Raw genomic sequence first — 55,528 nt, forward strand, 5'->3', positions numbered from 1 at the left:
CCCGCACCCGGTGCCGACCCTGCACCCCGAGGGGGAGTACCTGCAGACCATCTGGAAGCGGGCCGTGTATCCGATGGCCGCGCGGATGAAGACGGACATCAGGCTGCCGGACGTGTCGCCGCAGCCGTACACCCGGCTGGCCTTCGAGGGCTACCAGTTCGCGAAGGAGCGCGGCAAGGGCACGGAGTACACGCCGCGGATGCTGCGGGCGTTCTTCCAGGAGAACCAGGACATCGGCGACATCGAGGTGCTCACCGCGATCGCCGCCGAACTCGGGCTTCCGGCCGAGGAGTTCCGCAGGGCGCTGGAGGAGGGCACGTACCGCGAGACGCACCGGCGGGCGCTGGCGCAGGCGGAGGCGAACCTCATCCAGAGCGTGCCGACGATCATCGTCGGTGGTACCCACCGGATCGAGGGCGTCCCGCATCCGGCCCAGCTGCGCAAGGCGATCGAGGCCGCGAAGGCCGAGGCGGCAGCCGCGGCGGAGGCCGAGGGGGCACCTGCCGACTGGGGTGCCACCTGCGGAATCGACGGATGCTGAGCGAGGCGGCGCACTGGCGTGACCTGATCGTGCTGACCGGCCGGGTCGGCCATGCGGTCGAGCGGGCGATGCTGCGCCGCCACGGGCTTTCGCTGTCGGAGTTCCTGGCGTTGTCGGCGTTGCAGGAGAGGCGCGGCGAGTGGCTCCAGGTGCCCCAGCTGTCGGAGGCGGTCGGGCTCGCCCAGTCGTCGGTGAGCCGGCTGCTCTCCCGGCTGGAGGGCGGCGGTCTGGTCCGGCGGCGCATCGGGGACCGGGACCGGCGGACGGTCTTCGCCGGGATCACGGACGAGGGGCTGGCGGCGGTGAACGACGCAACCGGCACCTTCGAGAAGGAACTCGCATCGGCGCTCGCGGCACTGCGGTGAGGCGGGCGTCCCTTCAGGGTCTGCGAAGGCTTCAAAAAAACCGGACGTCCGGTATAGTCTTGGTGGGTAGTCGCGATGGGGTCCCGGACCCCTGCATCGGGACTGCCCACCGAGCCTTTGGCGGCATGACCGCCTCGGCGACGGGCCCAGTGAGGGGGGTTACTTCTGTGGCGACAAGCGGGGTGGCGATGGCCATGTACAGCAGCGACCGTCAGAAGCGGAGGTCCACGACGCGCACGGCCCACGACGGCGGCCGCACGAGCGTGCCCGCACCGCGCGGCAGGGGTACGGCGACGCCGGCCGACGCCGTGACCACCGGCCGTTCCGGGCACGCCGTGATCGACCTCGAGAAGCTGACGCGGGAGGCGATGCGCCTGCCCGGCGGGTGCTCCGTCCGCTTCCTCCCCGAGCTGGAACGGCTCGTCGAGTCACTGAACAGCGAGGCCCGGCTCACCGTCCCGGGCGCGGAGGCGGCCGCCGAACGGCTTGCCGCCGCCCTCGGCCGCCCGGTACGGCTCCGTATGCTGCGCAACGCCGTGCCGGCCGTCGAACACGTCGAACCGGCCCCGGTGTTCGTCACCGGGCTCCCCGGAAGCGGCGCGACACTGCTCCACAACCTGCTCGCCGAGCACCCGGCCGTGGACGCCCCCACCCTGTGGGAACTCCAGGAACCGGCGGTACGGACGAGCTGCCCGCGCGACTTCCGGGCACTGATCGAACGCGGCCGGGCGGCGGTGGACGCCACCCGGGACGCCCTGGCCGGCCGTCCCGCCGGGCTGCTCCGCTCGGCGACCCGGCCCGGCGGCTGCTCCTGGCTGCTCGGGGCCGCGTTCCGGAGCGAGACCGCCGCACTGACCTGGCGGATACCCGGCCATGCCGACCGGATCACCGAAGGCTCGCTCCTGGCGGCCTACCGCTTCCACCGCGAGCAACTCCAGGCCGTCTGCCACCGCATCCCCGGCACCGCGCCGGTGCTGCGTGATCCGTTCCACGCCGCCCACCTGCCGGATCTCTTCGCCGTGTATCCGCAGGCCCGGGTCGTCGTGGTGCACCAGGACCCGCTGCGCACCGTCACCGCGTCCGCCGGGATCAGCCAGGCCCTGCGCGCCGTGTCCGCCGAACCGGCCGATCCGCTGGAGACCGGGCGCGAGTGGACCGACCGCATCGAACGGCACCTGACGGCCGCGGAGGACGTGCGGCGTTCGCTGCCCGGAGGGCGGATACTCGACGTGCGGTCCGCGGATCTGGTGGGCGGGCCCGCCGAAACGGTCCGCCGGGTGCTGGCCTTCCTGGGGGTGGAGCAGGTGCCGGTGGTCGAGCGGAACGTCGCGTCGCTGGCCGCCCTGACGATCCGGGCAGCAAATCGGAGCACACCCTTCCGGCCACGGGAATTCGGGATCTCCCGGGCCGGACTGGCCGGCCGATTCGCCTTCTACCGGGATCGGCACGCCTCCTGAACGTGCTCCCGGCGGTGTCCTGAAGTCCACATTCCACCCTCCATAAATGCTTGCGTAAGCATTACACTTGCCTTAACGGTGCACCAATGGGCGCCCGCGGCAGGAGGTGACCGGAATGACCGAGGCGACGGCCGGCGCTACGGCGGCCCGAACAGGGCTGGATCTTTACCGGCAGCTGACGATTCTCGCCGGGCAGGCGAGCGGGACGCTGGAGAAGCGCCTGTTGCGCCGGCATGGTGTCACCCCCATCGAATACATGGCGCTGTCCACGCTCGCGGAGGCGGGCGACGACAGTCTGCGCATGAACGATCTCGCCGAGGCCGTGGGGGTCAACCCCTCCACGGTGAGTCGGCTCATGGGGCGCCTGGAGAGCGGCGACCTGGCCCGCCGGGAGATCTGCGAGGCCGACCGCAGGGCAACCTACGCGCGGATCACCGAGCAGGGACAGAAGGTCGTCGAGGACGCCGCGGGCACCTTCGAGGAGGACTTCGCCGCGGTGCTCGACGCCGCCGCGCTCGACCGGCGCACCGCCGCGCTGGTGTCGCTGCTGCGCGGCGCGTAGCCGCCCCGTCTCTCGCCGGACACCGGCCCGCCGACCTGAGGTCGCGGGCCGGTTTTTCGTGTGCGCGAACCTTTTCGGGTGGGTGGGGCTTCCGCGCCGGCGCGGGTTTCCGTCGAGCGGGGTCATTCGTGCGCGGGCGCGGTGTTCATGCGCGGGCGCGGGTCTTTCGTACGTGGATCCGATGCTCGCGCGGGGAAATCGGCGTACGCCGCGGAGCGGACTTCTTGTTCCGCGCGCGGACTTCCTCGCACCCCGGCGGTCTTCGGGCGTCGGCGGTCTTCAGGCGGTAAGGGGCCGGGCATGGTCTTTCCTCCGCTCCGGTCCTTCCGTAGGCCGCGAACTCCCTTCTGCCGAGGGGGCTTTGTGCGCCCGCCCTTTCCGGCGGCGTTTGCCGGCCGAGGCTGATGATTGCTAGAAAAAAAACCGGTTGGCTGGTACGTTTCTCGTGTCCGGACATCCGAACCGTTCATCCAGGTCGAATCCGCACCCAGGGGAGTCACGAACATGGCTGTACTGCTCGAACCGCCGGTGGTCACCGCGCAACAGGACGCACCCGCGGGGGAACTCATCACCCACTGCCGGGCCGAGAACGAGCACACCTACGAACTCTCCGCCCGCTGGCCGGGCGAACACGGCCTGTTCGGGCCCGTCCTGGGCCGCTGGCACAACCCGCTGCTCGCCGCCGAGATCATCCGGCAGGCCGCCCTCGCCGTCGCCCACACCGGCTTCGCCGTCCCCCGCGACCACCGCTTCCTGATGTGGAACCTGAAGTACACGCTGTCCCCGGTGGGCCTGCGGGTCGGTTCCGCGCCCACCGAACTGACCGTCAGGACCGTGTGCCGGGACGCCAAGCGGACCGGGGAGCGGCTGTCCAGCATGCGCGCCACCGCCGACCTCTACCGCGGCACCGCCCTCGTCGGCCGCGGCGAGACCACCTTCACCTGCGTCTCGCCCGCCGAGTACGAGGGGCTGCGCGGCACCGGTTCCCCTGCCCGCTCCGGGGAACCGGCCGACCTGCCCGCCCCGGTCGACCCGCGCCTGGTCGGACGCGACGACCCCGCCGACGTCCTCATCGCCCCCTCCGGCACCGGCGGCACCTGGGGCCTGCGCATCGACCGCGCCCATCCCGTCCTGTGCGACCCGGCCGCCGACTACGTGCCCGGCATGGCCCTCATGGAGGCCATGCGCCAGGCCGCCCAGCTCGCCGCCGGCTGCGGCGCGGTCCTCTCCCTGGACTTCGCCAGCGAGTTCACCCGCTACGTGCGCTTCGACCGCCCGGCCCTCATCACCGCCGAGGTCATAGGCGCGCAGCCCGGCGGCGGCGTCCCGGTCCATGTGACGGTCGAGCAGGAAGACGAGCTCGCTGCGTTCGGCACGCTCCAGCTCCAGCCGGTGCGTGCCGCGTGAGGGACGGCAACGGCCTCGGAGGGGGCCCGAAGGCCCCCGCGCGCGAAGCACCCGGCGCCGACGACACGCAGCGCACCACTCGCGAGGGCGCCGCCGAGGCGAAGGACACGGCGCGAGGAACGGCGGCGGGATCGGCGCGGGGAACAGCGACAGGAACGGCGACAGGCGCGGTGGGAGCAACGGCTCGGGGCGAGGGGAACGGCGCCGAGGCGACCGCGGCCGGGGGCGCGCGGCCCCGTCACGGCGACGCCACCGCGACAGGGAGCGGAAGCCCCGCCGAGGACGGGACCGGGGACACGAGCCATGAGGGCCCGCCACGATGGGGCCCGGCCGGCGGCAGGGTCCGCATCGTCGACGCTACGAGGCAGGTCACAGGTATGAACCACGTCAACGGTCCCCGCATCCTGGTCACCGGCGCGACCGGATTCATCGGCTCCGCCGTGCTGCGCGATCTCGCCGCCCGGCACGGCGGCACCGGCGGTCAGGTCCGCGCGCTGATCCGGGACACCCCGCGTTCCGGGGGCACGGGCCTGGCCGTCATCGACCCCGGCATCGAGTACGTGACGGGCGACGTCACCGACCCTGCCTCGCTGCGCGGAGTGTGCGACGGCATCGACGTACTGATCCACCTCGCCTGCTTCATAGGCCCCGACGAACGGCTGTGCACCGCAGTCAACGAGGACGGCACCCGCGCCCTCCTCGCCGAGGCGTCCCGGGCCGGCGTCCGGCGCGTCCTCACCGTCTCGACCGCGGCCGTCTACGGCAACGGCCCGCACCGCGGCATCGGCGAGCACGACGTCGCCCCCGCCCCGGTCAGCGCCACCAGCCGCAGCAGGCTCGCCGCCGAACGCGCCGTCCTGGCCGCCGGAGGCGTCGTCCTGCGCCCCGGACTGGTCTACGGCACCGGCGACGCATGGGTCGTCCCCGCCGTCGCCGACCTCCTCGACCGGGTGCCCGCCTGGTGCGACGGCGGGCGCGCCCTGCTGTCCGTGATCGCCGTGGACGACCTCGCCCGGATCCTCACCACCGCGGCCATGGCGTACGAGCCGCTGCTCCCGCCCGGCACCGTGCACCACGCGAACCACCCGGAGCCCGTCGCCCTCCGCGATCTGCTCGTCGAACTGTGCCTCGGAGTCGGACTGCCCATGCCCCGGGAGGACCTGACCTTCGACGAGTACCGCCGGCGGCTGGCCGAGGTGCCGGGCCGGGTGAGCGAGCGCCAGCTGTCGTTGCTCGCCACCGACCACTGGTACCGCAGCTGTGCGGTCTGGCAGCTGACCGGCTGCCTGCCGGGACCGGGCTTCCAGGCCCGTATGCGTTCCTACGCCCCCTGGTACCGGGCGCACCTCGCCGAGCGGCGCCGTCCCGTCCCGGCCCCCGCCCCGCCCCTCGGCCGCACTGCGCCCGCGCACACCGCGTCCGCCGCCTCGCCCGTCCCCGCATCCACGTCCACATCCGTCCACGTCGCCGCGTCCGCGCCCACGAAGGCACCCGTCCATGCGGCCGCGTTCGCACCGGCCTTCGCCCCGACCCCGACCGGGAACCTCCAGTGACCGTCTCCACGCCCCACGACCCCGCCGTCGTACCGCCCAGCCATCCCGCGCTCGACCCCGTGGAGTTCGCCGGGCTGCGGCTGCGCAACCGGCTGGCCGTCGCCCCGATGACCCGGGTGTCTGCGACCGCCCAGGGGCTTGCCACCACCGACATGGCCGCGTACTACGCCGACTTCGCGCACGGCGGCTTCGGACTGGTCGTCACCGAGGGGACGTACACCGACACCGCGTACAGCCAGGGCTACGCCAACCAGCCGGGCATCGTGTCCCCGACGCACACCGCGGCCTGGCAGCAGGTGACGAAGCGCGTCCACGCGGCGGGGGCGCGGATCGTGCTGCAGCTGATGCACGCCGGGGCGCTGACCCAGGGCAACCGCTTCCGGGACGCCACCGCCGGCCCCTCGGCGGTACGGCCGCGTGGCGAGCAGCTGTCGAACTACGGCGGCTCAGGGCCGTGGCCGGTGCCGCTGCCGCTGACGCAGGAGGAGATCACCGAGGTGGTGCGCGGCTTCGCGGAGTCCGCGGCGCGCGCGAAGGAGGCAGGGTTCGACGGGGTCGAGGTGCACGCCGCCAACGGCTATCTGATCGACCAGTTCCTCACCGCCCACACCAACCTGCGCACCGACTGCTACGGCGGGCCGGCCGAGCGCCGGGTGCGGCTGATGCGCGAGGTGGTCGCCGCGGTCCGGTCAGCGACCGGGCAGGGTTTCACGGTCGGGGTGCGCCTGTCGCAGGCGAAGGTCAACGACGCCTCGCACCGCTGGCCGGGAGGGGTCTGCGAGGCGGAGACCGTCTTCACTGCGGCGTCCGCGGCGGGAGCCGACTATCTGCACATCGCCGGGGCGGGCCGGGACTGGTTCGCGGCCGAGCGGCTGGACGACGGCCGGACCGTGCCGGCGGCGGCACGGGAGGCCACCGGCCTGCCGGTGATCGCCAACGGCGGGCTGCACGACCAGGAGCTCGCCGGGCGCGTCCTCGCGGAGGGCCATGCCGAGCTGCTGTCGATCGGCACCGGGGCGCTCGCCGACCCCGACCTTCCCCGCCGTCTCGCCGCCGGCCGGGAGCTGCAGGCGTTCGACCCCGCGATGCTCCGGCCGCTGGCCACGCTCGCCAACGCGCGGCGCACGCTGGGGAATTTCAAAACCATCTGGTAGGTTTTTTCACTCCGTGAGGGTGAGCGTCGAGTGGGGTGAGGGGCGTGGCGGAGCAGGAGAGAGCCAGGCGGACCCGTGACCGGCTCGTCGCCGCGGCGGCCGGCGTGTTCGACGCCATCGGGTACGAACGGGCGTCCATGGCCCGGATCAGTGCGGCGGCCGGAGTCACCAAGGGGGCGTTGTACTTCCACTTCGCCACCAAGGACGAACTGGCCCGGGCCGTGCAGGCCCGGGCCTCCAGCCGTTCGGCGGACGTCCTCGCACGGGCCGACCGCCCCGGCACGCCGGCGCTCCAGGCGCTCATCGACATGACGCACGCGCTGGCCCGGCTGGTGCGGTACGACACCGCGGTGCGGGCCGGGCTGGCGCTGTCCCGCGAGCGCGGCAGCACGGACGCGTCCCTGGACTGCTACGCGGTGTGGCTCGGGTCCGTACAGGCGCTGCTGAAGCGCGCCGAGGCCGAGGGGGCGCTGCGGCCGGGCATCTGCCGGGACGCCGTCACGGCTCTGGTGGTGTCCATGATCAGCGGTACGGAGCTGCTGTCGCGCCGCGCCGGAACGGACGGACCGCCCGGCGGCTCGGCAGACGGCGTCGGGGGCGGTGTCGTGAGGGGCGGCGTCGCGAGGGGCGGCGCCACGGGCGCCGGCGTGGCGTACGGCGCCGGAGGGGCGGACGCGGAGGGCGTCGACAGATGTGGCGCGGAACGTGCCGGCGTTGCCGACGCGGAAGGCGTCGAAGGTGATGGCGCCCACGGCGCCGGTGAGGCTGGTGCCGGCGATACGGACAAGGCCGTCGAGGCCGGCCGAGCGGACGGTGCCCCGGCGGTGCCGGCCGGCCGGGAGTGGCCGGTGAGTCCGTTCGAGTGGCTGGCGCGTATCTGGAGCCTCGTCCTCCCCGCCCTGGTGGAGGCGGACGCGGGCGAGCGGCTCGATGCTTCGGGCAGCTCGGCGGGCCCGTCCGCCGGCTGACCCCGCTGGAGCGGCATCCCCGGCGAGCCGGGGCGGCCGGAGCTACGACCGGGCCGTGCTGCCCTCCGCCCTGAGGTGCGGCAGCATGCCCGAGACGGCGATACCGGGCAGGAGGCTGCGCCACAGGGCGGCGATACGGGCGGGCAGATCGGCGCGGTCCGTGTAGAGCTGGGAGAACAGCTGGATGCCGCTGTAGGAGGCGACCAGCAGTTCCGCCAGTTCCTCGGTGTTCGCGTGCGGCAGGAGTTCACCGCGGGCCTTGGCCGCGTCCAGGTGGGTGCGGAAGTTCTTCACCCACAGCTCGTACGGCGTGGTGTCGCGGACGCCGAACGAGGACTGTTCGATGGAGAGTCTGACGCCGGCCCGTAGCAGCACGTTGGTCTGCAGTTCGTGGGCGAGGTAGATCGTGGTGTCGATCAGCGTCTGCAGGCCGGGTTCCCCGTCCGGCAGGACGAGGGAGTCGCCCTGCGCCGACATCACGCCCTGGGCGAGCTCCTCCTTCGACGGGAAGTGGAAGTACAGCGCTCCACGGGTCACCCCGGCCTTGGCCAGGATCTCGTTGATGCTGGCCGTGGTGAACCCGTGCTCCTCGAAAACCGACGCGGCGGCATGAATCAGCGTCTCTCGTGTCCGGATTGCACGCTCTTGTTTGGGTTTTGACATGGAGGCCTCTCGAATAGGACTAGAAAAAAACCATCCAGCCAGTATCTTATCAGTGTGCATCGCGCCGAAGGGGGAGCGCTGCACAAGGGGATTACTGCCTGTTCCAAGGGGAGGGAACTCGCTATGTCCAGGACGTCTTCCGTCGTGATCCAAACCGGAATTGATGCTTCCGGTTGGTTCGGGGGGCCGGGTCTCACGGGATTCGGCGGCGGGAAGCTGACCACCATCGTTCCGAAGGAGTTCGTGCACCGTGCCGCGGCCGCCGAGGTCTTCCTGACCGGCTGGTCCGACCGGGGTGAGGACAGTTTCTCCGTCACCGCACAGTGGCCGCGCGCCCACGCCTTCTACGGACCGTCACACGGACTGCACGACCCGCTGCTGCTCGCGGAAACCATTCGCCAGACCATCCCGCTGCTGTCGCACGTCGCGTACGAGGTGCCGTTCGGGCACCGTCTCATCTGGCAGGACCTGGAGTTCTCGCTCCGTCCCGAGGCGCTGCGCACCGCAGCCGTACCCGCCGAACTCGAACTCCGCGTCGACTGCCACGAGGTGGTCCGCCGGGCGGGCCGACTGGTGGCCATGCGCATGGAGTTCCTGGTGCTGCGCGAAGAGGAGGCGCTGGCCACCGCGACGGCGCGGTTCAGCAGCCATTCTCCCGCCGTCTACCGCCGGCTGCGCGGCGGATACGCCGACATCGACACCGCACTCGCCGGGCAGCTCCCGTTGCCCCAGCCGGTCGCCCCGCACCTGGTCGGCCGGGACCGGGTGCACGACGTCGTGCTCTCGCCCGACGGGGCGGCGAACCGCTGGCTGCTCCGCGTCGACACCACCCACCCGGTCCTCTTCGACCATCCGGTCGACCACGCCCCGGGCATGCTGCTGCTGGAGGCCGCCCGCCAGGCCGTGCAGGCCGCGCGGGGCGGGGGCTCCGTCCCGGTCGTCCCGGTCGCGATGACGACGAACTTCATGCGGTACGCGGAGTTCGACGCACCGTGCTGGATAGAAGTCCACGAGGAGGACCCCGACATCCAGGGCCGGCCCCGCGTCCGGGTGACCGCCCGTCAGAACGACGAGGTCCTCTTCGCCACGACGATCACCGCCGCGCCGGCGTTCTGACCGCCGGGCCGGGCGGGCGCGACCCCTCGGGGTCCGTCCGTCCGGCCTGTGGTCCGGCCCGTGGTCCGGTCGTGACCCGGCTCAGTGCCGGTAGAAGATCCGGTCGCGGTACTCGCCCATGACGCGCGCGTTCCATTCATGACCGCCGTCGACGTTCCCGGAACGCAGCAGGGGCACATCCAGCCCGCGGGCGGCGAGCTCGCCCGCGGCGGTGGCCGTCATGGCCTGCATGATCGCGCTGGTGACCACGGTCGACGCGGGGGCGAACGGGGCGTCGACGCCCTCGGCGGTCAGCTCCGCGTCACCCACTGCGATCTTGCTGTCGACCACGATGTCGCATTGGTCCTTGAGGAAGGTGCCGGACGCGTGCCGGGACCGGGTCTCCTTGGCGTACGCCACGGAGGTCACCCCGACCACGGTCAGGCCCAGGGCGCGCGCGCCCAGCGCCATTTCGACCGGCAGCGCATTGCGCCCGGACAGCGAGACGATCACCAGGACGTCGCCCGCGGCGGCGGGGGAGCTGTCCAGGACCGCGCCCGCCAGGCCGTCCACCCGTTCCAGCGCCGAGCCGAGCGCCGCCGGCATCACGTCCACACCGACCGTGCCCGGCACGGCGAGCAGATTCATCAGCGCGAGGCCGCCCGCCCGGTACACCACGTCCTGGGCGGGCAGCGAGGAGTGCCCGGCCCCGAACACGAAGACCCGTCCGCCCGCGGCGACCGCGTCCGCGATCGCGGTGCCGGCCGCCGTGATGCCGGCTTCCTCCTCGTCGCGCACCCGCTGCAACAGTCCGATCGCGGCATCGAAGAACTGGCCGGCCAGTCGGCTCCCGCTCATGGTCCGAGCACCATCCCGTCTACTGGTCTTCTTCTGGTCTTCGCGTGCCCGCCGTGTCGCGGATCACGTTGCGGTCCGGACGGTTCGTGTGTCAATACGGCGTCCCACCCGACAGGCCCCGGTTGTCGGCGCGATGCGTCAGAATTGGGGCAGGGCCAGCGCACGAGCAATCGAGGGGCACGAATGTCCGGACTGATCGACACCACGGAGATGTATCTCCGCACCATCCTCGAGCTGGAGGAAGAGGGCGTCGTGCCCATGCGGGCCCGGATCGCCGAACGCCTCGACCAGAGCGGTCCGACGGTGAGCCAGACCGTGGCGCGCATGGAGCGCGACGGCCTGGTGCAGGTGGCGGGCGACCGGCATCTGGAACTCACCGACGAGGGGCGGAGGCTGGCCACCCGGGTCATGCGCAAGCACCGTCTCGCGGAGTGTCTCCTGGTCGACGTGATCGGCCTGGAGTGGGAGCAGGTCCACGCGGAGGCGTGCCGCTGGGAGCACGTGATGAGCGAGGCGGTGGAGCGCCGCGTGCTGGAGCTGCTGCGGCACCCGACCGAGTCGCCGTACGGCAACCCGATCCCGGGCCTGGAGGAGCTGGGCGAGAAGGCGGAGGCCGATCCGTTCCTCGACGACAGCATGGTCAGCCTGGCCGACCTCGAGACCGGCAGCGAGGGCAAGACCGTCGTGGTGCGCCGGATCGGCGAGCCCATCCAGACGGACGCCCAGCTGATGTACACGCTGCGGCGCGCGGGTGTGCAGCCCGGTTCGGTGGTGAGCGTGACCGAGGCCGCGGGCGGAGTGCTCGTCGGCAGCGGCGGCGAGGCGGCCGAACTGGACGCCGAGGTGGCGTCGCACGTCTTCGTCGCGAAGCGCTGAACCCCTTGTCCGGAATCCGCGGCGGAGCGGTCCGCCGCGGAAAACCGATGCGCGGAAAGTGATGCGGAACGGCAGCGGGCGGACGCCTCGCGTGCCACCCTGTGCGTGAGGCATATGACCTGAAGGGCGGTGGCCGGCCGGGTCCGCACCGCCGCCGGGGAGGGAGCAGGTAATGCGCCCACGACCGTCACGCCGTCCGGCGTGCCCCCGCTCTGCGTTACGCCTGGCTGCGTCGCCCACCTGCGCGGCACCGGCCTTTCCCGTCCCGCCGTTACCGCCTCCCGCCCTGTTACCGCCTCCCGCCGCGCCCACCCCCGCGTCCGTCCCCGAGCCCGCCCGCCCGTCCTCTGCGGGTGCGTGCCGGCCCACCCGCCGGGGCCGCGCACCGGCCCACGGGGCACCGTCACTCCTGCCTGTCACGGCCGCGCTTCCGCCGTTCACGTCCCCGCCTCTGCCGTTCACGGCCGGGGCCCTGCCGCACTCGACGCCGGAACCAGCATCCGTGCCCGCGTCCGTGCTCGAATCCGTGCCCGCGTCCCTGCCCGTGCCCGCGTCCCCGTCCATATCCCGCCCGGCTCCTGGCCGGCCGGCGGCCGTGGTCGCCTGCCCGTTCGGCCCTGCTCCGTCCCGGGAGGCAAAGAGCCCCGGCGCCGTGCGGCGCCGGGGCCTGTCCTCCCCTTTTGTGACCCGGAGCCCCGAGCTCTCAGGGTCACTGCCAGCGGGCCGATTTCCCCGAGCGACCCGCCCCCCGTGGGAAAGATCCCCTCGGCAACGGCGATCAATCCTTGAGGGTGGTCACTCGAAAGAGCGGTGTAGCGTGGCAGATCGCCGTTTTCGAATACGGGTTCGATATTCTGAGGCCGAGGAGATCCGATCACCCGTGGAGTGAAGGGGGTGCCAGGGCAATGGCGCGGCGTAGGGACGTAATCGCACCCGATGGCGTGCGCCTCGCGGCCTGGGAGTTCACCGACCCCCCGAAGACGGGTGGCGGGGACCTGCCCGCGCCGGGAGTCCTCCTGCTGCACGGGCTGATGGGCCGGGCCTCGCACTGGGCGGGGACGGCCCGCTGGCTCGCCGGGCGGTACCGTCCGGTGGCCCTCGATCAGCGGGGGCACGGCCACAGCGGCAAGCCGGTCGAGGGACCGTTCAGCCGTGACGCGTTCGTGGCCGACGCCGAGGCGGCCGTCGAGCAGCTGCGCCTCGGGCCGGTCACCCTGGTCGGCCACTCCATGGGCGCGCTCACCGCCTGGCAGCTCGCCGCCCGCCGGCCCGACCTGGTGCGCGCGCTGGTCGTCTGCGACATGCGTGCGTCCGCGCTCGGCGCCGCCTCCCAGCGGAGATGGGAGGACTGGTTCCGGTCCTGGCCGGTGCCGTTCGCGACGCTCGCCGACGTCCGCAGGTGGTTCGGCGAGGAGGATCCCTGGGTGGAGCGCCCGAACCCGTCCCGGGGCGAGTTCTTCGCGGAGGTGATGGCGGAGCGGGCGGACGGCTGGTGGCCGGTGTTCTCCCGCAGCCAGATGCTCCGGGCCCGCGCGACCTGGGTGTTCGACGCGCACTGGGACGAGCTCGCCCAGGTGCCCTGTCCCACCCTGGTGGTCCGCGGCCTCGACGGCGAGCTGGGCCGCGCGGAGGCCCACGAGATGGTCCGCGTCCTGCCCCGCGGCCGGTACGCAGAGGTGCCCGAGGCCGGCCACCTCGTCCACTACGACCGCCCGGAGGGCTGGCGCGCGGTCCTCGAGCCCTTCCTGGAGGAGACGGCCGACCACCCCGTCTCGTCCTGAACCGGGAAAGGCGGCCCGGGAAGGCCCCGGGCCGCCCAGTAGCGCTTTGTCGGCCGCTCGCGTCCCCGTGTGACGCGGCGGGCGGCACACGGAGCAGCGACGCTAGCCCCTGCCGACCGCTTCGAGGATCTCCGGCAGCCGCCTGGCCGTCATCGGCGCCGCGACCCGCAGCCCGACCAGGACGCACAGCGCTCCGTACACCACGCCCAGCGGGAGCACCGTCCACAGCCATGCGTGACCGCCGTCGAGGTGCAGCCACACCGTCAGGACCAGCAGCGGCGCCGTCACCAGGGCGGACGCCAGCATGCCGCCGAAGATGGACAGCACCGCGATACCGCCCTGTCCGGCGGCCACGTTGCGCTGTGCGCTCTCCGGGATCGTGAACGGGAAGCGGGCCGTGGCCACCGTGCCGGTGGCGAGCATTCCGCCGAGGAGCGCCAGCGACAGGCCCAGCGCCTCCGGAAGTGACTCCCAGTCGTGCGCCAGCGCGGCCGCGACGATCGTGACCAGCACGGTGTAGGGGAGCGTCAGGACCAGCATCGCCAGGGTGCGGGCCCGCAGTTCGGCGAATGCGTCGCGCGGCGACGAGATGGTCTGCATCACCATCCAGAACGCGCTGCCGTCCCCTCCGAACTGGTTGTACATCGCCGTGCCGAGCATCCCGGCGGCGAAACAGCCCCAGTACACCGAGCTCGCGCCCTGGAGGTTGTTGAAGACCGGAACGATCAGGCCGATGGCGAGTGCGCTCACCGTACCGGCCCGCGTCTTGGGATGCCGCCACAGATAGATGAGGCTGCGCCGCATCACCGCACCCGTGCGGTTGTCCGGCAGCAGTCCGCGGGACCCGCCGCGCCCGGACGCCTTGCGCTCCGGTTCGGCCGCGGCCGCGACGGTGGAGCCGTCCGGTGCCGTCATCACCTTCACCAGCGAGCCGTGCCAGCACCACAGCAGCGCGGCCAGTGCGGCTGCCGTCAGCAGCAGTCCGGCGGCGGCCCGCCCGTACTCTCCGTCGCCGACGGCGGCCACCGCGTCCAGGGCGGAGGCGGGCGGCAGCCAGCGTACGACCTCGGCGAACGGCTCCAGCCGGGCCAGACCGCCGGACTGGCCGAGCTTCTGCCAGCCGAAGTTGACGACCTGGATGCCGACGGCGATCAGCAGACCGCTCAGCACCGCCAGGTCCCGGCCCCGGCGCGACGTCAGCAGACGGGTGTTGGCCGCGGCCACGGTCCGTGCGAGCGCCACGCACACCAGGACCGTCAGCACCCCGGCGACGACACCGGTCGCAACCGCCGCCGGCCCGTGCGCCACCGCGATCACCGAGCCGGTCACCAGGCACGTGGTGAACGCCGGCCCGATGCCCACCAGCGACGAAGCGAGCAGCGCGGTCATCAGCGGCCGCGGCCGCAGCGGCAGCATCACCAGCCGGGTCGGGTCGAGCGTCTCGTCGCCCGACGGGAAGAACAGCGGCATGACGGCCCAGCCGAGCGCCAGCAGCGCCGTCAGCAGCACCACGACCGTCGTGGCGTGCTCGGTGCCGCGCAACAGGGCGAGTCCGAGCAGCTGCAGCGCCGCGACGACCAGCATCGTCACACAGGAGGTGATGAAGACGGCCCGCCGTCCGCCGGACTGTTTCAGTCCGTTCTTCATCAGGGAGAGCTTGAGCCTCAGGAAGACGGGGGTCAGCGCGGTGTTCACCGGGCTGCCGCCCCGCCGCCGAGCCAGTCGAGGGAGGCGCCCGCGTCCCTGCCGCCGGCGCCGACCAGTTCCAGGAACGCGCTCTGCAGACTCGGAGCGTCGCCCCGCACCTCGGCCAGCGGACCGTGCGCGCGGATACGGCCCGCGGCCATCACCGCCACCCAGTCGCACAGCGACTCGACCAGTTCCATCACATGGCTGGAGAACACCACGGTCGCGCCGGACGCGGTGTACCGCTCCAGCACCCCGCGGATCGTCTGCGCCGACACCGGGTCCACGCCCTCGAACGGCTCGTCGAGGAAGAGGACTTCGGGGTTGTGCAGCAGCGCCGCGGCCAGGCCGATCTTCTTGCGCATGCCCGTCGAGTAGTCGACGACCAGCTTGTGCTGCGCCCCGGCGAGATCCAGGACGTCGAGCAACTGGGTGGCGCGCTTGTCCACTTCCGCACCGGGCAGCCCCCGCAGCCGTCCGGTGTAGGCGAGCAGTTCCCGTCCGGAGAGCCGCTCGAACAGCCGCAGTCCCTCCGGGAGCACGCCGATCCTGGCCTTCACCTCGACCGGGTCGCGCCACACGTCGTGGCCCGCGACCTCGACCGTGCCCTGGTCGGGCCGGAGCAGGCCCGTCACCATCGACAGCGTGGTCGTCTTACCGGCGCCGTTCGGGCCGACCAGGCCTATGAACCTGCCGGCCGGCAGCTCCAGGTCTATGCCCCCGACGGCGATCTGCTCACCGAATCTCTTCCACAGTCCTTGAACGCGAACGGCGGGCACCGTGGTTGGTGACGCCGCGCCCGATTCCCCCACTGCCTGGTCCGGCATGACGGTCTGCCTTTCGGATGGGTCCCATTCTCGGGAGACACCCTATGGGCGCGTTCTGGCCGACGCTGCTTCCCTCCCGCACGCATAGGCGAGCGGGCTGATCAGTTCCTCGGCGTCCGGGAGCCAGCGGTTGGCGTGCGTGGGGCGGCGCGCCCACTGGACCGCGCCCCGGCCGCCGACACGGGTCGGGGGCGCGGCGACGAAGTCGCCCTCGCCGCGGGCGACGAGGTCGATGGCGGACGGCGACCAGCCCAGGCCGCGGACCAGTTCGGGCACCTTGTCGGCCGCGCCGGGCAGCACGAAGAACAGCGTGCGGCGGTTCGGGGTGCAGGTGACCGGGCCGAGCCGGAGGCCCATCCGTTCCATACGGGCAAGTGCCAGGAAGCCGGCGGCCTCGGGGACGTCGATCGCGTCGAAGGTCCGGCCGGTCGGCAGCAGGATCGACGCCCGTGGCTGCTCGGACCACATCCGGCGGGCGACGGTCGCGCTGCCGGTGGCCTGGACCGCCCAGTCCGGGCGGGCCGGGTGCGCACCGGGCAGGGGGCAGGCGGGTTCTCCGCAGGAGCACCGTTCGGTGCCGTTCTCCGCCTCCAGCCAGGTGCCGGGGAACAGGTCCCAGTGCCGCTCTTCCGCATACCGCACGGCGCAGTCGAGCAGCTGGTCGCCGCGCTGCTGGGGGATCCGTGCCGGCTCCGTCACTCCGATGGTCTCTTCCACATCCAGCTCAACTACCGCCCCGACACCGGGTTACGGGGCTACGACGCGCCGGAAACGGAGCAACGATCCTGCACGCGGGGCGCACGGGTGCACCAGGAGGGGCGCGTGGGCAGGTGCGCCTCGAAGGGGGGTAACCATGCGGGCGGTCATATGTGCAACCACACGCATGACCACAAAGGAAACGATCTTTCGCCTTCGCTCCGCATTTCACCGCATTTCACCGGGCAATGACCATCCGACCGATCATCGCCACAGGGGGTAAGCATGGCAGCAAGGCCGCTCGTCGCACGCCAGCCCAACGAGCGTCTGCAGGCGCTCATCCAGGAGGCCGCGTGCTCCAACGCCGGGCTCGCCCGGAGGGTCAACATGGTCGGGGCGGAGCGCGGGCTCGACCTGCGGTACGACAAGACGTCCGTGGCCCGCTGGCTGCGCGGTCAGCAGCCCCGCGGCCGGGCACCGGGCATCATCGCGGAGGCGCTCGGCCGGAAGCTCGGACGGACCGTCTCCATCGACGAGATCGGCATGGCCAACGGCAAGAACCTCGCCTCCGGGGTGGGCCTGCAGTTCTCCCCGACCGTCCCCGCCGCCATCGAGCAGGTCTGCGAGCTGTGGCGCAGCGACGTCGGCCGCCGTGAGTTCCTCTCCGGTTCCACCGTGGCCGCGTCGGCCCTCGTCGAGCCGAGCCGCGACTGGCTGATCACCGGCTCCGACGTCCAGGTCGCCCGGAACGCCGGGAGCCGGGTGGGCATGTCCGACGTCGACGCCGTACGGGCCACGACCGACGCCCTCGTCGACCTCGACCACCGCTTCGGCAGCGGCCACGTCCGCCCGGTCGTCGTCCACTATCTCAACAGCGTCGTCTCCGGCCTGCTCTCCGGTTCGTACCGCGAGTCCACCGGGCGCCGGCTCTTCGCCGCCGTCGCCCGGCTCACCGAACTCGCCGGCTACATGGCGATCGACACCGGCAGGCCCGGCCTCGCCCAGCGCTACTACATCCAGGCCCTGCGGCTCGCCCAGGCCGCCGACGACCGGGGCTACGGCGGCTACGTGCTGGCCGCGTCCATGAGCCACCTCGCCGCGCAGCTCGGCAACCCCCGTGAGATCGCCCAGCTGGCACGCGCCGCACAGGAAGGCGCCAGAGGCCGGGTCACCCCCCGTGCGGAGGCGATGTTCCACGCCGCCGAGGCCCGCGGGCACGCGCTCATGGGGGACGTCCGGGTCTGCCAGGAGGCCGCGGGCCGCGCCCTCGCGGCCATGGAACGCGCCGACGCGGCACCCGACTCGGGCGACGACCCCGCCTGGATCGCCCACTTCGACCGGGCCTACCTCGCCGACGAACTGGCCCACTGCCACCGCGACCTCGGACAGGCGGAAGCGGCCGCGCGGTACGCGACGGAGTCCCTCGCCGGCCACCCCCCGACCCGTGCCCGGCGTCGCGCGATCGGGCTGATCCTGCTGGCCACCGCGCAGGTCCAGCAGCGCGAGATCGAGGAGGCCTGCCACACCGGGGTGCGCGCCGCCGAGTTGCTGGCCACCCTGCGCTCGGACCGCGGCGCCGAGTATCTGGACGACCTGCGCGTCCGGCTGGAGCCGTACACGGACGAGCCCGCGGTACGGGAGTTCACCGCACGGATGGAACTCCAGGTGGCGGCGTGACGTGGCGCACAGCCAAAGGACGCCCATGATCAGCGACTTGTGAGGGGTTCTTGTTACTCGCCCCACGTGCGTGGCCGCGGCACTGAGTCACCCGGTAGCGTGAGCCGACGTTTCCGTAGGTTGACACGTAGGAGTCCCGGTGACGCAGAGCGGACAGGGCGAGGACCCGCAGCTTTCCGCGCGGCCCGCACGCGAGGGCGTCGTGCTGCCCGCGGACGGGAGCGGCCCCTGGGTCCCAGGCGCCGCGGGCGACGGGACCGCCCCCGCGGGAGGTGCGCCCTGGGGCACGCCGTGGGGCCCGCAGACCGGTGCCCGGACGCCCGAGCAGCCGTCCCCGTACGGCGCGGACCCCTACGCGTCCGCGCCGGCGGCCCCGCCTGGCCCCATACCGGCGGCGGGCGGCGTTCCCGGCGCCTGGGACGCGGCGCAGCCGTACGCCACGGGTGCGCAGCCGCTGCCGCCCGAGGTACCGAACGGCGGCCCCGCGGTGTCGCAGCCCACGCCGTACCCGACGGCCGGCGGCCCCGCGGCGGCCGCGCCGCAGGGCGGACCGTACGCCGGGGCCCCGGAACACGCCCCGTACCCCCGGTTTGCTCCCGCAGGCCCCGTGCCTCCCGTGCACGAGGACCCGGCGACGCAGTTCCTGCGGCCGATGCCCGCCGCCCCGCACGAGGACGCAGCCACGCAGTTCCTGCGGCCGACGCCTGCGGCCCCCGCACACGAGGACGCGGCAACGCAGTACCTGCGGGCCACCCCGGCGGGTCCCGCGCCGGGCGTGCAGGGCGACGCGGAGGCCACCCGGTTCCTCCGGCCGACTCCCCCGGCAGCGGCCCACGCCGACTCCGAGGCGACCCAGTTCCTGCCGCCGGTGGCCGGGGCCGCGCCGGGAGGCGCGGAGAGCACACAGCTGCTGCCGCCCGTCGACATGTCCGCCGCACCCCAGGGCAGCGCGCCGTACGGGGGCCCGCCCGAGGCGTCCGGTGACCGGCAGCCGCCGGTCGAGTTCGAAGGCCTCTTCCGTAACGACGGCCCGGCGGTGCCCCGCCCGCAGGTCCGCCGGGGCGCGCCCGCGCCCGCCGCGCCTCCGGCGTACGAGCCCGCGCCGCGCAGGAAGTCCCCTGCGGTGCTGGTGGCCGCGGTGGTCGGTGGCTGTGCCGTGGTGGGCCTCGCCACCGGCGCGCTGCTGAGCAGCGGGGACGACGATCCGGCCGCCAAGGACGTGAAGCAGCCGGTGGCCGCCACCAGCGCGCCGGACGGTTCGCCGTCCGCCGAGGCGACGGAGGCCGACGATCCGGCCAAGGGGCAGGCCGAAGAACTGGACAAGCTGCTCGCCGACAGCAACGACAGCCGGGCCTCGGTGATCAAGGCCGTGCAGGACATCAAGTCGTGCGACAACCTCGAGGGCGCGGCCTCGGACCTGCGGGATGCCGCGCGCCAGCGGCGCGAGCTGGTGACCCGCCTGGGCGGGCTGACGGTCGACGAGCTGCCGAACCACGCCAAGCTGTCCGCGGACCTCACCACGGCCTGGCGGGCCTCCGCGTCGGCGGACGACCACTACGCGGCGTGGGCCGGCCAGGTCGACGGCAAGAAGGGCTGCAAGGACGGCAAGGCCCGCAACACCACGCACACCGCCCAGGCCAACAGGGCCAGTGGCGAGGCCACCCGGGCCAAGCAGTCCGCCGCGGTGCTGTGGAACGCGATCGCGGACGAGTACGACCTGACGAAGCGGACCGCGGCCGACCTCTGACCGACACGGGCCGGGGCCGGGCCGCGGCACGGCTCACCTTGTCCGGTACGTCGTGATCTGCGGTCCCGCTGCTGCCGCCGACGTGATCACGGACGGGTGCCGCCGGAGAGCGGACCGCGGCCGGCTTTCCGGTCCGAGCCGCGCCGGGCAGCGGACGGGGACGCAGTCCGGCACGCCCTGGTCCGGGCCCCCGCCCCTGCCCGCACGGCCGGCCGCCGGCTCCGCAGCGACGCCGGGGTGACTGGCTCTCGGGCCACCCGGTCCGCAGCCCTGACCGCTCCCGGCAGCCGGGACGACACGAGCCTTTCCGGATCAGGCGGCCCGGATCGGCTACGCCGGATCAGCAGCCCCGGACCAGGCCCCGGATCGACCACCCCGGACCGGCGTCCGGTCCCTCGCCCCCGGCGGCCGGGGGCGGCCGTCACGTCAGGCCGGTCTTCTGCAGGGTCTGGCTGATGTCGACCGCTTCCTTCGTCTGGGAGACGAGGCGTCCGTTCCGTACCACGTGGAAGGTCACACCGGGGTTGACGATACGGGGGTAGGCACGGCTTCCGAGCATGTCGGCGAGGCGCCAGCGGAGCCGGGGGGTGAGCCCGCCGGTGTCGGCTGCGGCGCCCTGGTCGAGCGCGTGGCTGAGCACGTCGGAGGTGATCTCGTCCTCGTCGATCGATTCCACGACCCCCTTGAGGACCGTGTAGGCGATCCACGTGGTCTGCACACCGGCGTCGGCGGGGTCGATCCGGTTGTCGCCGAAGGCGTACTTCCGGATCAGGTCGTTCATCGGCTTCCACCGGGTGTCGGACGGGTCCGGGTACCAGCCGGTGATGTACGCGCCCTCGAACGGCCCGTCGGACCCGCCCGTGCGGTTGATCAGGGACTGGTCGACGCTGCCCAGCACGGAGGCGACGGCGATCCTGTCCTCCTTCGACGAGACCCGTCGGAAGGAGTCGAAGAACGTCTCGGTGCGCTCGCCGAGGACCGCGCTGACGCAGCCCCTCGCGTCCTCGCCGGGACCCGTGTCGGCCTCCGCCCGCTTCAGGGCCAGGCGGGCGTGCGAGGAGTAGTCGCTGGCGTCCTCGGGCGCCCTGATGTCCACGGTGGGCCGGCTCTCGCCGTCCTCCAGGCCGGAATTGAGGAGCTCGGGCAGGACGTCCCCGGAGAGCGTGTCGGGCCGGACCAGGGCCACTCGCTCGCAGTTGCGGGCGAGCTGCTTGCCGCTGCCGGCGAGCAGCGCGGGCATACCGCCGTTCACCGGGTAGGAGATGCTGCTGGAGAACTCCTCGTCGGCGATTCCGTAGCCGCCGATGAAGGGGATGCCCGCCGCCTCGAGAGGACCCATGAAGGACCGGCCGTGCTGGCTGTACGAGCCGACGACGGCCGCCGCGCCCTCCTTCACGGCTTGGCGCGCGCAGGCCGCGGCACCCATCTGGTTGTTGCGCTCGTTGCAGGTGAGAACTCTGAGCTCGTGCCCGTTGATGCCGCCCTCGGAGTTGACCCACTTCTCGAAGGCCTTGGCGAGGGCCGGCATGCCGGGCTTGTTGGTGGCGCCGGTGCCCTCCGGTGCCCAGGTCATCACGGTCAGGGGCTCCTTCGATCCCCCCGGGCCGCCGGGGAGCGCACCGCAGCCGGTGAGCACGGGCGCCCCGAGTGCAGCGCAGACGGCCAGCGCCGTCACAGTGGTCAGAGGCCGATTCGGGGAAGAATGCCTACCGGTCATGGCCCTGCACACTTCCGCCTCATGGGTAACGCAGCAGCGAGGTTCGCTCAACGCAAGGTGACATCGAGGTGAATTACGGGGGCCGTCTCGTCCGCGATGGGCGGGAACGTACGATCGGGAACCGTGCAAGGTTCGGTGAACTCTTCCCGTCGCGGCAGTCGCTCCTCCACCATGGGCGGCATGCCGCTGAACGACATGCCGTGGTGGCGCTGGCGTGCGAACGTGCGCTCGGCGCTGCACATGCTTTCCGATCCCGTGTTCCAGCAGGAGTGCTGGCTGACCCCGAGCGAGGGGTACGGGGACGTCACCGACGCCGTGTACCGGCTGGTCGAGGACACCTGGCTGGACAACTGGTCCGCCGAGAAGTACGTCGGGACGATCTTCCGGGATGTGAACGAGGCCGCGCTGGTCGACGTCGCCGTCCTGCGCGTGCTGAGGATCATGCACCAGGTCGGGGCGGACGCCCCGGTGACGGCGTACATGGAGCACCAGGGCTGGCCGGAGGCGGTCCGGGCGGCCCGTGACGCCCATGTGGTTCTCGCCACCAACGACGGCGAGGACCCGGACGCCCCTCCGCGCTCCCTGGACGTCCTCCGGATCATCACGCGGACGGCCTGAGCAGCCGACCCCGGGGGTGTGGCACGCTACGGGGATGACCTCGACGCAGCCCGCCATCACCGATGAGTACGTCCTGACCCTGTCCTGCCCGGACAGACAGGGCATCGTGCACGCCGTGTCGAGCTACCTCTTCATCACCGGCTGCAACATCGTGGACAGCCAGCAGTTCGGCGACCGTGAGACCGGTCTCTTCTTCATGCGGGTCCACTTCTCCGCCGAGGCGCCCGTTTCCGTGGAGAAACTGCGCGCCAGCTTCGCCGCGGTCGGCGACTCGTACGCCATGGACTGGCAGATCCACCGCGCCGAGGAGCGCATGCGGATCGTCCTGCTGGTGAGCAAGTTCGGTCACTGCCTCAACGACCTGCTCTTCCGCGCCCGGATCGGCGCCCTGCCGGTCGAGATCGCCGCCGTCGTCTCCAACCACACGGACTTCGCCGAGCTCGTCGGCTCGTACGGTATCCCGTTCCACCACATTCCGGTCACCCGCGACACCAAGGCGGACGCCGAGGCGCGGCTGCTGGAGCTGGTCCGCGAGGAGAACGTCGATCTGGTCGTCCTCGCCCGCTACATGCAGGTGCTCTCCGACGACCTGTGCAAGCAGCTCGCCGGCCGGGTCATCAACATCCACCACTCCTTCCTGCCGAGCTTCAAGGGCGCCAAGCCGTACCACCAGGCGCACCAGCGGGGTGTGAAGCTGATCGGCGCGACCGCGCACTACGTGACCGCGGACCTCGACGAGGGCCCGATCATCGAGCAGGAGGTCGAGCGCGTCGGCCACGAGGTCACCCCGGAGCAGCTCGTCGCGATCGGCCGTGACGTGGAGTGCCAGGCCCTGGCCCGCGCCGTCAAGTGGCACGCGGAACACCGCATCCTGCTCAACGGCCGCCGCACGGTCGTCTTCGCCTAGTCACGATCCGCCCGGGAGCCGTCCGCTCCCGGGCCCGGTCCGTCGAGGGCGGACCGGTGCGGAGCGGCGGCGGCCTTCACAGCCCGTGGTCTCACAGCCGGCTGCCTCACAGCCGGCTGAGGGAGGCCGCCGCGAAGAGCACGTCGCGGATGGCCTCGCGGTCCCCGTCGTGGCCGACGGCTGCCTCCTCCGGAGGGACGTGGCCCGCCACGATGCGGGAGAACTCGACCCCGTCGAGGGCGACCTGCGCCACCTGGTGGTCGGGCGACCCGACCGCACCCGGGGAGTCCAGGGCGATGTACCAGTCGCCGCCGCCCGCTCCCTCGATCTCCAGCCGCAGCGAACGGCCCGGGGACCCGGCCGCGACCAGCCCACGGGTCGGGCCGGCGAGCCCGGCGCGGCGGCGTGCCGCCAGGACTCCGGGCAGCAGCCGCGCGGCCAGGTCGATCATGCGGTTGAGGTGGGCTCCCACCGGCGGGTCGTACGGATAGTCCACCGCGTCCGCGATGTCGCCCGCATGGATCCAGCACTCGAAGGCGCGCTCCAGCAGGGCGTCGTCGAGGCTCAGCCCGGAGCCGCGCCCGGACCCGCCGTACGACACGGACAGCTCGGCCACGCCGCGGCCGGCGAACGACACCGTGCGGATGAGCGTGTGGCTCTGCTCACGCCAGGGCTCGCGCACCTCCCGGGTCAGCGGCTGCCCGGCGGTGGACCAGTACACGTCCGTGCGCTCGCTGGGCCCGGCGGTCCGGCCGGGAGCGTGCCGGCCGAGCGGATCGGCGAGCCCCAGGGACGTGGCGACGAGGCCGTCGACGGTCATCAGATGGCCGATCACCCCGGCCACCGTGGTCTCCCGGCTCACCGTGCGCTCGCCGTCGAACCACTTGAGGCTGACCGGGGCGTGCCACTCGGACTCGCCGAAGTCGTTGAGCAGCGCGTCCAGCCGGGCGGTCTCCGCGTCGTACGGTGCGGCCCACGCGGGCACCGGGATCCGGGCCGGACGGCGCCCGAGGCAGCCCTCCAGCACCCTGGAGCGCAGCAGCGGGTCGAGATCGAGGTTGCGTTCCATGTGCAGGAGTCCGACCGCGTCCCGCAGCCGCAGGGCCTCGTCGGCGCACGGTGCGCACCCGGTCAGGTGGTTCTCGACGGCCTCGGCCTCCTCGGCGGAGCACGCGGACAGGGCCCAGGCGCCGAGCAACGACTTCAGCACGCCGTGCGACGGCGCTTCGTGCGCCCGGTCCCGGCCGGGCTCCACCGGGGGCGCGATGCGGAGGCGGGGCCGGCCGTCGGGGCCGCACTTCCCCTCGGGGTCCGGCTCGGCCGCGGGTACGGGTTCGGTCGTGGGCACGGGCGTTCCGTCCGGGAGGTCGTCCGCGGCCGGCCGCGGGGCGGGTATGCGGGGCGACCGGTCCGCGGCGGGGCGGTCACGGCCCTCGTCGTCGGGGCCGTCCCGGCCGTGGTCCAGGGGGCCGTTCACAGCGAACGCCCGTATCCGGACGGTCCGTCGCCGACCCGTGTGGTGGCCGTGGACAGCAACTGGAGCCCCAGCCGCAGCCGCCGGCGCGCCTCGTCCTCGGTGACGCCCAGGTCGGCGGCGGTCTGCCGGTAGTCGCGGCGCTGGAAGTAGGCCAGCTCCAGGGCCTGCCGCAGGGGGGCGGGCATGGAGGTGACGATGTAGTCGGCGCGGGCGGCCACCGAGGCCCGCCGCACTTTCTGTTCCACGTCCTCCGCGCCCTCCCCGCCGTGCTCGGCGGAGGCGGCGGCCTCCGCCTGCCGCAGCCGGTGCACGGCCTGCAGCTGGGTGAGCCGGGCCACCCAGGCGCGCATGGAGCCCTTCTTCGGGTCGTAGGCGTCGGGGTTCTCCCAGACGTAGCCGAAGACTTCGCGGGTGACCTGGTCGGCCAGGTCGTCGTCGTCGAGGACGCGGTGGGCGAGACTGTGCACGAGCGAGGCGAAGCGGTCGTACATCTCGCCGAGCGCGGCGGCCTCGCCGCGTGCGAGCCGCTGCTGCATCCTGCGGTCCCAGCGGGGCGGTGCTTCCTTCACCATGCGGCCCCCAACCTGCCCACCCGTGCCACCTCGTACCGGTCCGTCCCCTCGAATGTAGTCCGCACCTCCGTCGCGGCACCTAAGTTTCCGGCAAGTAATGCCCGCGCGGCGGGCCGGGATGGTAGGGGGTTTCGTCCGGCCGGGACTGGGCAACCGCCCGTCCAGAGCTTCGAGGGAGGGCCGGTCCTGTGGCGCTGAACGTGGTGGAGGGTGCCGGGCACGCGGGATGGAGCGTGTTGCGGCTCGTCGGCGAACTGGACCTGGCCACCGCGCCTTCGGTGCGCCGCAGGGTGCACGACCTGGTCGCGACGGGCCGCCGCGACCTCGTCCTGGACCTGACCGGGGTGGTGTTCTGCGACTCCAGCGGTGTCGGGATGCTGGTCGCGGCCCGGCGGCTGCTGCGCTCGTGCGGGGGCAGGCTGCGGCTGGTGCTGCCGCCCGAGGGCGCGCCGGAAGGGGCGCACGTCGACCGGGTGCTGCGGGCGCTGGGCGTGCTGCGGCTCTTCGACATCCGCCGGGACGCCCCGGCGGCGCCGGGCGGGGAGGAGGCCGCGGCGCCGCTCGGCGCCTGAGCACGGCAGGGCTCGGCCCCGGGCCGGCCCTGACCGCGGCACTTGCGCCCCCGTGCTTCGGGTGCCGGAACGAAGTACTCCCCGAAGGGGTGCCGGACGTCGTACAGTCCGCACATGGACAGCGCAGAGTACGAACGGCGGATCTCCCGCCGCTTCGCCACCTTCGACCAGGACGGCAACGGCTGGATCGACCGCCAGGACTTCAACGCCGCGGCGGCCGCCGTACTGGGCGAGTTCGGGGTGACCGCCCGGTCGGACAAGGGACAGGCGCTCTACTCGGGGGCCGAGGCCTTCTGGCAGGGCATGGCGGGCATCGCCGACGTGGACGGCGACCAGCGGGTCACCCGCGACGAGTTCGTTTCCGGCGCGGTGAAGCGGCTGCGCGACCACCCCGGGCGTTTCGTGGAGATCGCCCGGCCGTTCCTGCACGCCGTGATCGCGGTTGCCGACGGTGGTGCGGAGGGGGTCGCCAGGGACAACGTGGAGCGGGTACTGGGGGCACTGGGCGTGGAGTCCGCCATGGCGACGCGGGTCGCGTACGCCCTCGACGCGGACGGGGACGGCCGGGTCACGGAGGACGAGGCACTGACCGCCTTCGCCGCGTACTACGTGACGTCCGAGCCCGACTCCTGAGCTCCGATACCCGAGGGTTCTTCCGCGGCTACGGGTTCTCCCGCGCCTACGGGTTCTCCCCAGCCACGGGATCTCCCGTACCTACGGGATCACTTGCCCCTACGGGTTCCCCCGTACCTACCGGCCGAACCGTTCGCGCAGCTTGTACTTGAGCACCTTGCGGAGGGTGTCGTTGCGGGGAAGGGCGTCCACGACCTCCAGCTGCTCCGGCAGCTTGTGCACGGACAGCCCTTTCCCGCGCAGATGGGCGACGACGTCCTCCAGTGTCAACGGTGAGGCTCCCTCGGGTTGTTCGACGACCACGCACACCCGCTCGCCGCGTACGTCGTCCGGGAGTCCGACGACCGCGGCGTCGCCGACGTCCGGGTGTCCGTGCAGCAGGTCCTCGATCTCCTTGGCGGAGATGTTCTCCCCCTTGCGGATGATGACGTCCTTGAGGCGACCTGTGAGGACGAGATGTCCCGATCCGGTGAGCCTGCCCAGGTCGCCGGTGCGGAAGAAGCCGTCCTCGTCGAACGCCTCGGCGGTCTGCGCCGGGTCCAGGTAGCCGCGGCAGACCGCCTCGCCGCGCAGACGTACCTCGCCGTCCGCGGCTATGCGTATCTCCATGTCCTCGGGCGGGCGGCCCTCGGTGGTGGCCAGCTGTTCGGCGGTGTCGTGCGGCGTTCCCATGGTGATCATCGGGACTTCCGTCATCCCGTAGCCGTGGGCCAGCACGCAGCCCATCTCGCGGACGACGGCGTGGTACAGCTCGGGTGGTTTGGGCGCACCCCCGCCCGCGAGCAGGCGGAGCGTCGGGATGAGCGGCCGCCCGGGCTGCTTGCGCTGTTCGGCCAGGAACATCGCGTAGAAGGCGGTCGAGCCGCCCGCGACGGTCACGCCGTGCCTGCGGTAGCCGTCGAGTGCGCCGGGCAGCGCGAACTGCTCGAAGAGGACCGCCGGGAAGCCGTGGAGCAGCAGCATGACCAGGTAGTCCGGGCCTCCGATGTGGGCGTAGGGGAACGCGATGGAGCCCACGTCGGCGGCGGTGGGTTCCAGGGCCCGGGCGAGGCACGAGCCGCCGGCGATCAGGCTGCGGTCGGTGTGCAGCACGCCCTTGGGGTCGGAGGTCGTGCCGGAGGTCCAGTAGATCCAGCGCACGTCGGTGCCGGAGCCGGGTGGCGGCGGCAGGACGTCCGGGCGGGCGTCGGGCAGTACGTCGTAGGCCTCCAGGATCCGGGGCGCGCCGAGCCGGCGGGCCATGGCCGTGTGGTCGAAGCCGCGCCAGGTGCCGGGCAGCACGAACAGCGAGGCCTTGGACTCGCGCAGGGCGAACCCGGTCTCGCGGTCGCGGTGGAACGGGATGACGGGGGACTGGACGGCGCCGAGCCGGGCCAGGGCGAGGGACAGCAGGACGGTCTCGATACGGGTGGGCAGCTGCCAGGCCACCACGCCGCCGGGCCGTACGCCCTGTTCGTACAGGCCGGCCGCGACCCGCTCGGCGCGGTCGCGCAGCTCGCCGAAGGTGACCACCCGGTCGTCCTGGAGGAGTGCGGGCACGTCCGGGGTGAGTGCGGCGCGGCGGTCGACGAGCTCCCACAGCGTGCGGGACGCTCCCAGGTCGGCGGCGGTGTCGGTCATGCCCGTACCCCCTTCTAGCTGACGGTTAGTCAGATGCATCGCCGAGGGTAGGCCCGACCTCCTTGTCGGTCCAGGGGGGTGCGGCTAGCCTGGAATCTGACGGGGCATCAGATCATTGGAAACGGACAGTCGGCCACGCCGGAGAACGGACGGGCCACGCCGGAGAACCAGGAGGGGTCATGCCGGAGCTGCCTCGGATCGTCAGCGTCGACGACCACGTGATCGAGCCCGCGCACCTCTTCGCGACCTGGCTGCCCGCGAAGTACCGGGACCGGGGGCCGCAGCCGCTCACCGCCGGCATCGGGGAGCTCGCCTACGTCGGCGGCAGGTACCGGATCACCATGGACCCCGACGGGCCACCCGCGGACTGGTGGATCTACGAGGACCTCCAGTTCCCGTACAAGCGGAACATCGCTGCCGTCGGCTTCGACCGCGACCAGATGACCCTGGAGGGCATCACCCGCGCCGAGATGCGCCGCGGCTGCTGGGACCCCGTGGAACGCCTCAAGGACATGGACCTCAACCACGTCGAGGCGTCCCTGTGCTTCCCCACTTTCCCGCGCTTCTGCGGCCAGACCTTCGCCGAGGCCAAGGACAAGGAGATCGCCCTCGCCTGCGTCCGCGCCTACAACGACTGGATGGTCGAGGAGTGGTGCGGCGACAGCGGCGGCCGCCTCATCCCGCTGTGCATCATCCCGCTCTGGGACATCGGCCTGGCCGTCGCCGAGATCCGGCGCAACGCCGCGCGCGGGGTGAAGGCCGTCACCTTCTCCGAGATCCCCACCCACCTCGGGCTGCCGTCGATCCACTCCGGCTACTGGGACCCCTTCTTCGCGGTCTGCGAGGAGACCGGGACGGTCGTCAACATGCACATCGGCTCGTCGTCGCAGATGCCGGCCGCGTCACCGGACGCCCCGCCCGCCGTCCAGGCCTCGCTCAGCTTCAACAACGCCATGGCCTCGATGATGGACTTCCTCTTCAGCGGCGTCCTGGTGCGGTTCCCCCTGCTGAAGCTCGCCTACAGCGAGGGCCAGATGGGCTGGATCCCCTACGCGCTGGAACGCGCCGACGACGTGTGGCGGGAGCACCGGGCCTGGGGCGGGGTCCGCGACCTGATCCCCGAACCCCCCTCCGCCTACTACTACCGGCAGATCTTCTGCTGCTTCTTCCGCGACAAGCACGGCATCGCCTCCCTGGACGTCGTGGGACGCGACAACGCCACCTTCGAGACCGACTACCCGCACGTCGACTCGACCTTCCCGCACACCAGGGAAGTCGCCCTCGACCACGTCCGGGGCCTCGACGACGAGACGATCCACAAGCTGATGCGCGGCAACGCCATCCGGATGCTGGACCTGGACCTCGACTGATGCGGCGGCCATCGGAGGGAGCGCCGTACGAGGAACCGGAGGGAACGCCGTACGAGGAAGGGGACGAGGAGTTCCGGGCCGGGCTGCGCCGGTGGCTGGCGCGCACCCTGCCCAGCCTCCCGCCGAGACCCGATCCGCTCGACTGGCCCGCCCGCCGCGCCTACGACACCGGCTGGCAGCGGACCCTGTACGAGGCCGGATACGGCACGCTGCACTGGGACGCCTCCCCGAGCCGGCACCTCGTCTTCCTGGAGGAGACCGAGCTGGCCGGGGCCCCCTACGTGGGAGCCAACTTCGTCGGACTGCTGCACGCGGGGCCGACCATCGCCGCCGAGGGCACCGAGGAGCAGCGCGCCCGCTGGCTGCCGCCGATCCTGCGCGGCGACGAGGTCTGGTGCCAGGGCTTCAGCGAACCCGGCGCGGGCTCCGACCTCGCCTCCCTGCGCACCCGCGCGGTACGCGACGGCGACCACTACGTCGTCACCGGTTCCAAGGTCTGGACCTCCCACGCGGAGGTCGCCGACTGGTGCGAACTGCTCGTGCGCACCGACCCCGACGCACCGAAGCACCAGGGCATCAGCTGGCTCGCCATGCCCATGGACGCCCCCGGCATCACCGTCCGGCCACAGCGCACCCTCGTGGGCACCGCCGAGTTCGCCGAGGTGTTCCTCGACGAGGTGCGCATACCGGTCGCCAACCGGGTCGGCGACGAGAACGACGGCTGGCGCGTCACCATGGTCACGCTCTCCTTCGAACGCGGCACCGCCTTCGCCGGCGAGATCGTCGCGTGCCGCCGCACCCTGCGCGAACTGGCCCGTACCGCCCGGGAGAGCGGCCGCTGGGACGACCCCGTGCTGCGCCGCCGCCTCGGAAGGCTCCACGCCGAGTTCACCGCCTTGTGGCGGCTCACCGAACGGAACGCGGCGGAGGCCACCCGCACCGGCGGAGTGCCGGGCACCGGCGGGTCCGTCCTCAAGCTGCGCTACTCGCACGCCCGCCAGGATCTGTACGACATGGCGGCCGAGGTGCTGGGTCCCGACTCCCTGGACCTGTCGGAGGACTGGACGCAGCACCGGCTGTCCTCCCTTTCGTACACGATCGCCGCCGGCACCTCGCAGATCCAGCGGAACATCGTCGCCGAGCGCATCCTCGGCCTGCCGAAGGGGCGGTGACCGGCGTGGACTTCCGGATGGACGACGACCGGCGGGCCCTGCGGGCAGGGGTACGGGACCTGTTGGAGGGGCGCTTCGGCAAGGCGGCGCTGCGGGAGGCGGCCGACAGGGAAGGCGCACTCGACCGCGCGCTGTGGCGGGAGCTGGGCGCCGCGGGGTTCTTCTCGCTGCGGCTGCCGGAGGAGGAGGGAGGCGCGGGCCTGGGCCTCCCGGAGGCCGTCATCGTCTTCGAGGAGGCCGGCCGTGTCCTGCTGCCGGGGCCGCTCGTCGCCACGCATCTGGCGGCCGGCGCGGTGAAGGGCGCGGCCGAAGGGGAGAGCGTGGTCACCGCGCGGATCGACGGTGTCCTGGTGCCCCACCTGGCGGACGCCGACGCCGTGCTCACCACGGGGTCTGTGGGCGGGAACCCTGTGGGCGCAGACCCTATGGGCGCGGGGCCCGGGGGCGCGGGGCCCATGGGCGTGGACCCTGTGGGCACGGGCGCTGTGGGTGGGGACCCCGTGGGCGCGGGACCCGTGGGCGCCGACCCCGTGGGCACGGGCGCTGTGGGCGCTGAGCCCGTGGGCGCGGGGCCCGTGGAAGGAGACCACGTGCGGGGGGACCCCGTGGGCGAGGGGGCCGTCGCCACCGGCGACACGATCCGCGCCGTGGAGGCCGGTCCGCTGCGGGCCGGAGCCGAGCCGGTGCGGTCCGTCGACCCCCTCACTCCGCTCCACCGGCTCCCCGCCGCAGGAACGGCTTTCCACGCCCCACGGGAGGCCGTGCTGCTCACCGCCGCCCAGCAGCTCGGCAGCGCCGAGGCGAGCCTCCAGGCCGCCGTCACGTACGCCCGGCAGCGCGAGCAGTTCAGGCGGCCCATCGGCTCGTTCCAGGCGGTCAAGCATCTCTGCGCGGGCATGCTGGTGCGCACCGGGACCGCGCGGGCCGCCGTGTACGCGGCGGCGGTGGACGGCGCGGCTGCCGCCGGGATCGCGGCTGCGAAGCTGCTGGCGGACGATGCGGCGGTGCGGAACGCCGGGGACTGCCTCCAGGTGCACGGCGGAACGGGTTTCACCTGGGAGTCCGATGTGCACCTGCACCTGAAACGGGCATGGCTCCAGGCGCGCTCCTGGCGGACGGCCGCCGACCTGGAGGAGGAACTGGCCCGGGACCTGTGGTGAAACGGTCACCGAACGTGGGCACGGAGTTGTGTCCTATGCGTGACCCGTCACGGGCTGGAGTCGGGGCCTCGCTCCGGTACTCTCCCTGGCGTGCGAGTCGTTCTGAGGCGCGAGCGTCCTGGAGCCGGCCCCGAGGTGGCCCCGGGGCGGCCCGTATGCGCGGCGCGGACCGCACGCAACCGCACCCGGTTTCCTTCTCAGCGCTCCAGTTCGACCGCTCGTGGCGCGCGTCGCACAGTATGCACCACGGGTACTCCTTCGCGCTGGAATATGCCTGAAGCGCTTGTTGCGGTGACTGTACGTCAACCATGCTGTCTCGCAGGGGAATCACGTTCCGTGACCCTGTCGGTGCGCGAGGCGAAGTGTCCGCCGGTTCGGATGGTGTGAGCGGTGCAGGTGCTTCAGGTTCAGTTGGAGGTAGGGCCGGACCCCGCGGAGGTGGGCCGGGCCCGGAGGTGGGCGAGATCGCGTCTCGTCGTGTCGGGCATAGGGCTCGACGAACCACTCGCTGAAACGCTCATCCTGCTGATCTCCGAACTGGTGACCAACGCGGTCGTGCACACCGGCTGCCCCGCGGTACTGCGGATGTGCGCCGGGAAGTCCGCGGGTTCGGTCCGGGTCGAGGTGAGCGACTCCAGCTCCTGCCCCCCGCGGCCGCGGCACGCACAGGGGGACGACACCAACGGGCGCGGTCTGGAGCTGGTCGACGGTCTCGCGGACCGCTGGGGCTGGCTGCCCGAAGGGGCGGGCAAGCGCATCTGGTGCGAGGTCGACCGGGGCGCACCCGCGGCCACGGCGTGTACGTATGCGCCGGGAGCGTATGAGCCCGGGGCTTACGGACCCTCCTGCGCCGTCACAAATCATCGATAAAGGGCAAAGCTCCGACCTGCTGTTGACGGGGTGTACGGGACTGATCACCCTTGAACGAGCGATTCGTTGCGAGGGGACGTCGGGGACCGGTGCCCCGGCGAGTACGGGTCGTGGTCCGGTGCCGGCGGGCCCGGGGAGCGGCCCCGCGCCGGAACCGGGTGGCGGTCGCCGTGCCGTGCTCGGGGCGCGCAGGGCGTTCCGCCACCCGGTGGGTTCGGTTCCCCGGGGCGAGGCCGGATCCGCAATTCCCGGGCGCGGCCCGTCCGGTGACGCGTTACGGGCTGGTGGCCCATGCGGGCGGGTGCCTACAGCACGGCCACCGGGGCGACCGGAGTGCCGGTGCCGCCCACGAACGGCTCGGGCATCGCCGAGAGCAGGAACGCGTACCGCCCCTCCTCGGCACAGGCCTCGGAGAGTTCCTCCAGATTCCAGTTCTGGCCTTGGAGCATCCCCATCTCCACGAGGTCCAGGGCGTGTACGGGAAGCCACAGGTTCTCCAGCTCCGGCGGGAAGATCTCGAAGGTCAGCGTGTCGTTGGCGACCGCGGCCACGTCCCTGGCGTGGAACCACTCCGGTGTACGGACCGAGAAGCCGGGTGACGGGTAGGCGTAGCCGTGCTTGTCGCCCGCCAGATAGACGCGCATCTGCCCGGTGCGTACGAGCACGACGTCCCCCGCGCGGACCCGGACCCCGGCAATCTCCTCGGCCGCTTCCAGATCCTCGGGGGTGACCGCGTGGTCACCCGGCAGGCGGTCCAGGCCCTTCGCGCGGGCGACGTCCAGGAGCACCCCGCGCGAGACGAGGTGGCGCACCTTGTCGATACCGCTGTAGCGGGCACGGGTGTGGGCGGTCACGGTGTCCGCGGGGCGTCCGTTGTAGATCCTCCCGGAGTGGGAGACATGGGGCAGCGCGTCCCAGTGCGTCCCGGCCTGGAGGCCCATGGTGACGATGTCGTCGCTGGTGGCGACGGTTCCCGGGCCGAACAGCTCCTGGTTGATCTGCACCATGGCGTGCAGCGGGTTCACCCGGCCCGGGATCACCCCCGTCTGCACGCCGTCCTGGTGCAGCGGCAGCGCCAGCGGAACGCGACGGCCGCTCCGTACCGTCGCGGCGGCCTCGCGCACCACCGCGCCGCTGATCAGGTTCAGGGTGCCGATCTCGTCGTCGGGGCCCCAGCGGCCCCAGTTGTTGACGCGCTTGGCGATCTCATGGAACTCGGCGGGCAGTGCCATGGGCCCTCCTGGTCCGGTGCTGTGGGTGCTGTCGTCGGTTGGTGCGGCCCGGCGCCGTGTGTCCCTTCCGCGGCGGGTCCCTGGGGGCGGGGCTTCGAGGCCGCGGATGCTGCGGGTCTTGTGCTCTTGCTCCCGACGGGCCATAAAATCTAACGGTCCGTCAGAAACTGCGGGAGGGGTCGGAACGTGGGGAACTTCTTGGCAGGCAAGGTCGTCGCCGTCACCGGCGCCGGACGCGGTATCGGCCGGGCCGTCGCCCTCGCGTGCGCCACCGAGGGCGCGAAAGTGGTCGTCAACGACTACGGCGTCTCGATCGCGGGCTCCGAACCGGCCTCCGAGGTCGCCGCCTCCGTCGTGGAGGAGATCGCCGCCGCGGGTGGCGAGGCCGTCGCGGTCGCCGACGACATCTCCACCATGGCCGGCGGGCAGCGCGTCGTGGACACCGCCCTGACCCGCTTCGGACGGGTCGACGGGGTGGTCTGCACGGCCGGCATCCTGCGCGAGCGCATGCTGTTCAACATGTCCGAGGAGGAGTGGGACCCCGTTGTCGCCACCCATCTGAAGGGCACGTTCACGGTCTTCCGCGCCGCCTCCGCCGTCATGCGGAAGCAGGGCTGCGGCACGCTGGTCGGATTCACCAGCGGCAACCACCAGGGCTCCGTCGCCCAGGCCAACTACTCCGCTGCGAAGGGCGGGATCATCTCGCTGGTCCGCAGCGCGGCCCTCGGCCTGCACAAATACGGCGTCACCGCCAACGCGGTCGCGCCGGTGGCCCGTACCCGTATGTCCGCGAACGTCCCCATGGAGCTCAAGGAGATCGGCGAGCCGGAGGACGTGGCCGCGCTCGTCGTCTATCTGCTCTCCGACCGGGCGAAGGCCCAGAACGTCACCGGCCAGGTCTATACGATCGCCGGCCCCAAGATCGCGGTCTGGGCCCAGCCCAGGGAGCTGCGCGCGGCCTACGCCGACGGCGCCTGGACCCCGGAGAAGATCGCCGACTTCCTGCCGGGCACGGTCGGCACCGATCCCATGCCGCTGCTGACGCAGCTCGACGAGATGGCCAGGGCGGCGGCCGCAGGCCGGCGCCCCAACGCCTAGGCGGCCGCCGTGGACTTCGCGTTCGGACCGGAGGACGAGGCCTTCCGCGCCGAGGCCCGTGCCTGGCTCACCGCGCACCTCGCCGGGGACGCCGCCCGGGACAGCCGCGCCTGGGAGCGCGAACTCGGCGCGGACGGCTGGATCGGGCTCGGCTGGGAGACGGCGGGCGGCCAGGGCGGGGCGGGCGGACGGCAGGCGGCGGGCGGTCAGGACGAAGCCGGCAGCCGGCGGGCGGCGCGCGTTCAGGACAAGGCTGGTCGGGGAGGGGCCGGTCACGACGCGGCCGGTGACCGGGACACGGCCGGTGGCCCGTACGGCACGGAGCGGGGCGTTTACGGCAACCGCCGGGCGAGCCTCACCCAACAGGTCGTCTGGGCGGAGGAGTACGCCCGGGCCGGCGCCCCCGCCCGGATCGGCCACATCGGCGAGAACCTCCTCGCCCCCACCCTCCTCGCCTACGGCACCGAGGCCCAGTGCCGCCGCCATCTGCCGCCCGTCGCACGGGGCGAGGAGCTGTGGTGCCAGGGCTACTCGGAGCCCGGGGCCGGCTCCGACCTGGCGTCCGTCCGTACCGCCGCCGTGCGGGACGGCACCCGGTACCGCGTCACCGGACAGAAGATCTGGACCTCCCTCGCCCGGGTCGCCGACTGGTGCTTCGTCCTCGCCCGGACCGAGCCCGGCTCGCGACGGCACACCGGCCTGTCGTTCCTGCTGGTCCCCATGGACCAGCCCGGCAGGATCGACGTACGGCCCATCCGCCAGATGACCGGCGACGCGGAGTTCAACGAGGTGTTCTTCGACGGCGCCGAGGCGGTCGACGTCGTCGGCGGCGAGGGCAACGGCTGGCAGGTCGCCATGGGCCTGCTCGCACTGGAACGCGGGGTGTCCACCCTGGTCCAGCAGATCGGATTCGCCGAGGAACTGCGCACGGTGGTGCGGGACGCCGTCACGACGGGCGCCGCCCGGGACCCGGTGATCCGCGACCGGCTGGTACGCCAGTGGGCCGAACTGAGCACCATGCGCTGGAACGCGCTGTGCACCCTGGGCCGTACGGACGACCCGGGTGCGCCCAGCGTCGCCAAACTCCTCTGGGGCGGCTGGCACCGGCGGCTCGGCGAACTCGCCGTCCTCGTCCGGGGCGCCGCGGCGGCCACCGGTCCGGAGGACTGGTCGCCCGACCGGCCGTACGAACTCGACGCGGCGCAGCGGCTGTTCCTGTTCAGCAGGGCCGACACGATCTACGGCGGCTCCGACGAGATCCAGCGGGACATCATCGCCGAGCGGGTGCTCGGCCTACCGAGGGAGCGCAGGTGAGCGCGCGATGAGAGGTGTCGTCTTCGACGGCAAGGAGCCCCGGGTGGTAGACGACCTGGAGGTCCGCGACCCCGGGCCGGGGGAGGTGCTGGTGGCGGTCGCCGCGGCAGGGCTGTGCCACAGCGATCTGTCGGTGGTGGACGGCACCATTCCCTTCCCGGTGCCGGTGGTCCTCGGCCATGAGGGAGCGGGCGTCGTCGAGGCGGTCGGCCCGGGGGTGACCCATGTCGGGCCCGGAGACCAGGTGGCCCTGTCCACCCTCGCCAACTGCGGCGCCTGCGCCGACTGCGACCGGGGCCGGCCCACCATGTGCCGCAGCGCCATGGGCCGTCCGGGCCGTCCGTTCTCCCGCGGCGGTGAACCGCTCTTCCAGTTCGCCTCCAACTCCGCGTTCGCCGAGCGGACCGTCGTCAGGGCGGTGCAGGCGGTGCGGATCCCCGCCGAGGTGCCGTTGACCTCCGCCGCCCTGATCGGCTGCGGTGTGCTGACCGGCGTCGGCGCCGTGCTCAACCGCGCCAGGGTGGACCGCGGGGACACCGTCGTGGTCATCGGGACCGGCGGCATCGGCCTCAACGTCCTCCAGGCGGCCCGCATCGCCGGCGCTCTCACGATCGTCGCCGTCGACATCAACCCGGCGAAGGGGCCGATGGCCCGGCAGTTCGGCGCGACCCACTTCGTGGCCTCGGCCGACGAGGTCCGCGGCATCCTCCCGAGGGGCGCCGACCACGTCTTCGAATGCGTCGGCAGGACCGCACTCGTCCGCCAGGCCGTCGACCTGCTCGACCGCCACGGGCAGGCCGTGCTCCTCGGTGTGCCCCCGGCGGACGCCGAGGCGTCGTTCCTCGTCTCGTCGATGTACCTCGACAAGTCCATCCTCGGCTGCCGCTACGGCTCGTCCCGTCCGCAGCGGGACATCGCGCTCTACGCGTCGCTGTACCGGCAGGGGCGGCTCCTGCTCGACGAACTGGTGACCCGCACCTATCCCGTCGAGGACTTCGCGCGCGCGGCCGCCGACGCGGAGGCGGGCCGGGTGGCCCGCGCGGTCCTCACCTTCTGAACGTCCGTTCCCGAGCACCGGCGCCCCGCGAGTCCGGAGGCCTTCCCGCGCTGCCTCCCCGCGAGCCCGGACCCTCCCCGTGCGCGGGTCCCCGTGCTCAGGCGTTCCCACGTCTCACGCACGCGGGGTGGCGAACGTGCGGCGGTGGACCGAGGGGGGAGGCGCCCGGCGCTGCCTGGAGGTGCTGCCGCAGCGACGTCGCCGTACCGCGGCCGGCGCCCGGCGTGACCTGGTCCACCGAGAGGTCCGTGGATTCGAGGAGGTGACGCGCGCGTTCGATCCGCCGCAGGGTGAGCCACTGCCCGGGGCTCATCCCGACCTCCTCGCGGAACCGGCGGGTGAACTCCCGGCCGGGCGTGGGTGAGCACACGGGCCGGCGCCGGTGTCAGGGGGCCCTCGTCATCCGCCGCGGCCGGACGCCGGGCCCGCTGCAGGCCTGACGGGCCGCCGCGGCCGCGTCAGCCGTCGAGCCGGCCGAACCTGCCCCGGTGGAAGAGCAGGGGTGCGCAGTCGTCGGCCTCCGCGCCGAGCGCCTCCACCCGGCCGACGACGATGAGGTGGTCGCCGCCGGTGTGCACGGCGTGGATCCGGCAGTCGATCCAGGCCGATACGCCGTCCAGCCGGGGGGACCCGGTCGCCGGCGCCGGGCCGTACGGCACGCCGGCGAACTTGTCGCCGCCGCTCACCGCGAAGCCCAGGCACAACTCGCTCTGGTCGGCGCCCAGGACGTTCACGCAGAAGGCGCCGGCCCGGGCGATGCGCGGCCAGGTCGCGGAGGTGCGCGCGACCATGAAGACGACCAGCGGCGGGGCGAGCGACAGGGACGCGAACGACTGGCAGGCGAAGCCGGCCGGCCCGTCCTCGTCGTGCGCGGTGACGACCGTGACTCCGCTCGCGAAGTGGCCGAGCACCGAGCGGAACTCCACCGGGTCGAGCGGAGCCCGCTCGTCGTCCCGGACGGCCCGCAGCCCGGGGCGCGGCCGGTGCGCCCGTTCCTCGGAGGGGTACGGCGGAGCCGTCGGGGCCGCAGTGCCGGCGCCGACGGACCTGAGGTACCGGACGGCGGTGGCGGCCATCCCTGCGTGTCCCATCACATCCCCCATTGAAACTGACGTTTCGTCAGATAGGAAGGGGCGGGACGTCGGCGACCGGCCACGCCGCTACCGGCCGGGACGCGTGCGTCATGCCCGGCGCGCGCGGCCGCCGGCCGCGGCTACCGCCCCAGGAACTCCGGTGGCCGCCGTTCCACGAACGCCGCCACGCCCTCGTTCGCGTCGTGCGTCGTCATGTTGATCTCCTGCGCGGCCGCCTCCGCCGCGAAGGCGGTCGCGCGGTCGCTGTCGAGGGAGGCGTTCACCAGTTGCTTGGTGAGGGCGAGGGCGCGGGTGGGTCCCTGGGCGAGGCGTTCGGCCCAGGCGCGGGCGGTCCTGGGGAGGTCGGCGTCGGGGACGACCCGGTTGACCAGACCCATGCGTTCCGCGTCGGCCGCCGGCAGCGCGTCGCCGAGGAACATCAGCTCCTTCGCGCGCTGCGGGCCGACCAGCCTCGGCAGCAGATACGCACCGCCCCCGTCCGCCACCAGCCCGCGCCGTACGAAGACCTCGATGAACCGCGCCGATTCGGCGGCGAGGACGAGGTCGCAGGCGAACGCCAGGTGGGCGCCGATCCCGGCGGCCGTGCCGTTCACCGCGGCGACCACCGGCTTCTCGCAGTCCATTACGGCGGCGACGAGCCGCTGCGCGCCCAGCCGGATCGTCCGGGCGACGTCACCGGGGACGCGCTCGCCCGCGGCCGGACCACCCCGCAGGTCGGCCCCGGCGCAGAAACCCCGGCCGGTGGCGGTGAGGACGACCGCATGGACGGCCGGATCCGCGGAGGCCGCGCCCAGCAGCGCGATGATCCGTTCCCGCTGGCCGGGGGTGATCGCGTTCATCGCCTCCGGGCGGTTCAGCGTGATCCACGAGACCCCGTTGTCAGTGGCCTGCTGTACCAATGACTCGACGGACTCGACCGGCTCGATGGCGGCTTCACGGGGGGAGCGTGTCATGGGAGGTGCACCTTTCCGGTCGAGGACTCCGGGCGTGCGGGGCCCGGGGACGGGGGGTTCGGCCCGGGACCCACGGGGGTGGCTCCGGGACCGGCCCCCAGGCCCCGGGTCCCGCACGCCCGGGACCACCACATCCGGCGCGCACCGCCGTATGGTCCGGCGGCACGCACATGTCACGCAGGTACGCGCGGGGCACGCAGGCGCATGCCTCACCGGGTACGCCTCAGCGGCACACGGCGAGTGCGTCCAGGGCCACCGCGCCCTGTCCGCGCGGCAGGACCATCAGCGGGTTGATGTCCAGCTCGGCCAGGTCGTCGCCCAGCTCCAGCGCCATGCGCTGGACCCGCAGCACGACCTCCACGAACGCGTCGACGTCCTTGGGCGGCGCGCCCCGCACCCCGTCCAGCAGGGCCCGGCCGCGCAGTTCGCCGAGCATCGACCGGGCCTGGTCCTCGCCGAACGGCGGCACCCGGACCGCGGAGTCCCGCAGCACCTCGACGAGCACGCCGCCGAGCCCCACGGTCACGGTCGGGCCGAAGAGCGAGTCGTGCGTGACGCCGACGACCATCTCGACACCCGGCTCCACCATCTGACAGACGAGGACACCGTCCAGATCGACGCCCTCATAACGGGCGATGTCGGTCAGCTCGCGGTACCCGTCCCGGACCTGGCTCGCGGACGTCAGGCCGAGCCTGACCAGCCCCAGTTCCGTCTTGTGCGCGAGCTGCGCGCCGGATGCCTTCATGACGACCGGATAGCCGACCTGGGCGGCCGCCCGGACCGCGCCTGCCGCACTCGTCACCAGCTGCTCGCGCGGTACGCGGATGCCGTACGCCCGCAGCAGCTGCTTCGCCGCGTGCTCGCTCAGGTGGCAGCCGGGACGCATCAGCGCCTGCGCCTTGCGGTACGAAGGGGAGGGCGTCCGCGGGGCCTCGTCGAACGGCGAGCGGTACGCCCGGGTGAACCGGTGGTGGTCCAGCCACGCCTTGACGGCCGTGATGCAGTTGCCGAACGTACGGAAGGTCGCCACGCGCGACGAGCCGAGGAGGGTCGTGCGGTACGCCTCCTCCGTGCCCACCGGCGAACCCCACACCACGCACACCAGCTTGTCCGTGGCCTCCGCCGCGTCCACCAGGTCCCGGGCGAGCCGGTCGCTCATCGGCGGGAACGGACCGGTGATCGGGCAGATCAGCACGCCCACCGCCGGGTCGGCGAGGATCGAGTCGATGATCTTCCGGCCGCGCCAGTCGCCCACCGGGTGGCCGCCGTTGTCGACGGGATTCGCGACGTTCAGGTAGCCGGGGATCCACTGGTGGAGTTCGTCCTGCCGGGCCGCCGGCAGCCGCGGCAGTGACAGGCCCGCGGCCGTCGCCAGATCGGCGAAGTGCGCGCCCGTACCGCCGGAGATCGAATAGACCACCACTCCGTCGGCCCGTGGTGCACGGGCGCGCGCCAGCAGCGCCGAGGTGTCCTGGAGTTCGTCGAGCCCGTCGACGCGTATCACGCCGAACTGCCGCATCGCCGCGTCCACGACCTGGTCCGCACCGGTCAGCTTGCCGGTGTGCGACGCGGCCGTCCGGGCTCCGGTCTCCGTGCGCCCCACCTTGACCGTCACCACCGGCACGCCCGCCCGGGCGGCCCGGTCGGCGGCGAGCAGGAAGGTGCGGCCGTCCTTGAGCCCTTCCACGTAGCAGGCGATGGCGCCCACCTCGGGCCGTCCGGCGAAGTAGGAGATGAAGTCGGCGGTCTCCAGATCGGCTTCGTTGCCGGTCGGCGCCCAGTGGGACAGTCGGATGCCCAGCTCCTGGAGGGCGAACAGCGGGCGGCCCTGGTGGCCGGACTGGGTGATCAGGGCGATCGCCGGCCCGTCCAGGTCCTCGCGGAACCTCTCGAAGGCGTTGAGGTTGGTGTTCGGGCCGAGCAGCCGCAGCCCCGACCGTTCCACCGCGGCGGCCAGACGGTGCTGTGCGACGGCGCCGTCGGTGCCCGTCTCGGCGAAGCCGGACGCGAAGGCGACGGCGAACTTCACCTTGGCCGCGGCCAGTTCCTCGATCACCGGCAGCGGATCGGCGACCAGCAGCACGGCGAGGTCGACCTGTTCGGGCAGCTCCGCCACGGAAGGGAAGCAGGGCCGTCCGAACACGGTGTGCCGCGTCGGGTGGACCGGGTGCAGCCGTGCGCCGACCCGCTCGGCCCAGGCGACCAGCTGGCGGGTGATCCCCGTGTTGGGTCTGCCCTCGGCGTCGGACGCGCCCACGACCGCCATGGACTCGGGCCGGAAGAACCGGTCCAGGTCGGGCACCGCCGCGTACAGGGGCCGTCCGCTGACGTCCCGGTCGCCGGAGTCGCGGTCGCCCCGCGCGCCGGCCGTCTCGTGCACGGCGACGCGGGGCTGTTCCCCGCAGGCCACCACGCGGGCCCGGAAGTCGGTGGTGAGGGTGCCGTGAGTGGATCCAAGCATCGCTCCGCCGTTCCTGTGGGTACGCGGACACGTAACTGACGCATAGTCAGATTACTGATCTGACGCCCTGTCAGGAACACCCCTGCGCGGACAAAGCCGCCTCGCGGCCACCGGGGAACGAGCCGCGGCTGCGGGCCACGGGGCTGCTGCGCCGCGGTCTTGTACCGCCGTAGCCGTAGCCGTAGCCGTAGCCGTAGCCGTCACTCGTACTGCCGTCGCCGCCGACTCGTATCGCCGTCGCCACCCTGACCCCCCGCGGTGCGTCAGGACAGGGCCGCGACCCTCTTCGCTATCCGCTCGGCGTCCAGCCGGAGCTCCCGCAGTATCCCGCTGACCGGATTCGCGAACCCCGTGAAGTACATACCGGGCGCGCCCGGCGCGCAATGCCTTCCTCGGACAAGCGGCCGGCCGTGGCCGTCGAGGACGCCGAGCGGGCCGAGCAGCGGCTCCAGCCCCGGGCGGTAGCCGGTCGCCGCGATGACCGAGTCCACCGCGATCCTGGTGCCGTCGGCCAGGACGACCTTGCCGTCGTCGCCTCCGTGGCCCTCGAAGGACTCGACCGCGGCCACCGGTTCGATCCGGCCCGCCCGCACGGCGTCGGCCAGGCCCACGGCCGCCACCGGGACGGCGCCCGCGCGGGCCCGGGTGTACCGGCCGGTCCGGGGGCGCGGCAGGCCGTGCGATGCCAGGTCGGGCGTGGTCACCCGGCTGAGGAGGGAGGATGTCGCGTCGGCGGTCCACAGCGGCATCCGCCGCGCGACGACCGCGTTGGCCTGGGCCGGCCAGCCGGCCGTCGAGCGGCGCACGATGTGCGGAACGCCGCGGACCGCGAGCCGCACCCGCGCGGCGCCCGCGGCGGCGAGCTCGACGGCTATCTCGGCGCCGGAGTTGCCCGCGCCGACGACGAGCACGTCGAGGCCCGCGAAGCGGGCGGCGTCGCGGTACTCGGCGGAGTGCAGCAGCTCCCGCCCGTAGCTCTCGACGCCCGGCCAGTCCGGCAGGTGGGGGACGCGGTGGTGTCCGGTCGCGACGACCACCGCTCGTGCAGCCAGCATCCGCCCGCCCGTCGCGTGCAGCAGCCACCGTGCGCCGGCCGTGAGGTCGCGGGGGTCGTCGGTTCCGGTCTCCGTCTCCGTCGCCCGCTCGATCCCGGTGACCTCCACCCCCGTGACGACGTCGAGGTCGTGGTGATCTGCGTAGGCCTCCAGATAGCGGACCAGATCGTCGCGGGCGACCCATCGTCCGTACCGCCGGGGTATGGCGAGCCCCGGCAGCGCCGACATCCGCCGGGTCGTGTGCAGTCGCAGCCCGTCGTGGTGCCCGCGCCAGGAGGAGCCGACCTGGTCCGACTTCTCCAGGACGACGGTCCGTACGCCCTGTTCGCGCAGTGCGGCGGCCACGGCGAGACCGCCGGGACCGGCGCCAATGACATAGACGGGGGCGACGGGGGCAGTGCGGGCGAATTCGGTCACGAGGGCTGAGCGTAACGGCGTGATGAATTGATGGGTCTCGGTCAAGAGGTGGTTCGGTTGCGAATCGGTTACGGGTGTGTGCGCCGTGTGGGTGCCGTGTGCGCCCTTGCGCCCCTCCGGCCGGCGCCGGTCCGGCCGCTCCGCCGGCACGCTCCGGCGCGGCCCGCTCCGACTGGCCTGTCCCCGTCTGTTCTGCGCGGTGCCGCCTGTTGGGCATGGGCTGTCCGCTCGGCTCGGTCCGCCGGTCCGCCGGTTCGGCTCGGCCCCGCCCGCCCGTTCGGTCCGGCCTGTCCGTTCGGCTCGGTCCGGCCCGGTGGCCGTGCACGCCTCTTGCGCCCCTCCGGCCCGGTCCGGTTTAACTGACGTATCGTCAGATTGGATGTTCGGGAGGGGATGGGGTCCGGATGGAGACGATCTGGCTCACCGGCGCCGAATGGCTCGCCGTCCTGCGCATCGGCCTCGGCCTGTGGTGGCTGGAGAGCTGGCGCCACAAGGACAGGAAGGGGTGGTTCGAACGCGGGACCGGCATCGCGTGGGCCGCCGACGTCGCCGCGCGGCACCGCTGGTCGGCCGTGGACCGCGGTTTCCGCGCCGTCGTCGCCCCGCGTCCGAGGCTCATGGCCTACGTCGTCGTCTACGCCGAACTCGCCCTGGGCCTCGGCCTGATCGCCGGACTCCTCACCCCGGTCGCCCTTGTCGGAGGGCTGGTCCTCAATCTGCTCTACCTCGTCCTGATGATCCACGACTGGGCCGAGCAGGGGCAGAACTCGATGATGGCGCTCATCTCGCTGGTGGCACTCTTCGCCATGTCCTGGCAGACCTGGTCCCTCGACAGCGCGATCGGACTCTTCACATGACTTCCGAAGCCCCCGCACCCCGCTTCGACCTGCCGGAACCCGACGCCTTCACCCGGCCCTACTGGGACGCCGCGGCCGAGGGCCGGCTGCTCCTCCGCCGGTGTGCCGCCTGCACCAGGCCGCACCACTACCCGCGCGAGTTCTGCCCCTTCTGCTGGAGCGACGACGTCCACTGGGAGCAGGCGAGCGGCCGCGCGGCCCTCCACACCTGGTCCGTGGTCCACCGCAACGACCTGCCGCCGTTCGGGTCCCGGGTCCCCTACGTCGCCGCGATCGCCGACCTCGCGGAGGGGCCGCGGATGATGACCGAGGTCGTCGACTGCCCGGAGTCGTCGCTGCGCATCGGCATGCCCCTGGAGGTGGTGTTCCGCACCGCACCCGGCGGCCCCGCGGTCCCGGCCTTCCGGCCCGCCCCGCCGTCCGTCTGAGCCGCCGGGCGAACCGGGCCGGGTGTCCGTCAGCCCAGGCCGCGGACGGGCACCATGACGTGCGCGGCCTCGCCCAGCACCTGCTCGTCGCCGACGAACGCGCGCAGGGTGTCCGCGTCGACCGGGTTGCCGGGCGCGGCCTCCGGCCACGGCCGGGTGGCGAACATGAAATACGCCCGGCCGTGCCGGCGGGAGGCGTCCACCCACTCCTCCGGGACCGGGCACCGGACGTGCAGACGGCCTACCGCCAGCACCGCCTGGCCGTCCTCGACCAGCAGCTCCACGGGTGGTCCGGGGCTCTCGGTGACATCGGTGACCGCGTCGCCGACCGGCAGACCGGTCTGCTCCAGGAACCGCCGGACGGCCGTGGCGCAGGCCTCGGGGCCGTCGGGGCCGTCGCCCAGCGAGTACGCGATCAGGAAGGGCAGGTGGTCGCCCTCGCCGTCGGGGGCGCCGGTCCAGGCGAGCACGGTGATGGTGCCGAGCTGTTCCCGGCCGGTTCCGGGTGTGGTGGCGGAAGTGGACGTTATGGCTCGGCACCCTAGCGGTCCGAATAGGACAGCAATGTGCCGGTATCACCTGGTTGGGTGAAGCCTGTCGGGTTGGACCGCAGCGCAGTGTCCAAAGGATCCGGGGCCAGTTATCCCTTGGGCCGCATTGCCGAGAAGGGAAACGACGCGATGACCGTGACATCCGGAACCACAGCGACCGTAGCGGAGAGCCGGACCGGTCCGCGGGGCGGTGCGCCGGACGGGGCGCCCCCGCCCGGACACCGGTCGGTTCCCCGGCCGGTCGGTGCGGGGCGCGCGACGGCATGGCTGCTGGTGATCACCGGAGCGGCCGGGCTGCTCGCCGCCTGGGTGATCACGATCGACAAGTTCAGGCTGCTGGAGGACCCCGGGTTCACCCCTGGATGCAGCCTCAACCCCGTCGTCTCCTGCGGCAGCATCATGAAGAGCGAACAGGCGTCCGTCTTCGGCTTCCCGAACCCGATGCTGGGACTTGTGGCCTACGGCGTCGTCGTCTGCGTCGGCATGGGCCTGCTGGCGGGGGCGGGCCACCGCCCCTGGTTCTGGCGGGGGCTGAACGTCGGCATGCTGTTCGGCGTCGGGTTCTGCACCTGGCTCCAGTACCAGTCGCTGTACGTCATCGGCGCCCTGTGCCTGTGGTGCTGCCTCGCCTGGGCGGCCACGATCGTGATGTTCTGCCACGTCACCGCGCACAACGTCAGGCACGGGATCGTCCCCGCGCCCGAGCGGGCCAGGGCGGTACTCGCGGAGTACGCGTGGGTGGCGCCGGTCGTGTGGATCGGAGGCATCGGGATGCTCGTCCTCACGCGATGGTGGGACTTCTGGACGGGCTGAGACGCCGTGCGGACGGGCCGCCGCCCCATGGACGTCGATCCGCGGGGCCGCGGCCCGTTCACCTTGCCCGCTGCCGGTTTCCCGAGAGGCTTCCCCGGGCTTCCCCCTACTCCCCCAGGGGCAGGCCGCCGAGGAGCGGGCCGGGGTTGCCGTCCTTGGCGGCGTTCACGTCGCTGACGGTCCGGTTCGCGCTGTGCAGCACCGAGCCGGGCTTCTGGGTGTCCAGCATGTCGCCCTGGAGGGGCCCTGCGGCCTGGAGGGTCTTGGAGGCCACGGTGTCGACCGCTCCGTTGAGGCCCGGCGTGGGAATGCCCGGCGCGGCGAGCGCCGGGGACGCGGCACCGGCCGCCATCACCGAACCAGCGACCACCGCGGCAACCTTCATGGGCTTCATGGTGAATCCTTCCTGGAACGAATATCCGTCGGGAGGGCGGTTGTCCAACCACCCGGCGCTGAAACGGGGATGAAAAGTCGTCTCCGGGCGGCGCGCTTCGTCATCGGTAACGATCCCCGTGCTTCGCGGAAACGGCTGCCCCGGGCGGCGTGCATGAAAAGACCGCCCTTCCTGTACGGAAGAGCGGTCGCGGCACAGCCGGGGCGGCCGGGGTCAGGCGTTCTCGCACGCGTTGCCGAGGGCCTGGTTCAGGGCGCCGATGACGTTGACGGTGTTGCCGCAGGGGGCGACCGGGACGTGGACCGGGACCTGCGCGGTGTTGCCGGCGGCCACACCCGGGGAGAGGGATGCGGCGCCGGTCGCGCCGCTGTCTGCGACGGCGGCACCGGCAGCTCCGGCGATGGAGGCGGCAGCCGCAGCGGACAGAACAACAGCCTTCGCGATACGCGACATGGAGATGTGCTCCTCGGTCGTTTGTTTCTATTCGGATGCCGGATGCGATGTCCGACGAGATATTCAACGCGTTTGCGTGGGCGACGGTTGTTGCGCTGAAAGGGTGAAGATTCGGAATAAGAATGAATTGGATACCGGTGATCGGGAGGGGCGGTGGTTTCGCGACCGGCGCCGGAGCCCGGGGATTTCCGGCCGAATCCTTTCTCCGGGGACGAGCCGCTGCCGGCCGGCCCCGATGGCATCCCGGTGCTGTCGGGCGACGGCCCCGGTGACGGGCCCGCCCGCGATCCTCCGAAGCGCGGTGTGGTCCGAACGAACGCTTTCGCGGCGCCCGGGCACGGTGCGGGGGCCGGTAGCAGGGGCCCGGTGTCACGGTGCTGGCATGGACCCCGAGATCCCCCAGAGCCTCCAGAACCCCGAGACACCCGCGAGTCCGGGACACCACAGAGACGGAGGCACCAGTGACGCCTGAGAGACCAGGGAAACCGGAGACACCGGAGACACCGGTGACGCCTGAGAGACCGGTGACGCCCGAGGCGAAGGCGGCACCGGTGACGCCCCACCGGCCGAGGCGTCGGAGACTCGCCGGGACCCTGCCGGCCTGTGCCGTCCTGCTCACGCTCCTCGGCGCGGGAGCGCCCTTCGCGCCGGCCACGGATCCGGCCACCGCTCAGGGCCGGGGCAAGGGCCTGAACATCCTCGTCATGGGCACGGACGGCCGGGACACCATCACGCCCCAGGAGAAACGCGACTTCCGGCTCGGCGGCAAGGCCTGCGACTGCACCGATGTGCTGATGGTGGTGCACGTCTCCGAGGACCGGGACCGGATCAGCGTGGTCGGCCTGCCGAGGGACTCGTACGCCGACCTGCCCGGCCCCCACAAGGACCGGCGCACCGGCAAGGAGCACGGCACGCACGGGGCGAAGATCAACGCGGCGCACGCCGAGGGTGGTGTCGCGCTGACCGTGCGGACCGTCGAACAGGCGACGGGGCTGAGCATCGACGAGTACCTCCAGGTGGACTTCCGCCGGTTCATGGACACGGTCGACGAACTCGGCGGGGCCGGCGTCTGCACCGACATGCACCTGAAGGACTCGGCGACCGGACTGGACCTGGAGCCCGGTGAGCACCGGCTGCTCGGCGGGCCCGCTCTCCAGTACGTACGCTCGCGGCACGTCGACAATCAGGCGGACTTCGGGCGCATCCGGCGTCAGCAGCGTTTCCTCGTGTCCGTGCTGCGCGAACTCGCGGCCGGACGGCCGGCGGCGGACCTGCCCCGGCTGGCACGGCTCGGCGCGGCACTCCTGGAGCCGGGGGCCGGGCCGGGGGCGGAAGGACAGAGCCTCGGCCTGCCCCGGCTCGTGTGGCTCGCACACACCCTCGGCGGGGTGTCGCCGGAGGACACCGAGTTCGCGCTCGTACCGATGAAGGGGTTCAACCCGCCCATCGAGGGCGTCGGTTCGACCGTCGCCTGGGACGCCGCCAAGGCGCGGGAGACGTTCGCGGCGCTCGCCGAGGACCGTGGGCTGCTGCACGGTCCGGACGCCGCCGCTACCGGGCGGGAGCCGCCGGGCCCCGCCGAGGTCGCGGGGCTCGGCGACTACGGACCGGTGCGGGGCGACGCCCTGGCCTGTCCCTGACCAGCGGACGACCCCGTGGCACGGACCCTCCGGGGGTCCGGCTCACGGGGTCGTACGGTGCCGGAGGGGAGTCTCCGGTCAGAAGGAACTCACCTTGAGCAGCGGCTCCTTGACGGTGTCGCCGTCCTGGGAGGGGTGGGTCCAGTCGCTGCCGCCGGCAGCCACCAGTGCCGCCTTGACGGCGCTGGGCGAGGCCCCGGGGTGGGTCGCCTTGTACAGGGCAGCGCCACCCGCGACGTGCGGCGAGGCCATCGACGTGCCGGACAGCGTGGCGTAGCCGCCGCCCCTGTAGGTGGAGCGGATGCACACGCCGGGGGCGATCAGGTCGACGTCGGAGCCGTAGTTGGAGAAGTCGGCGAAGGTGTCGTCCTGGTCGGTGCGGCACGTGGACTGGCCGGCGCCCCCGGGCTTGCCGTCGAAGTCGGCCAGCGCGCTGACGGTGATGACCTCGTCGTAGGCGGCGGGGGTCATCTTCGCGGCGTCGCCGTGGTCGTTGCCGGCCGCCACGACGTAGGTGACGCCCGCGGCGACGGAGTTGCAGATGGCCTCGTGCATGGCGTCGTTGTTCGTCCTGCCGCAGTTGCCGTCGTCGGTTCCCACACCGCCGAGGCTCATGTTGGCGACGTCGATCTCGTCCGCGTGCTCGGTGACGTAGTCGATGCCGCAGACGACGTCGGCCGTGCTGCCGTAGCCGAGGGGGCTGAGCACCTGCACCGGCCAGATCCGGGCGCCCGGCGCCACACCGACCACACCGGTGGTGTTGTCCAGCGCGCCGATGGTGCCGGCGACATGGGTGCCGTGCCCGTGCAGGTCCCTCGGGGGCAGCAGGGACAGCCAGCAGTTCTTGCCCCCTTCCTTGTGGACGTTCAGGTCCGGGTGGCTGAGGTCGACCCCCGTGTCGATCACGGCGACGTCCACGTCGACGCGGTCGTCGGTGCCGTCGATGTCGGCGGTGGGGCTGAGGTCGGCCTCCGCGCGGTCGACCCCGGTGGGGACGGACTGGGCGGTGGCCTGCACCCACCGGTCGGGCTGGACGGACCTGACCTGCGGGTCGTCGGCCAGGTCTGCGGCCGCGCTCTCGCTCATGGACGCCGAGTAGCCGTGGACGGCGTGGCGGTAGACGTGCTGGACCGTGGCGCCGTTGGAGGACGCCTGCTCGACGGCGGCGTCCACCGCCGCGTCCATGCTCGCGTACGCGCCGGTGTCCTTGAGGGTCACGATGTAGCGGCCGGGGATCGCGTCGGACGACGTGTGCGCCTCGGCCAGTGCGGGAGTCGGTGAAGCGGCCGCCAGGGCAAGTGCTAGGAGGGCTACACCAAAGATCTTGGGCATCCGGGACCTTTCTGGACGGACTTGAGAGGGCTTAACCGCATCGGGACATTCGGATTGCAGTGGAATGCCCCGATTCTGCGCGCTCAGAGCTAGCAGGTTTGGGGCAGCGCGCCCGTCCGACATTCGGCGGTCACCGGATTCCCTGAGCCTCCGTCAACCATGTGGCCCTGTCATGCTCCCGCTGTGACGTTTCGTCGTGGATCCCTGCTCCCGGGCCCGCTACGAGCGGGCCACGGGTGTCCAGGGGCAGCCCCAGGACGCCCATGGCCGCAGCCCGGTACGAACGTCCGCCGCGGCCTGCTGCGACCGTCCGGCGCGGTCCGCCGAGACGCCGCGGCCCGGTGCGATGACCGCTTTGCGCGGCCCGGAGCGACGACCGCTCTGCGCGGCCCGGTGGTACGACCGCTCCTCTCGGCCCGGTACGACCGTCACATGCGGCCGCGTGCAACCGGTACGACCGTCACTCGCGGCCCAGGACGACCGTCCCCGAGGAGCAGAACCAGCCGCCCGTGCCGGACGCGACGGCCAGCCGGGGCGGCTCGCCGTCCGCTCGGCGGACCTGTCCCTCGCCGGCCTCGCCGCGTACCTGCCGGACCGCCTCCACCAGCAGGAACAGTCCGCGCATGCCCGGGTGGCAGGCGGACAGTCCGCCGCCGTCGGTGTTCACGGGCAGGGCCCCGTCCCGCAGCAGCCGGCCCTTCTCGACGAACGCGCCGCCCTCGCCCTTGGCGCAGAAGCCCAGGTCCTCCAGCGTCACCAGGGTCATGTAGGTGAAGGCGTCGTAGATCTGGGCCACGTCGATCTCCTCGGGGCGCACGCCCGCCCGCCGGAATGCCGGGGGGCCGGACACGGCGGCTGGGGAGACGGTGAGGTCGTCCCATTCCGACATGGTGGTGTGGGACACGGCGGTTCCCGTGCCGAGGATCCACACCGGTTGCCGCGCCGTGTCCGGTACGTACTCCTCGGCGGCCAGCAGGACCGCGCATCCGCCGTCGGAGCGGATGCAGCAGTGCAGTTTGGTGAACGGGTCGGCGATCACCGGTCCCGACAGGACGTCGTCGACCGTGATGGGGGTGCGGAACATCGCGTCCGGGTTGGTGGCCGCGTTGGCACGGGCCTGCACGGCGACCTCGGCGAGCTGCTCCACGGTCGTCCCGTACCGGTGCATGTGCCGTCGCGCCGCCATCGCGTACTTGGCGACCAGGGTGTGGCCGTACGGAGCCTCGAACTGGAGCGGCCCGCGGGCGCCGAACGAGAGGTCGGAGGTGCGGCGCCCGGCCCTGATGTCGGCGCGGGCCGTGGATCCGTACACCAGGAGGACGGCGTTCGCGTGGCCGGCGGCGATCGCGTCCGCGGCGTGGGCGGCCATGACCTCCCAGGTGGAACCGCCGACGGACGTGGAGTCCACCCAGCGGGGCCGCAGCCCGAGATACTCGGCGACCTCGATCGGGGCGAGCGTGCCGAGTCCCGCGGAGGCGAGGCCGTCGACGGTGTCCCGGCTGAGCCCCGAGTCGGCGATGGCCCGGCGGGCGGCCTGGGCGTGCAGGGCGTAGGGGGTGGCCTCGTCGACGCGGCCGCAGTCGGAGAGGGATATGCCGACGACGGCGACGCGGCGGGGTGCTCCATGAAGGGCCATCTGCTGACGCTCCATCGGGTCGTGGGTCTGGGTTCTCGGCTCTGCGCGGTTCTCGGCTCTGTGCGCCTGTCCCTGGGAATTGCCCGGCCCTCGTCATAATATGACGAGCCGTCAGATTTTCGAGCGGTCGAGTCCGAGGAGCCGAGGCCGATGGACCCCACCTTCACCGCCGAACAGGCCGCGATACGCCGGACCCTGCGGGACCTGCTCGGCAAACGCACCCCGGAGCCCGGCCCCGAAGGCCATGACCCGGCCCTGTGGCGACGGCTCGCCGACGGGCTGGGACTGCCCGGGCTCGCGCTGCCCGAGGCGTACGGCGGAGTCGGCTGCGGCCACACCGAACTCGCACTCGCCTGTGAGGAGACCGGGCGGGTGCTGCTGTCCTCGCCGCTGGCCGCCACGGCGCTGCTCGCCGCGCCGCTGATCCAGCGTCTCGGTACGGACACCCAGCGCGCCGAGCTGCTGCCGCGCATTGCCTCCGGCGCGCTGACCTGCGCCTTCGCGGTGTCGGGCGAAGCGCTGGGGACCGCCCTCGACCTGACCGGGCCGAACGGCGACGGCGCCTGGGCCGGGGGCGGCCGGGCCGGCGGGGTGCAGGCCCGGCCCCGGGGCGACGGGCGGTGGCTGCTGTACGGGGAGGCCGCCGGGGTGCCCGACGGGCACAGCGCGGAGCTCCTGGTCGTCGCGGCCCACACCGGGGGTTTCGCGCGGAGCCGCCCACGGCTCTTCCTCGTACGGGCAGAGGCAGCGCCCGGTACCGGCGGCCGGGAGGCCGGAGCGGCCGGGCTGGTGCGGCACCGGCAGACGTCCATCGATGCGACCAGGCCCCTCGGACGGGTCCGACTCCGGGAAGTCGAAGCGGAGTTGCTGGGACACGACGACGGCGTGGACGTGCCGGCCGCGCTCGCCGGGACCGGCCTGACCGCGGCCTCCGCACTGGCCGCCGAGGCGGTCGGCGCCGCGGACCGGGCCCTGGAGCGCACGGTGTCCTACGTCCGCGAGCGCGAGCAGTTCGGGCGGCCCGTGGGTTCCTTCCAGGCGGTCAAGCACCGGCTCGCCGACGTCCATGTGCAGGTCCGGGCGGCCCGCTCAGCGGCGTACTACGCGGCCTGGGACGTGGAGGCGGGCCCGCTGGCCCTCGCCCAGGGGCTGGAGGCGCTGCACACCGCCGCGGCCGAGGCGGTCCAGCTGCACGGCGGGACCGGGTTCACCTGGGAGCACGACGCCCATCTGTACCTCAAGCGCGCCGCGGGCGACGCACTGCTGCTCGGACCGGCGCACCGGCTGCGAGCCCGTGCCGCGGAGCGCGCGGGCCTGTTCGCCATGGAGACCGGGTCCGCGGCGGTGACCCTCTGATGCCGTCGGGGGCGGGTGAGGGGGCGGGCGCCCGCATGGGCAAGGAAGCCGGGGCGGGTAAGGAGGCCGGGACGGACTCTCGCGCGGGCAACGGCGTCGCCGGGACGGACGCCCGTGCGGGCAACTCGGGCGCCTGGACGGACGCCCGCGCGGGCAAGGGTGCCGGGACGGGTGAGGAAACGGGCGCGGGCCCGGGTACGAGCGCGAGTGTGAGCAGGGGAGCGGGGATGGGGACAGGGATGGGCCGGGGGGTGCGGCTGGTGCAGCGGGTCTCGTCGACCCGCGCCTTCGCCAGGGTGGCGCCGTACGTCGTTCCCGTCGTGGACCGGGCCGTGCACCGGCTCACCGGGGGCAGGGTGCTGCTCAGCGCACGGATGCTGCCGGGGCTGGTGCTCACCGCGGTGGGTGCGCGGAGCGGGCTGCCTCGGCGTACCCCGCTGGCGTGCATGCCGGAGGAGGCCGCCGGTACGTGGATCCTGGTCGGCTCGAACTTCGGGCGGCCCGGCCATCCGGCGTGGACGGCGAACCTGCTGAAGCACCCGGACGCGGAGGTGAGTTGGCGGGGCCGTGACCTCGCGGTGCGGGCCGAGCTGCTGACCGGCGCGGAACGCGACCGGGTGTGGCGGGAGGTGCTGCGGTTCTGGCCGCCGTACGCGACGTACCAGCGGCGGGTGGCGCGGGAGATCCGGCTCTTCCGGCTCACCCCGCGGTGACAGGCGGACTCCGGCGCGGACCAGGGGCACGGGGCACTGGTCCGTTGCCGGCGTGACAGGACGTTGCGCGAGGACCTGCCGGGGCCCCTACTTCGTCGGCTTGCGGCCGGTGATGCCCAGATGCACCAGCAGGGCCAGGTTCGGCTTCAGCTCGGCCTGCTTGACGCCCCAGGTCTGGAAGCCCTTCTGGTGGGAGGCCACCGAGGCGAGCATCGCGACCAGTGAACCCGCTATGGCCGCGGGGCTGACGTCCTTGTCCACCTTGCCCTTGGCCTGGAGCTCCTGGACCGCCTCCGTGAGGGAGTTGGTGACGGAGTTCAGGATCTTCATGCGGATCTTGTAGAAGCGCTTGTCGCCCTCGGCCGCGCCGAGGTCCACGACGCGCAGGATCGCGTCGTGTTTGCGCCAGAAGTCGAGGAATCCCTCGACCAGTTGCTCGGAGGTCTGCCATCCCGCCTTGCCGACCCAGGAGCGGCCCGCGACCAGTCCGGTCAACGCGGCGCCCTCCTTGGCCATTTCCTCGGCGATCTCCAGCACCGCGCCCTCGACGTCGGGGAAGTACTGGTAGAAGGTCGCCGGTGACGTGCCCGCCTTCCGTGCCACGTCGATGACCTTGACGTCCCGGTACGGCGAGGAGCTGAGCATCTCGCTGAGGCAGTCGAGCAGCTTCTGCCGCGTCGCCTGACCACGCCGACCGGCCACGCGGCCGTCGACGGTACGTACTTGTCCTGTCATGCCGTCAGCTTACCGACGGGTGATCGGAGCGCGATTCGGCCGACTGCAAATGGGGAGCCGAGCGGATCCGGGGAGCGTGTTCCGGCACCCGGCCCGGGGAACGCGTCCCGGCTCCCGGCCCGGGGAGCGTGCCGCGGCTGCCGACCAGGGATGCACCCCGGTACCCGGCCTGGGGAGCCCGTCCCGACACTCGGCCCGCGGACCTGCGTCGGTACTCGGCGCTCGGGCCGCGGACCTGCGTCGGCACCCGGGCCTGTGGGCCTCCAGGCCGGCGAGCGCGGCACTCGGGCCCGCGGACCTGTGCCCGGGCCCGCCCCGCAGGCGCCTGCACGCGCCCTCGCGCCGCGGCCTGCACCCGTACGGACCCATGTCCCCCGGGGGGACCGCGCACCGCCTGGTCAGGGCCGGAGCGGGGCCGCATTAGTCCTATCAACAGCCTGTGGATAACTGCCTGTGGACAACTCGGTGGACAACGGGAGGCGCCCCGGCCGTCCCGCCCGCATATTGGACTGTGACGGGCGCCACGGCCCTGCGTGACATGGGAAGGATGCGGTCCATGGCCCTTTTCGGTGACGGCGAGCCGTGCTGGGCGGACGTGACCCTGCCCGACCTGGCAGGGGGCAAGCGCTTCTACGGCGAGCTGTTCGGCTGGACCTTCGACGAGGAGCCCGACGAGGCCTACGGCTCCTGCACGACCGCGTTCTGTGACGGGCGGCGGGTCGCCGCGCTCGTGCCCAAGCGGGACGGGCGGATGCCGACCGCCTGGGGTGTGTACCTCGCCGCGTCCGACGCCGCCGCCACGGCCGCACGGATCGAGTCCGAGGGCGGCAGTGTGATCATGGCGCCCATACAGGTGGGCCCCCACGGCGTGACGGCCGTGGTGGCGGATCCCGACGGGGCGGTCTTCGGTCTGTGGCAGGCGGGGTCCCACGCCGGATTCGAGCGGATCCGCCGGCCCGGCTCGTACTGCCGGGCGGAGGTGTACGCCCGCGACAAGTCCAGGACCGACCCCTTCTACGAGTCGGTGTTCGGCTTCCGCGGCCAGGACGCCCCCGAGGCCGGCGGCGACTACCGCATCTGGTCCCCGGCGGGGGCGACGGCCCCCGGTCCGGAGACCTGGGTGCTCGGGCGCACGGTCATGGGTGACGACTTCCCGCAGGAGATGCCCGCCCACTTCCTCGTCTACTTCGCCGTGGAGGACTGCGACCGGGCTGCCGAGACCGTGGCGCGGATCGGCGGCCGGATCCGGGAGCAGCCCGCGGACAGCCCCTACGGCCGCATCGCGGTCCTGGTCGACGACCAGGGAGCGTCGTTCGCCGTCCTCGCGGAACTCTGACC

Annotated in this window: 52 protein-coding genes and 1 pseudogene (1 of these 53 running past the window's edge); 31 read left to right on the forward strand and 22 right to left on the reverse strand. The window is 72.8% G+C overall.

The features are described 5' to 3' along the window. The 8 genes from ACZ4Z5_RS26995 to ACZ4Z5_RS27030 all read left to right on the forward strand — a co-directional run. Nucleotides 1-541 carry the 3' portion of a DsbA family oxidoreductase gene (locus tag ACZ4Z5_RS26995; RefSeq protein ID WP_468267148.1) on the forward strand. Its footprint begins 125 nt before the window's first position, so 541 of the gene's 666 nt are visible here — the last part of the coding sequence; its start codon lies off the left edge, out of view; the stop codon is at nt 539-541. Further along, nucleotides 535-906, forward strand: a complete 372-nt coding sequence (locus ACZ4Z5_RS27000) for a MarR family winged helix-turn-helix transcriptional regulator (protein ID WP_468267150.1) — start codon at nt 535-537, stop codon at nt 904-906. The genes ACZ4Z5_RS26995 and ACZ4Z5_RS27000 overlap by 7 nt, the downstream gene beginning before the upstream one ends. Before the next feature lie 167 nt (nt 907-1,073). Then, on the forward strand, nt 1,074-2,363 hold the full coding sequence (locus ACZ4Z5_RS27005) for a sulfotransferase family protein (RefSeq protein WP_468267152.1): 1,290 nt from the start codon (nt 1,074-1,076) through the stop codon (nt 2,361-2,363). Between the two features lie 115 nt (nt 2,364-2,478). Beyond that, nucleotides 2,479-2,925 carry a MarR family winged helix-turn-helix transcriptional regulator gene (locus ACZ4Z5_RS27010; protein ID WP_468267154.1) on the forward strand — a complete coding sequence of 149 codons (447 nt, stop codon included), beginning with the start codon at nt 2,479-2,481 and terminating at the stop codon, nt 2,923-2,925. Between the two features lie 504 nt (nt 2,926-3,429). Continuing rightward, nucleotides 3,430-4,332: a ScbA/BarX family gamma-butyrolactone biosynthesis protein gene (locus tag ACZ4Z5_RS27015; protein WP_468267156.1), complete on the forward strand. Its 903-nt coding sequence runs from the start codon at nt 3,430-3,432 to the stop codon at nt 4,330-4,332. Between the two features lie 377 nt (nt 4,333-4,709). Beyond that, nucleotides 4,710-5,885, forward strand: coding sequence for an NAD-dependent epimerase/dehydratase family protein (locus ACZ4Z5_RS27020; protein ID WP_468267158.1), 1,176 nt, complete (start codon nt 4,710-4,712; stop codon nt 5,883-5,885). After that, entirely contained in the window at nt 5,882-7,039 is a 1,158-nt protein-coding gene (locus ACZ4Z5_RS27025; RefSeq protein ID WP_468267160.1) for an oxidoreductase, read from the forward strand. Before ACZ4Z5_RS27020 ends, ACZ4Z5_RS27025 begins: the two co-directional genes overlap by 4 nt. A 44-nt stretch (nt 7,040-7,083) precedes the next feature. Beyond that, nucleotides 7,084-8,007: a ScbR family autoregulator-binding transcription factor gene (locus ACZ4Z5_RS27030; RefSeq protein WP_468267162.1), complete on the forward strand. Its 924-nt coding sequence runs from the start codon at nt 7,084-7,086 to the stop codon at nt 8,005-8,007. A gap of 42 nt (nt 8,008-8,049) precedes the next feature. Here the strand turns inward: ACZ4Z5_RS27030 and ACZ4Z5_RS27035 are convergent, their stop codons facing one another. Further along, nucleotides 8,050-8,670: a ScbR family autoregulator-binding transcription factor gene (locus ACZ4Z5_RS27035; protein ID WP_468267164.1), complete on the reverse strand. Its 621-nt coding sequence runs from the start codon at nt 8,668-8,670 to the stop codon at nt 8,050-8,052. A gap of 123 nt (nt 8,671-8,793) precedes the next feature. On the opposite strand from ACZ4Z5_RS27035, the gene ACZ4Z5_RS27040 reads away from it, so the two are divergent. Next, nucleotides 8,794-9,786 carry a ScbA/BarX family gamma-butyrolactone biosynthesis protein gene (locus ACZ4Z5_RS27040; RefSeq protein ID WP_468267166.1) on the forward strand — a complete coding sequence of 331 codons (993 nt, stop codon included), beginning with the start codon at nt 8,794-8,796 and terminating at the stop codon, nt 9,784-9,786. 81 nt (nt 9,787-9,867) lie between these two features. Here ACZ4Z5_RS27040 and ACZ4Z5_RS27045 read toward each other — a convergent pair whose 3' ends face one another. Then, nucleotides 9,868-10,623 (reverse strand): SIS domain-containing protein, encoded by a 756-nt coding sequence (locus tag ACZ4Z5_RS27045; RefSeq protein ID WP_468267168.1) that lies wholly within the window; start codon nt 10,621-10,623, stop codon nt 9,868-9,870. Nucleotides 10,624-10,806: 183 nt separating this feature from the next. Here ACZ4Z5_RS27045 and ACZ4Z5_RS27050 point away from each other — a divergent pair, with 183 nt between their 5' ends. Further along, complete coding sequence (locus ACZ4Z5_RS27050; RefSeq protein ID WP_468267170.1) at nt 10,807-11,499, forward strand: metal-dependent transcriptional regulator; 693 nt, start codon at nt 10,807-10,809, stop codon at nt 11,497-11,499. A 905-nt stretch (nt 11,500-12,404) separates the two neighbouring features. Further along, the gene (locus tag ACZ4Z5_RS27055; RefSeq protein ID WP_468267172.1) at nt 12,405-13,280 is read left to right on the forward strand and encodes an alpha/beta fold hydrolase; all 876 of its coding nucleotides are present in this window, start codon (nt 12,405-12,407) and stop codon (nt 13,278-13,280) included. Between the two features lie 102 nt (nt 13,281-13,382). Here the strand turns inward: ACZ4Z5_RS27055 and ACZ4Z5_RS27060 are convergent, their stop codons facing one another. The 3 genes from ACZ4Z5_RS27060 to ACZ4Z5_RS27070 are packed head-to-tail and all read right to left on the reverse strand — an operon-like array spanning nt 13,383 to nt 16,510. Beyond that, a complete protein-coding gene (locus ACZ4Z5_RS27060; protein ID WP_468267266.1) occupies nt 13,383-14,927 on the reverse strand; it encodes a transporter in 1,545 nt (514 codons plus the stop codon). 44 nt (nt 14,928-14,971) lie between these two features. Beyond that, nucleotides 14,972-15,793 carry an ABC transporter ATP-binding protein gene (locus tag ACZ4Z5_RS27065; RefSeq protein ID WP_468267174.1) on the reverse strand — a complete coding sequence of 274 codons (822 nt, stop codon included), beginning with the start codon at nt 15,791-15,793 and terminating at the stop codon, nt 14,972-14,974. A gap of 42 nt (nt 15,794-15,835) precedes the next feature. Further along, nucleotides 15,836-16,510 (reverse strand): bifunctional DNA primase/polymerase, encoded by a 675-nt coding sequence (locus tag ACZ4Z5_RS27070; protein WP_468267176.1) that lies wholly within the window; start codon nt 16,508-16,510, stop codon nt 15,836-15,838. A gap of 264 nt (nt 16,511-16,774) precedes the next feature. Between ACZ4Z5_RS27070 and ACZ4Z5_RS27075 the strand changes: the two genes are divergently transcribed. Beyond that, nucleotides 16,775-18,166, forward strand: coding sequence for a transcriptional regulator (locus ACZ4Z5_RS27075; RefSeq protein WP_468267178.1), 1,392 nt, complete (start codon nt 16,775-16,777; stop codon nt 18,164-18,166). A 139-nt stretch (nt 18,167-18,305) separates the two neighbouring features. After that, nucleotides 18,306-19,913, forward strand: coding sequence for a hypothetical protein (locus ACZ4Z5_RS27080; protein ID WP_468267180.1), 1,608 nt, complete (start codon nt 18,306-18,308; stop codon nt 19,911-19,913). A 421-nt stretch (nt 19,914-20,334) separates the two neighbouring features. Here the strand turns inward: ACZ4Z5_RS27080 and ACZ4Z5_RS27085 are convergent, their stop codons facing one another. Beyond that, nucleotides 20,335-21,630: an ABC transporter substrate-binding protein gene (locus tag ACZ4Z5_RS27085; RefSeq protein ID WP_468267182.1), complete on the reverse strand. Its 1,296-nt coding sequence runs from the start codon at nt 21,628-21,630 to the stop codon at nt 20,335-20,337. Nucleotides 21,631-21,801: 171 nt separating this feature from the next. On the opposite strand from ACZ4Z5_RS27085, the gene ACZ4Z5_RS27090 reads away from it, so the two are divergent. Together ACZ4Z5_RS27090 and purU are read left to right on the forward strand one after the other, a co-directional pair. Then, nucleotides 21,802-22,248, forward strand: coding sequence for an SCO4402 family protein (locus ACZ4Z5_RS27090; protein WP_468267268.1), 447 nt, complete (start codon nt 21,802-21,804; stop codon nt 22,246-22,248). Between the two features lie 34 nt (nt 22,249-22,282). Then, nucleotides 22,283-23,155 carry a formyltetrahydrofolate deformylase gene (gene purU / locus ACZ4Z5_RS27095; protein WP_468267184.1) on the forward strand — a complete coding sequence of 291 codons (873 nt, stop codon included), beginning with the start codon at nt 22,283-22,285 and terminating at the stop codon, nt 23,153-23,155. Between the two features lie 106 nt (nt 23,156-23,261). On the opposite strand, the gene ACZ4Z5_RS27100 is transcribed toward purU, so the two are convergent. Together ACZ4Z5_RS27100 and ACZ4Z5_RS27105 are read right to left on the reverse strand one after the other, a co-directional pair. Then, nucleotides 23,262-24,632 (reverse strand): zf-HC2 domain-containing protein, encoded by a 1,371-nt coding sequence (locus tag ACZ4Z5_RS27100; protein ID WP_468267186.1) that lies wholly within the window; start codon nt 24,630-24,632, stop codon nt 23,262-23,264. Next, entirely contained in the window at nt 24,629-25,204 is a 576-nt protein-coding gene (locus tag ACZ4Z5_RS27105) for a sigma-70 family RNA polymerase sigma factor (protein ID WP_468267188.1), read from the reverse strand. Before ACZ4Z5_RS27105 ends, ACZ4Z5_RS27100 begins: the two co-directional genes overlap by 4 nt. Nucleotides 25,205-25,392: 188 nt before the next feature. On the opposite strand from ACZ4Z5_RS27105, the gene ACZ4Z5_RS27110 reads away from it, so the two are divergent. Next, complete coding sequence (locus ACZ4Z5_RS27110; protein WP_468267190.1) at nt 25,393-25,776, forward strand: STAS domain-containing protein; 384 nt, start codon at nt 25,393-25,395, stop codon at nt 25,774-25,776. 114 nt (nt 25,777-25,890) lie between these two features. After that, nucleotides 25,891-26,409 (forward strand): EF-hand domain-containing protein, encoded by a 519-nt coding sequence (locus tag ACZ4Z5_RS27115; protein ID WP_468267192.1) that lies wholly within the window; start codon nt 25,891-25,893, stop codon nt 26,407-26,409. Between the two features lie 117 nt (nt 26,410-26,526). Here ACZ4Z5_RS27115 and ACZ4Z5_RS27120 read toward each other — a convergent pair whose 3' ends face one another. Beyond that, nucleotides 26,527-28,029, reverse strand: a complete 1,503-nt coding sequence (locus ACZ4Z5_RS27120) for a class I adenylate-forming enzyme family protein (RefSeq protein ID WP_468267194.1) — start codon at nt 28,027-28,029, stop codon at nt 26,527-26,529. Between the two features lie 179 nt (nt 28,030-28,208). On the opposite strand from ACZ4Z5_RS27120, the gene ACZ4Z5_RS27125 reads away from it, so the two are divergent. From ACZ4Z5_RS27125 to ACZ4Z5_RS27140, 4 genes are all read left to right on the forward strand, one after another. Beyond that, on the forward strand, nt 28,209-29,399 hold the full coding sequence (locus tag ACZ4Z5_RS27125; RefSeq protein WP_468267196.1) for an amidohydrolase family protein: 1,191 nt from the start codon (nt 28,209-28,211) through the stop codon (nt 29,397-29,399). Further along, on the forward strand, nt 29,399-30,571 hold the full coding sequence (locus tag ACZ4Z5_RS27130; RefSeq protein ID WP_468267198.1) for an acyl-CoA dehydrogenase family protein: 1,173 nt from the start codon (nt 29,399-29,401) through the stop codon (nt 30,569-30,571). The genes ACZ4Z5_RS27125 and ACZ4Z5_RS27130 overlap by 1 nt, the downstream gene beginning before the upstream one ends. 5 nt (nt 30,572-30,576) lie before the next feature. Next, nucleotides 30,577-31,731 (forward strand): acyl-CoA dehydrogenase family protein, encoded by a 1,155-nt coding sequence (locus ACZ4Z5_RS27135; protein WP_468267270.1) that lies wholly within the window; start codon nt 30,577-30,579, stop codon nt 31,729-31,731. A 390-nt stretch (nt 31,732-32,121) separates the two neighbouring features. Next, nucleotides 32,122-32,601 (forward strand): ATP-binding protein, encoded by a 480-nt coding sequence (locus tag ACZ4Z5_RS27140; protein WP_468267200.1) that lies wholly within the window; start codon nt 32,122-32,124, stop codon nt 32,599-32,601. A gap of 305 nt (nt 32,602-32,906) precedes the next feature. Here the strand turns inward: ACZ4Z5_RS27140 and ACZ4Z5_RS27145 are convergent, their stop codons facing one another. After that, nucleotides 32,907-33,833: a cyclase family protein gene (locus tag ACZ4Z5_RS27145; protein WP_468267202.1), complete on the reverse strand. Its 927-nt coding sequence runs from the start codon at nt 33,831-33,833 to the stop codon at nt 32,907-32,909. Nucleotides 33,834-34,019: 186 nt separating this feature from the next. On the opposite strand from ACZ4Z5_RS27145, the gene ACZ4Z5_RS27150 reads away from it, so the two are divergent. From ACZ4Z5_RS27150 to ACZ4Z5_RS27160, 3 genes are read left to right on the forward strand one after another with little or no spacing between them, the layout of a single operon-like run. Further along, complete coding sequence (locus ACZ4Z5_RS27150; RefSeq protein ID WP_468267204.1) at nt 34,020-34,931, forward strand: SDR family oxidoreductase; 912 nt, start codon at nt 34,020-34,022, stop codon at nt 34,929-34,931. Nucleotides 34,932-34,940: 9 nt separating this feature from the next. Next, nucleotides 34,941-36,245 (forward strand): acyl-CoA dehydrogenase family protein, encoded by a 1,305-nt coding sequence (locus tag ACZ4Z5_RS27155; protein ID WP_468267207.1) that lies wholly within the window; start codon nt 34,941-34,943, stop codon nt 36,243-36,245. A gap of 7 nt (nt 36,246-36,252) precedes the next feature. Next, nucleotides 36,253-37,302, forward strand: a complete 1,050-nt coding sequence (locus ACZ4Z5_RS27160; RefSeq protein ID WP_468267209.1) for a Zn-dependent alcohol dehydrogenase — start codon at nt 36,253-36,255, stop codon at nt 37,300-37,302. A 114-nt stretch (nt 37,303-37,416) separates the two neighbouring features. Here ACZ4Z5_RS27160 and ACZ4Z5_RS27165 read toward each other — a convergent pair. The 6 genes and pseudogenes from ACZ4Z5_RS27165 to ACZ4Z5_RS27190 all read right to left on the reverse strand — a co-directional run. After that, nucleotides 37,417-37,651: pseudogene (locus ACZ4Z5_RS27165) on the reverse strand (helix-turn-helix domain-containing protein); the annotation flags it as partial. Nucleotides 37,652-37,760: 109 nt separating this feature from the next. Continuing rightward, nucleotides 37,761-38,378 (reverse strand): flavin reductase family protein, encoded by a 618-nt coding sequence (locus ACZ4Z5_RS27170; RefSeq protein WP_468267272.1) that lies wholly within the window; start codon nt 38,376-38,378, stop codon nt 37,761-37,763. Nucleotides 38,379-38,515: 137 nt separating this feature from the next. Further along, complete coding sequence (locus tag ACZ4Z5_RS27175) at nt 38,516-39,349, reverse strand: enoyl-CoA hydratase/isomerase family protein (RefSeq protein ID WP_468267211.1); 834 nt, start codon at nt 39,347-39,349, stop codon at nt 38,516-38,518. Nucleotides 39,350-39,572: 223 nt separating this feature from the next. Continuing rightward, the gene (locus ACZ4Z5_RS27180; protein WP_468267213.1) at nt 39,573-41,810 is read right to left on the reverse strand and encodes an acetate--CoA ligase family protein; all 2,238 of its coding nucleotides are present in this window, start codon (nt 41,808-41,810) and stop codon (nt 39,573-39,575) included. Between the two features lie 70 nt (nt 41,811-41,880). Continuing rightward, complete coding sequence (locus ACZ4Z5_RS27185; protein ID WP_468267215.1) at nt 41,881-42,054, reverse strand: hypothetical protein; 174 nt, start codon at nt 42,052-42,054, stop codon at nt 41,881-41,883. A 19-nt stretch (nt 42,055-42,073) separates the two neighbouring features. Beyond that, a complete protein-coding gene (locus ACZ4Z5_RS27190) occupies nt 42,074-43,282 on the reverse strand; it encodes a flavin-containing monooxygenase (protein WP_468267217.1) in 1,209 nt (402 codons plus the stop codon). 404 nt (nt 43,283-43,686) lie between these two features. On the opposite strand from ACZ4Z5_RS27190, the gene ACZ4Z5_RS27195 reads away from it, so the two are divergent. Together ACZ4Z5_RS27195 and ACZ4Z5_RS27200 are read left to right on the forward strand one after the other, a co-directional pair. Continuing rightward, on the forward strand, nt 43,687-44,139 hold the full coding sequence (locus tag ACZ4Z5_RS27195; protein ID WP_468267219.1) for a DoxX family protein: 453 nt from the start codon (nt 43,687-43,689) through the stop codon (nt 44,137-44,139). Continuing rightward, nucleotides 44,136-44,567, forward strand: coding sequence for a Zn-ribbon domain-containing OB-fold protein (locus ACZ4Z5_RS27200; RefSeq protein ID WP_468267221.1), 432 nt, complete (start codon nt 44,136-44,138; stop codon nt 44,565-44,567). Before ACZ4Z5_RS27195 ends, ACZ4Z5_RS27200 begins: the two co-directional genes overlap by 4 nt. Before the next feature lie 29 nt (nt 44,568-44,596). Here ACZ4Z5_RS27200 and ACZ4Z5_RS27205 read toward each other — a convergent pair whose 3' ends face one another. Further along, nucleotides 44,597-45,133 carry a DUF5949 family protein gene (locus ACZ4Z5_RS27205; protein WP_468267274.1) on the reverse strand — a complete coding sequence of 179 codons (537 nt, stop codon included), beginning with the start codon at nt 45,131-45,133 and terminating at the stop codon, nt 44,597-44,599. Nucleotides 45,134-45,247: 114 nt separating this feature from the next. On the opposite strand from ACZ4Z5_RS27205, the gene ACZ4Z5_RS27210 reads away from it, so the two are divergent. After that, entirely contained in the window at nt 45,248-45,931 is a 684-nt protein-coding gene (locus tag ACZ4Z5_RS27210; RefSeq protein WP_468267223.1) for a vitamin K epoxide reductase family protein, read from the forward strand. Between the two features lie 106 nt (nt 45,932-46,037). On the opposite strand, the gene ACZ4Z5_RS27215 is transcribed toward ACZ4Z5_RS27210, so the two are convergent. Together ACZ4Z5_RS27215 and ACZ4Z5_RS27220 are read right to left on the reverse strand one after the other, a co-directional pair. Next, on the reverse strand, nt 46,038-46,325 hold the full coding sequence (locus ACZ4Z5_RS27215; RefSeq protein WP_468267225.1) for a hypothetical protein: 288 nt from the start codon (nt 46,323-46,325) through the stop codon (nt 46,038-46,040). A gap of 213 nt (nt 46,326-46,538) precedes the next feature. After that, nucleotides 46,539-46,778, reverse strand: a complete 240-nt coding sequence (locus tag ACZ4Z5_RS27220) for a chaplin (RefSeq protein WP_468267227.1) — start codon at nt 46,776-46,778, stop codon at nt 46,539-46,541. Nucleotides 46,779-47,284: 506 nt separating this feature from the next. On the opposite strand from ACZ4Z5_RS27220, the gene ACZ4Z5_RS27225 reads away from it, so the two are divergent. Further along, nucleotides 47,285-48,418, forward strand: a complete 1,134-nt coding sequence (locus ACZ4Z5_RS27225; RefSeq protein ID WP_468267229.1) for an LCP family protein — start codon at nt 47,285-47,287, stop codon at nt 48,416-48,418. Nucleotides 48,419-48,496: 78 nt separating this feature from the next. Here the strand turns inward: ACZ4Z5_RS27225 and ACZ4Z5_RS27230 are convergent, their stop codons facing one another. Together ACZ4Z5_RS27230 and ACZ4Z5_RS27235 are read right to left on the reverse strand one after the other, a co-directional pair. Beyond that, the gene (locus ACZ4Z5_RS27230; RefSeq protein ID WP_468267231.1) at nt 48,497-49,750 is read right to left on the reverse strand and encodes a S8 family serine peptidase; all 1,254 of its coding nucleotides are present in this window, start codon (nt 49,748-49,750) and stop codon (nt 48,497-48,499) included. A 460-nt stretch (nt 49,751-50,210) separates the two neighbouring features. Continuing rightward, nucleotides 50,211-51,386 (reverse strand): thiolase C-terminal domain-containing protein, encoded by a 1,176-nt coding sequence (locus ACZ4Z5_RS27235; protein WP_468267233.1) that lies wholly within the window; start codon nt 51,384-51,386, stop codon nt 50,211-50,213. Between the two features lie 150 nt (nt 51,387-51,536). Between ACZ4Z5_RS27235 and ACZ4Z5_RS27240 the strand changes: the two genes are divergently transcribed. Further along, the gene (locus ACZ4Z5_RS27240) at nt 51,537-52,742 is read left to right on the forward strand and encodes an acyl-CoA dehydrogenase family protein (RefSeq protein ID WP_468267235.1); all 1,206 of its coding nucleotides are present in this window, start codon (nt 51,537-51,539) and stop codon (nt 52,740-52,742) included. A gap of 227 nt (nt 52,743-52,969) precedes the next feature. Then, the gene (locus ACZ4Z5_RS27245) at nt 52,970-53,455 is read left to right on the forward strand and encodes a nitroreductase family deazaflavin-dependent oxidoreductase (RefSeq protein WP_468267237.1); all 486 of its coding nucleotides are present in this window, start codon (nt 52,970-52,972) and stop codon (nt 53,453-53,455) included. An 87-nt stretch (nt 53,456-53,542) separates the two neighbouring features. Here ACZ4Z5_RS27245 and ACZ4Z5_RS27250 read toward each other — a convergent pair whose 3' ends face one another. Next, complete coding sequence (locus ACZ4Z5_RS27250) at nt 53,543-54,190, reverse strand: TetR family transcriptional regulator (RefSeq protein WP_468267239.1); 648 nt, start codon at nt 54,188-54,190, stop codon at nt 53,543-53,545. Nucleotides 54,191-54,746: 556 nt separating this feature from the next. Here ACZ4Z5_RS27250 and ACZ4Z5_RS27255 point away from each other — a divergent pair. Continuing rightward, nucleotides 54,747-55,526, forward strand: coding sequence for a VOC family protein (locus ACZ4Z5_RS27255; RefSeq protein WP_468267241.1), 780 nt, complete (start codon nt 54,747-54,749; stop codon nt 55,524-55,526). Nucleotides 55,527-55,528: the final 2 nt, after the last annotated feature.

This window comes from Streptomyces sp. NPDC030222, assembly GCF_055573115.1.

Bases quoted from the DNA above. Each gene is read 5' to 3' on its own strand.
- ACZ4Z5_RS27055 (WP_468267172.1), top strand. From the start codon at position 12,405: ATGGCGCGGCGTAGGGACGTAATCGCACCCGATGGCGTGCGCCTCGCG.
- ACZ4Z5_RS27175 (WP_468267211.1), bottom strand. From the start codon at position 39,349: ATGACACGCTCCCCCCGTGAAGCCGCCATCGAGCCGGTCGAGTCCGTC.
- ACZ4Z5_RS27250 (WP_468267239.1), bottom strand. From the start codon at position 54,190: ATGACAGGACAAGTACGTACCGTCGACGGCCGCGTGGCCGGTCGGCGT.
- ACZ4Z5_RS27075 (WP_468267178.1), top strand. From the start codon at position 16,775: ATGGCAGCAAGGCCGCTCGTCGCACGCCAGCCCAACGAGCGTCTGCAG.
- ACZ4Z5_RS27060 (WP_468267266.1), bottom strand. From the start codon at position 14,927: ATGAAGAACGGACTGAAACAGTCCGGCGGACGGCGGGCCGTCTTCATC.
- ACZ4Z5_RS27200 (WP_468267221.1), top strand. From the start codon at position 44,136: ATGACTTCCGAAGCCCCCGCACCCCGCTTCGACCTGCCGGAACCCGAC.
- ACZ4Z5_RS27000 (WP_468267150.1), top strand. From the start codon at position 535: ATGCTGAGCGAGGCGGCGCACTGGCGTGACCTGATCGTGCTGACCGGC.
- ACZ4Z5_RS27090 (WP_468267268.1), top strand. From the start codon at position 21,802: ATGGGCGGCATGCCGCTGAACGACATGCCGTGGTGGCGCTGGCGTGCG.
- ACZ4Z5_RS27160 (WP_468267209.1), top strand. From the start codon at position 36,253: ATGAGAGGTGTCGTCTTCGACGGCAAGGAGCCCCGGGTGGTAGACGAC.
- ACZ4Z5_RS27255 (WP_468267241.1), top strand. From the start codon at position 54,747: ATGGCCCTTTTCGGTGACGGCGAGCCGTGCTGGGCGGACGTGACCCTG.
- ACZ4Z5_RS27230 (WP_468267231.1), bottom strand. From the start codon at position 49,750: ATGCCCAAGATCTTTGGTGTAGCCCTCCTAGCACTTGCCCTGGCGGCC.
- ACZ4Z5_RS27215 (WP_468267225.1), bottom strand. From the start codon at position 46,325: ATGAAGCCCATGAAGGTTGCCGCGGTGGTCGCTGGTTCGGTGATGGCG.
- ACZ4Z5_RS27020 (WP_468267158.1), top strand. From the start codon at position 4,710: ATGAACCACGTCAACGGTCCCCGCATCCTGGTCACCGGCGCGACCGGA.
- ACZ4Z5_RS27195 (WP_468267219.1), top strand. From the start codon at position 43,687: ATGGAGACGATCTGGCTCACCGGCGCCGAATGGCTCGCCGTCCTGCGC.
- ACZ4Z5_RS27220 (WP_468267227.1), bottom strand. From the start codon at position 46,778: ATGTCGCGTATCGCGAAGGCTGTTGTTCTGTCCGCTGCGGCTGCCGCC.
- ACZ4Z5_RS27120 (WP_468267194.1), bottom strand. From the start codon at position 28,029: ATGACCGACACCGCCGCCGACCTGGGAGCGTCCCGCACGCTGTGGGAG.
- ACZ4Z5_RS27130 (WP_468267198.1), top strand. From the start codon at position 29,399: ATGCGGCGGCCATCGGAGGGAGCGCCGTACGAGGAACCGGAGGGAACG.
- ACZ4Z5_RS27015 (WP_468267156.1), top strand. From the start codon at position 3,430: ATGGCTGTACTGCTCGAACCGCCGGTGGTCACCGCGCAACAGGACGCA.
- ACZ4Z5_RS27125 (WP_468267196.1), top strand. From the start codon at position 28,209: ATGCCGGAGCTGCCTCGGATCGTCAGCGTCGACGACCACGTGATCGAG.
- ACZ4Z5_RS27245 (WP_468267237.1), top strand. From the start codon at position 52,970: ATGGGGACAGGGATGGGCCGGGGGGTGCGGCTGGTGCAGCGGGTCTCG.
- ACZ4Z5_RS27105 (WP_468267188.1), bottom strand. From the start codon at position 25,204: ATGGTGAAGGAAGCACCGCCCCGCTGGGACCGCAGGATGCAGCAGCGG.
- ACZ4Z5_RS27180 (WP_468267213.1), bottom strand. From the start codon at position 41,810: ATGCTTGGATCCACTCACGGCACCCTCACCACCGACTTCCGGGCCCGC.
- ACZ4Z5_RS27050 (WP_468267170.1), top strand. From the start codon at position 10,807: ATGTCCGGACTGATCGACACCACGGAGATGTATCTCCGCACCATCCTC.
- ACZ4Z5_RS27145 (WP_468267202.1), bottom strand. From the start codon at position 33,833: ATGGCACTGCCCGCCGAGTTCCATGAGATCGCCAAGCGCGTCAACAAC.
- ACZ4Z5_RS27210 (WP_468267223.1), top strand. From the start codon at position 45,248: ATGACCGTGACATCCGGAACCACAGCGACCGTAGCGGAGAGCCGGACC.
- ACZ4Z5_RS27240 (WP_468267235.1), top strand. From the start codon at position 51,537: ATGGACCCCACCTTCACCGCCGAACAGGCCGCGATACGCCGGACCCTG.
- purU (WP_468267184.1), top strand. From the start codon at position 22,283: ATGACCTCGACGCAGCCCGCCATCACCGATGAGTACGTCCTGACCCTG.
- ACZ4Z5_RS27065 (WP_468267174.1), bottom strand. From the start codon at position 15,793: ATGCCGGACCAGGCAGTGGGGGAATCGGGCGCGGCGTCACCAACCACG.
- ACZ4Z5_RS27235 (WP_468267233.1), bottom strand. From the start codon at position 51,386: ATGGCCCTTCATGGAGCACCCCGCCGCGTCGCCGTCGTCGGCATATCC.
- ACZ4Z5_RS27035 (WP_468267164.1), bottom strand. From the start codon at position 8,670: ATGTCAAAACCCAAACAAGAGCGTGCAATCCGGACACGAGAGACGCTG.
- ACZ4Z5_RS27010 (WP_468267154.1), top strand. From the start codon at position 2,479: ATGACCGAGGCGACGGCCGGCGCTACGGCGGCCCGAACAGGGCTGGAT.
- ACZ4Z5_RS27115 (WP_468267192.1), top strand. From the start codon at position 25,891: ATGGACAGCGCAGAGTACGAACGGCGGATCTCCCGCCGCTTCGCCACC.
- ACZ4Z5_RS27085 (WP_468267182.1), bottom strand. From the start codon at position 21,630: ATGACCGGTAGGCATTCTTCCCCGAATCGGCCTCTGACCACTGTGACG.
- ACZ4Z5_RS27045 (WP_468267168.1), bottom strand. From the start codon at position 10,623: ATGAGCGGGAGCCGACTGGCCGGCCAGTTCTTCGATGCCGCGATCGGA.
- ACZ4Z5_RS27170 (WP_468267272.1), bottom strand. From the start codon at position 38,378: ATGGCCGCCACCGCCGTCCGGTACCTCAGGTCCGTCGGCGCCGGCACT.
- ACZ4Z5_RS27040 (WP_468267166.1), top strand. From the start codon at position 8,794: ATGTCCAGGACGTCTTCCGTCGTGATCCAAACCGGAATTGATGCTTCC.